Source organism: Azohydromonas australica DSM 1124 (genome assembly GCF_000430725.1).
GTDB classification, from domain to species: domain Bacteria; phylum Pseudomonadota; class Gammaproteobacteria; order Burkholderiales; family Burkholderiaceae_C; genus Azohydromonas; species Azohydromonas australica.
The window spans coordinates 280715-337296 of the sequence record NZ_AUMO01000017.1; the positions used below are offsets into that span (position 1 = coordinate 280715).

General features: G+C 70.9%; 49 protein-coding genes (2 of these 49 running past the window's edge). 20 read left to right on the forward strand and 29 right to left on the reverse strand.

What is annotated here, in order from left to right; genetic code table 11:
* Nucleotides 1–3244: the 5' portion of an excinuclease ABC subunit UvrA gene (gene uvrA / locus H537_RS0101330; protein ID WP_028996481.1), read on the reverse strand. Its footprint begins 2426 nt before the window's first position; the window shows 3244 of its 5670 coding nt (coding positions 1–3244); it begins with the start codon at nucleotides 3242–3244; its stop codon lies beyond the left edge, outside the window.
* Between the two features lie 313 nt (nucleotides 3245–3557).
* On the opposite strand from uvrA, the gene H537_RS0101335 reads away from it, so the two are divergent.
* The 4 genes from H537_RS0101335 (at nucleotide 3558) to H537_RS0101350 (ending at nucleotide 7017) form a co-directional block, all read left to right on the forward strand.
* Entirely contained in the window at nucleotides 3558–3998 is a 441-nt protein-coding gene (locus tag H537_RS0101335) for a response regulator (protein WP_028996482.1), read from the forward strand.
* Between the two features lie 129 nt (nucleotides 3999–4127).
* Nucleotides 4128–5105 (forward strand): Bug family tripartite tricarboxylate transporter substrate binding protein, encoded by a 978-nt coding sequence (locus H537_RS0101340; RefSeq protein ID WP_028996483.1) that lies wholly within the window; start codon nucleotides 4128–4130, stop codon nucleotides 5103–5105.
* Nucleotides 5106–5227: 122 nt separating this feature from the next.
* Nucleotides 5228–6775 carry a malonate--CoA ligase gene (locus H537_RS0101345; RefSeq protein ID WP_028996484.1) on the forward strand — a complete coding sequence of 516 codons (1548 nt, stop codon included), beginning with the start codon at nucleotides 5228–5230 and terminating at the stop codon, nucleotides 6773–6775.
* 5 nt (nucleotides 6776–6780) lie between these two features.
* Nucleotides 6781–7017: a cysteine-rich CWC family protein gene (locus tag H537_RS0101350; protein ID WP_043457959.1), complete on the forward strand. Its 237-nt coding sequence runs from the start codon at nucleotides 6781–6783 to the stop codon at nucleotides 7015–7017.
* Here H537_RS0101350 and H537_RS0101355 read toward each other — a convergent pair.
* The 6 genes from H537_RS0101355 to H537_RS0101380 form a co-directional block, all read right to left on the reverse strand.
* Nucleotides 6996–8102: an SPM autocatalytic domain-containing protein gene (locus H537_RS0101355; RefSeq protein WP_028996486.1), complete on the reverse strand. Its 1107-nt coding sequence runs from the start codon at nucleotides 8100–8102 to the stop codon at nucleotides 6996–6998. The two genes, H537_RS0101350 and H537_RS0101355, sit on opposite strands and share 22 nt — an antisense overlap.
* A 97-nt stretch (nucleotides 8103–8199) precedes the next feature.
* Complete coding sequence (locus H537_RS0101360) at nucleotides 8200–8913, reverse strand: hypothetical protein (protein WP_156901264.1); 714 nt, start codon at nucleotides 8911–8913, stop codon at nucleotides 8200–8202.
* 402 nt (nucleotides 8914–9315) lie between these two features.
* A complete protein-coding gene (locus H537_RS48710) occupies nucleotides 9316–9651 on the reverse strand; it encodes a BON domain-containing protein (RefSeq protein ID WP_169516932.1) in 336 nt (111 codons plus the stop codon).
* A 182-nt stretch (nucleotides 9652–9833) separates the two neighbouring features.
* Nucleotides 9834–11132, reverse strand: coding sequence for a glucarate dehydratase family protein (locus tag H537_RS0101370; protein WP_028996488.1), 1299 nt, complete (start codon nucleotides 11130–11132; stop codon nucleotides 9834–9836).
* Nucleotides 11133–11160: 28 nt separating this feature from the next.
* Nucleotides 11161–12135, reverse strand: a complete 975-nt coding sequence (locus H537_RS0101375) for a Bug family tripartite tricarboxylate transporter substrate binding protein (RefSeq protein ID WP_028996489.1) — start codon at nucleotides 12133–12135, stop codon at nucleotides 11161–11163.
* A gap of 124 nt (nucleotides 12136–12259) precedes the next feature.
* Nucleotides 12260–13285, reverse strand: a complete 1026-nt coding sequence (locus H537_RS0101380; RefSeq protein WP_028996490.1) for a LacI family DNA-binding transcriptional regulator — start codon at nucleotides 13283–13285, stop codon at nucleotides 12260–12262.
* A gap of 121 nt (nucleotides 13286–13406) precedes the next feature.
* On the opposite strand from H537_RS0101380, the gene H537_RS0101385 reads away from it, so the two are divergent.
* Nucleotides 13407–13709 carry a hypothetical protein gene (locus tag H537_RS0101385; protein WP_028996491.1) on the forward strand — a complete coding sequence of 101 codons (303 nt, stop codon included), beginning with the start codon at nucleotides 13407–13409 and terminating at the stop codon, nucleotides 13707–13709.
* Nucleotides 13710–13729: 20 nt separating this feature from the next.
* Here the strand turns inward: H537_RS0101385 and H537_RS0101390 are convergent, their stop codons facing one another.
* Nucleotides 13730–14320 (reverse strand): IMPACT family protein, encoded by a 591-nt coding sequence (locus tag H537_RS0101390; protein WP_028996492.1) that lies wholly within the window; start codon nucleotides 14318–14320, stop codon nucleotides 13730–13732.
* A gap of 165 nt (nucleotides 14321–14485) precedes the next feature.
* Here H537_RS0101390 and H537_RS0101395 point away from each other — a divergent pair, with 165 nt between their 5' ends.
* From H537_RS0101395 to H537_RS40380, 5 genes are all read left to right on the forward strand, one after another.
* A complete protein-coding gene (locus H537_RS0101395; RefSeq protein ID WP_051241518.1) occupies nucleotides 14486–14647 on the forward strand; it encodes an oxidoreductase-like domain-containing protein in 162 nt (53 codons plus the stop codon).
* Between the two features lie 133 nt (nucleotides 14648–14780).
* A complete protein-coding gene (locus tag H537_RS40370; protein ID WP_043457960.1) occupies nucleotides 14781–15755 on the forward strand; it encodes an MBL fold metallo-hydrolase in 975 nt (324 codons plus the stop codon).
* Nucleotides 15756–15904: 149 nt separating this feature from the next.
* Nucleotides 15905–16222: a hypothetical protein gene (locus H537_RS40375; protein WP_064735878.1), complete on the forward strand. Its 318-nt coding sequence runs from the start codon at nucleotides 15905–15907 to the stop codon at nucleotides 16220–16222.
* 129 nt (nucleotides 16223–16351) lie between these two features.
* Complete coding sequence (locus H537_RS0101410; protein WP_084150256.1) at nucleotides 16352–17083, forward strand: carbonic anhydrase; 732 nt, start codon at nucleotides 16352–16354, stop codon at nucleotides 17081–17083.
* A gap of 15 nt (nucleotides 17084–17098) precedes the next feature.
* Nucleotides 17099–18013 (forward strand): alpha/beta hydrolase, encoded by a 915-nt coding sequence (locus H537_RS40380; protein WP_051241480.1) that lies wholly within the window; start codon nucleotides 17099–17101, stop codon nucleotides 18011–18013.
* 8 nt (nucleotides 18014–18021) lie between these two features.
* Here H537_RS40380 and H537_RS0101420 read toward each other — a convergent pair whose 3' ends face one another.
* From H537_RS0101420 to ubiU, 4 genes are all read right to left on the reverse strand, one after another.
* The gene (locus H537_RS0101420; RefSeq protein WP_028996495.1) at nucleotides 18022–20943 is read right to left on the reverse strand and encodes an adenosylcobalamin-dependent ribonucleoside-diphosphate reductase; all 2922 of its coding nucleotides are present in this window, start codon (nucleotides 20941–20943) and stop codon (nucleotides 18022–18024) included.
* Between the two features lie 284 nt (nucleotides 20944–21227).
* A complete protein-coding gene (gene ubiT / locus H537_RS40385) occupies nucleotides 21228–21695 on the reverse strand; it encodes a ubiquinone anaerobic biosynthesis accessory factor UbiT (protein ID WP_051241482.1) in 468 nt (155 codons plus the stop codon).
* A complete protein-coding gene (locus H537_RS0101430) occupies nucleotides 21692–22630 on the reverse strand; it encodes a U32 family peptidase (protein ID WP_028996496.1) in 939 nt (312 codons plus the stop codon). Before H537_RS0101430 ends, ubiT begins: the two co-directional genes overlap by 4 nt.
* Before the next feature lie 5 nt (nucleotides 22631–22635).
* Nucleotides 22636–23655: a ubiquinone anaerobic biosynthesis protein UbiU gene (gene ubiU, locus H537_RS0101435; RefSeq protein WP_028996497.1), complete on the reverse strand. Its 1020-nt coding sequence runs from the start codon at nucleotides 23653–23655 to the stop codon at nucleotides 22636–22638.
* Nucleotides 23656–23903: 248 nt separating this feature from the next.
* Between ubiU and glf the strand changes: the two genes are divergently transcribed.
* The 4 genes from glf to H537_RS56215 all read left to right on the forward strand — a co-directional run bounded on the left by glf (nucleotide 23904) and on the right by H537_RS56215 (nucleotide 31574).
* Entirely contained in the window at nucleotides 23904–25238 is a 1335-nt protein-coding gene (gene glf / locus H537_RS40390; RefSeq protein ID WP_156901266.1) for a UDP-galactopyranose mutase, read from the forward strand.
* Nucleotides 25238–27418, forward strand: a complete 2181-nt coding sequence (locus H537_RS40395) for a sugar nucleotide-binding protein (RefSeq protein ID WP_051241483.1) — start codon at nucleotides 25238–25240, stop codon at nucleotides 27416–27418. Before glf ends, H537_RS40395 begins: the two co-directional genes overlap by 1 nt.
* Before the next feature lie 422 nt (nucleotides 27419–27840).
* A complete protein-coding gene (locus H537_RS0101450; RefSeq protein WP_028996498.1) occupies nucleotides 27841–29682 on the forward strand; it encodes a methyl-accepting chemotaxis protein in 1842 nt (613 codons plus the stop codon).
* Between the two features lie 320 nt (nucleotides 29683–30002).
* Nucleotides 30003–31574 (forward strand): methyl-accepting chemotaxis protein, encoded by a 1572-nt coding sequence (locus H537_RS56215; protein ID WP_051241485.1) that lies wholly within the window; start codon nucleotides 30003–30005, stop codon nucleotides 31572–31574.
* A gap of 328 nt (nucleotides 31575–31902) precedes the next feature.
* On the opposite strand, the gene ccoG is transcribed toward H537_RS56215, so the two are convergent.
* The 6 genes from ccoG to H537_RS0101485 all read right to left on the reverse strand — a co-directional run bounded on the left by ccoG (nucleotide 31903) and on the right by H537_RS0101485 (nucleotide 36896).
* Nucleotides 31903–33324 carry a cytochrome c oxidase accessory protein CcoG gene (gene ccoG, locus H537_RS0101460; RefSeq protein ID WP_028996499.1) on the reverse strand — a complete coding sequence of 474 codons (1422 nt, stop codon included), beginning with the start codon at nucleotides 33322–33324 and terminating at the stop codon, nucleotides 31903–31905.
* Between the two features lie 133 nt (nucleotides 33325–33457).
* Nucleotides 33458–33958 (reverse strand): RrF2 family transcriptional regulator, encoded by a 501-nt coding sequence (locus H537_RS0101465; protein ID WP_028996500.1) that lies wholly within the window; start codon nucleotides 33956–33958, stop codon nucleotides 33458–33460.
* Between the two features lies 1 nt (nucleotide 33959).
* Entirely contained in the window at nucleotides 33960–35168 is a 1209-nt protein-coding gene (locus H537_RS0101470; protein ID WP_028996501.1) for an NnrS family protein, read from the reverse strand.
* Nucleotides 35165–36253 (reverse strand): DUF8744 domain-containing protein, encoded by a 1089-nt coding sequence (locus H537_RS0101475; protein WP_051241486.1) that lies wholly within the window; start codon nucleotides 36251–36253, stop codon nucleotides 35165–35167. Before H537_RS0101475 ends, H537_RS0101470 begins: the two co-directional genes overlap by 4 nt.
* A 12-nt stretch (nucleotides 36254–36265) precedes the next feature.
* Nucleotides 36266–36625, reverse strand: a complete 360-nt coding sequence (locus H537_RS0101480; protein WP_028996503.1) for a metal-sulfur cluster assembly factor — start codon at nucleotides 36623–36625, stop codon at nucleotides 36266–36268.
* A gap of 1 nt (nucleotide 36626) precedes the next feature.
* Nucleotides 36627–36896, reverse strand: coding sequence for a DUF2249 domain-containing protein (locus H537_RS0101485; RefSeq protein ID WP_028996504.1), 270 nt, complete (start codon nucleotides 36894–36896; stop codon nucleotides 36627–36629).
* Nucleotides 36897–37064: 168 nt separating this feature from the next.
* Here H537_RS0101485 and H537_RS0101490 point away from each other — a divergent pair, with 168 nt between their 5' ends.
* From H537_RS0101490 to H537_RS56415, 5 genes are all read left to right on the forward strand, one after another.
* The gene (locus tag H537_RS0101490) at nucleotides 37065–38084 is read left to right on the forward strand and encodes a recombination-associated protein RdgC (protein ID WP_028996505.1); all 1020 of its coding nucleotides are present in this window, start codon (nucleotides 37065–37067) and stop codon (nucleotides 38082–38084) included.
* A 46-nt stretch (nucleotides 38085–38130) separates the two neighbouring features.
* Nucleotides 38131–39459, forward strand: coding sequence for an erythromycin esterase family protein (locus tag H537_RS0101495; RefSeq protein ID WP_028996506.1), 1329 nt, complete (start codon nucleotides 38131–38133; stop codon nucleotides 39457–39459).
* Between the two features lie 118 nt (nucleotides 39460–39577).
* Nucleotides 39578–39970, forward strand: a complete 393-nt coding sequence (locus tag H537_RS40405) for a TraR/DksA family transcriptional regulator (protein WP_051241487.1) — start codon at nucleotides 39578–39580, stop codon at nucleotides 39968–39970.
* 236 nt (nucleotides 39971–40206) lie between these two features.
* Nucleotides 40207–41913 carry a cation:proton antiporter domain-containing protein gene (locus tag H537_RS0101505; RefSeq protein WP_028996507.1) on the forward strand — a complete coding sequence of 569 codons (1707 nt, stop codon included), beginning with the start codon at nucleotides 40207–40209 and terminating at the stop codon, nucleotides 41911–41913.
* 203 nt (nucleotides 41914–42116) lie between these two features.
* Nucleotides 42117–42827 carry a choice-of-anchor E domain-containing protein gene (locus tag H537_RS56415; RefSeq protein ID WP_084150260.1) on the forward strand — a complete coding sequence of 237 codons (711 nt, stop codon included), beginning with the start codon at nucleotides 42117–42119 and terminating at the stop codon, nucleotides 42825–42827.
* A 203-nt stretch (nucleotides 42828–43030) separates the two neighbouring features.
* Here the strand turns inward: H537_RS56415 and H537_RS0101515 are convergent, their stop codons facing one another.
* Both H537_RS0101515 and H537_RS0101520 read right to left on the reverse strand, forming a co-directional pair.
* Complete coding sequence (locus tag H537_RS0101515) at nucleotides 43031–43354, reverse strand: ElaB/YgaM/YqjD family protein (protein WP_084150262.1); 324 nt, start codon at nucleotides 43352–43354, stop codon at nucleotides 43031–43033.
* A 192-nt stretch (nucleotides 43355–43546) separates the two neighbouring features.
* Entirely contained in the window at nucleotides 43547–44800 is a 1254-nt protein-coding gene (locus tag H537_RS0101520; protein WP_043457961.1) for an NAD(P)H-dependent flavin oxidoreductase, read from the reverse strand.
* A 176-nt stretch (nucleotides 44801–44976) separates the two neighbouring features.
* Here H537_RS0101520 and H537_RS0101525 point away from each other — a divergent pair, with 176 nt between their 5' ends.
* Nucleotides 44977–45309, forward strand: a complete 333-nt coding sequence (locus H537_RS0101525; protein WP_028996511.1) for a cupin domain-containing protein — start codon at nucleotides 44977–44979, stop codon at nucleotides 45307–45309.
* Nucleotides 45310–45357: 48 nt separating this feature from the next.
* Here H537_RS0101525 and H537_RS0101530 read toward each other — a convergent pair whose 3' ends face one another.
* The 9 genes from H537_RS0101530 to H537_RS0101570 all read right to left on the reverse strand — a co-directional run.
* Nucleotides 45358–45804: a universal stress protein gene (locus H537_RS0101530; RefSeq protein WP_028996512.1), complete on the reverse strand. Its 447-nt coding sequence runs from the start codon at nucleotides 45802–45804 to the stop codon at nucleotides 45358–45360.
* A gap of 71 nt (nucleotides 45805–45875) precedes the next feature.
* On the reverse strand, nucleotides 45876–46580 hold the full coding sequence (locus H537_RS0101535; protein WP_028996513.1) for a carbonic anhydrase: 705 nt from the start codon (nucleotides 46578–46580) through the stop codon (nucleotides 45876–45878).
* A gap of 48 nt (nucleotides 46581–46628) precedes the next feature.
* Nucleotides 46629–47516, reverse strand: coding sequence for a peptidylprolyl isomerase (locus H537_RS0101540; RefSeq protein WP_084150264.1), 888 nt, complete (start codon nucleotides 47514–47516; stop codon nucleotides 46629–46631).
* Between the two features lie 50 nt (nucleotides 47517–47566).
* Nucleotides 47567–48376 carry a respiratory nitrate reductase subunit gamma gene (gene narI / locus H537_RS40410; RefSeq protein ID WP_084150266.1) on the reverse strand — a complete coding sequence of 270 codons (810 nt, stop codon included), beginning with the start codon at nucleotides 48374–48376 and terminating at the stop codon, nucleotides 47567–47569.
* Nucleotides 48373–49074, reverse strand: a complete 702-nt coding sequence (gene narJ, locus H537_RS0101550; protein WP_028996515.1) for a nitrate reductase molybdenum cofactor assembly chaperone — start codon at nucleotides 49072–49074, stop codon at nucleotides 48373–48375. Before narJ ends, narI begins: the two co-directional genes overlap by 4 nt.
* A gap of 17 nt (nucleotides 49075–49091) precedes the next feature.
* Entirely contained in the window at nucleotides 49092–50624 is a 1533-nt protein-coding gene (gene narH, locus H537_RS0101555) for a nitrate reductase subunit beta (protein WP_028996516.1), read from the reverse strand.
* 30 nt (nucleotides 50625–50654) lie between these two features.
* Nucleotides 50655–54437 (reverse strand): nitrate reductase subunit alpha, encoded by a 3783-nt coding sequence (locus H537_RS0101560; RefSeq protein WP_028996517.1) that lies wholly within the window; start codon nucleotides 54435–54437, stop codon nucleotides 50655–50657.
* 41 nt (nucleotides 54438–54478) lie between these two features.
* On the reverse strand, nucleotides 54479–55864 hold the full coding sequence (locus tag H537_RS0101565; protein ID WP_028996518.1) for a NarK family nitrate/nitrite MFS transporter: 1386 nt from the start codon (nucleotides 55862–55864) through the stop codon (nucleotides 54479–54481).
* Nucleotides 55865–55973: 109 nt separating this feature from the next.
* On the reverse strand, nucleotides 55974–56582 hold the final stretch of the coding sequence (locus tag H537_RS0101570; protein ID WP_051241493.1) for an MFS transporter. Its footprint extends 678 nt past the window's final position; 609 of the gene's 1287 nt are visible here — the last part of the coding sequence; the start codon falls outside the window, past its right edge; the stop codon is at nucleotides 55974–55976.

A 56582-nucleotide genomic window follows, 5' to 3' on the forward strand; every position in this document is an offset into this window, starting at 1 on the left:
AGACCGCGTCCACTTCCGGCCGTCCCGCCGGCTGCACGATCGAGCGCGCATAGGCGTTGAGCGACTCCAGGTAGCGCCGCTGCCCCTCGTTGAACAGGATGTCGAAGGCCAGCGTGCTCTTGCCCGAGCCGGAGACGCCAGTGATGACGCTGAAGCGCCCGTGCGGGATCTCCACGTCTACCGCCTTGAGGTTGTGCTCGCGCGCGTTGACGATGCGGATCGCCTCCGCCGGCGGCGCCGCGCGCCGCGCCTGGATCAGCGCCTGCAGCGGCGTGCCCTCCTCCACCGCGCCGTCGATGCCCAGCGCGCGCTCGTAGGCGCGCAGCGCGCGGCCGGTGTGCGAGTCGGGGTGCTGCTTGATGTCCTCCGGCGTACACGCCGCCACCAGCTGCCCGCCGTCCTCGCCGCCCTCGGGGCCCAGGTCGATGAGCCAGTCCGCGGCGCGGATCACGTCCAGGTTGTGCTCGATGACGATCAGCGAGTGCCCCGCCTCCAGCAGCTTGCGCAGCGCGCGCATCAGCCGCGCGATGTCCTCGAAGTGCAGGCCCGTGGTGGGCTCGTCGAAGAGGAACAGCGTGCCCTTCTTCGCCACCGACTGCTTGCTCTTGGACGCCGACTGCGCCGCCTCGGCCAGGAAGCCCGCGAGCTTCAGCCGCTGCGCCTCGCCGCCGGAGAGCGTGGGCACGGGCTGGCCCAGGCGCAGGTAGTCCAGGCCCACGTCCACGATGGGCTGCAGCGCGCGCGCCACCTCGCGGTCGCCGCGGAAGCGCTGCAGCGCCTCGCTCACCGTGAGCTCCAGCACGTCGGCGATGCTCAGCTCGCCGCCTTCCACCTCCGCGGGCAGCCGGCGCTCGATCTTCACGTCCAGGATCTCGTTGCGGTAGCGGCGGCCTTCGCAGTCCGGGCAGCGCAGGTACACGTCCGACAGGAACTGCATCTCCACGTGCTCGAAGCCCGAGCCGCCGCAGGTCGGGCAGCGGCCGTCGCCGGCGTTGAAGCTGAACATGCCCGCGCCGTAGCCGCGCTCGCGCGCCAGCGGCGCGTCCGCGAACAGCTTGCGGATCTCGTCGAAGGCGCCAACGTAGCTGGCCGGGTTGGAGCGCGCCGTCTTGCCGATGGGGCTCTGGTCCACGAACACCGCGTCGGCGAGCATCTCCGCGCCCAGCAGCCGGTCGAATGCGCCGGGGGCTTCGGTGGCCTTGCCGAAGTGCCGCGCCAGCGCGGGATAGAGCACGTCCTGCATCAGCGTGCTCTTGCCCGAGCCCGAGACACCGGTGACCACCACCAGGCGCTGCAGCGGGAACTCGGCCGTCACGTCCTTGAGGTTGTGCTCCTTCGCCCCTTCCAGGATCAGCCGCGGCGTGCTGTCGCTGACGAAGCGCTTGATGCTGCCCCCCACGTGCTTGCGCGCGCCGAGGTACGCGCCGGTGAGCGTGTCGGCCCGGCGCGCGGCCTCGGGCGTGCCGTCGAAGACGATGCTGCCGCCGCGCTCGCCCGGGCCCGGGCCCATGTCGATGAGGCGGTCGGCCGCCAGCATCACCGCGGGGTCGTGCTCCACCACCACCAGCGTGTTGCCCGCGTCGCGCAGGCGCTGCATGGCTTGCACGATGCGGTCCATGTCGCGCGGGTGCAGCCCGATGCTGGGCTCGTCCAGCACGAACAGCGTGTTCACGAGCGAGGTGCCCAGCGCCGTGGTCAGGTTGATGCGCTGCACCTCGCCGCCTGAGAGCGAGCGGCTCTGGCGGTCCAGCGTCAGGTAGCCCAGCCCCACCTCGCACAGGTAGCGCAGCCGCGTGCGCACCTCGTCGAACAGCAGCTCCATAGCCGCCTGCTCGGCCTGCGGCTTGTCCGCCACCGCGGCTTCCAGGCTGTCGAAGAAGGTTCTCAACCGCTGCAGCGAGAGCTGCATCAGGTCGTGCAGGTGCAGGCCCGGCAGCGCCTCCAGCTGCTCGCGCGTCCAGTCCACGCCGGCCGGCATGAAGCGCTTCTCGGGCGGCAGCACCGCGTCGGCCTGCGGCTTGGTGCCGATGCGCCACAGCAGCGCCTCGGTCTTGAGCCGCGCACCGCGGCAGGTGGGGCACTCGGTGTAGCTGCGGTACTTGGACAGCAGCACCCGGATGTGCATCTTGTAGGCCTTGCTCTCCAGGTAGTCGAAGAAGCGGCGCACGCCGTACCACTGCTTGTTCCAGTTGCCGTTCCAGTGCGGCGAGCCGCCCAGCACCCAGTCCTTCTGCGCGGGCGACAGCTGCGCCCAGGCCGTGTCGCGCGGGATGCCGGCCTCGCCGGCGTACTTCAGCAGGTCGTCCTGGCACTCCTTCCAGGCGGGCGTCTGCATCGGCTTGATGGCGCCGCCGCGCAGTGTCTTGCGCTCGTCGGGAATCACCAGCCCCATGTCCACGCCGATCACGCGCCCGAAGCCCTTGCACGTCTCGCAGGCGCCGAAGGGCGAGTTGAAGGAGAAGAGCGAGGGTTGAGGCTGCGCGTAGCGGATGTCGCTCTCGGGGCAGTGCAGGCCCGTGGAGAACTTCCACAGCTCCTCGCCCCCGTCCTGCAGCACGTAGACGTTGAGCCGCCCGCTGCCGCGCTTGAGGCCCAGCTCGATGGCCTCCATCGCCCGCACCTGCTCCACGTTGCCGATGCGGAAGCGGTCCGCGACCACGTCCAGCAGCTTTCGCTCCCCGACGGTGCGCTCGGCCTGCACACGCGTGAAGCCGCTGGCGGCGAGCCACTGCTCGACTTCCTCGGCGGTGGTGTTGGCCGGCAGCTCCACGGGGAAGGTCAGCGCCAGGCGCGGATCGCCATTCATGGCGGCGCGGCGCTGCATCTCGGCGTAGATGGACTCCGGCGTGTCGTGCCGCACCGGCAGCGCGGTTTTGCGGTCGAACAGGTCGGCGGCGCGGGCGAACAGCAGCTTCAGGTGGTCGTTGAGCTCGGTCATCGTCCCGACCGTGGAGCGGCTGGTGCGCACCGGGTTGGTCTGGTCGATGGCGATGGCCGGGGGCACACCTTCGACGCGGTCCACCGCCGGGCGGTCCATGCGGTCGAGGAACTGGCGCGCGTAGGCGCTGAAGGTCTCCACGTAGCGGCGCTGGCCTTCGGCGTAGAGGGTGTCGAACACCAGGCTGGACTTGCCCGAGCCGCTGGGGCCGGTGACCACCGTCATCTCGCCGGTGCGGATGTCCAGATCCAGGTTCTTGAGGTTGTGCTGGCGCGCGCCGCGAATGCGGATGACTCCGGAGCTCATGAAGAAGGGTGGTTTCTGAAGGAGGCGGGGGATTCTAGGGACGCCCCAAGTCCCGCGGATTTGCTAGGGCTGCCCAGGGAAGACCTGGGAGAGCAATCCCGTGGCCCAAGGTAGGCCCCTTCTGTGATGTGATTCGCAGATCGCCACTTTTTGGCGTCTGATGCATGACAGTTCGCATGAGAAGGAAAGACCCCCGGCGTTGGCTTGGCACTGCGAGGCACGAGGCCGGTGCTAGCATGCAGGCACCCCACGGCAAGGTGGGGTGCCGGTGTTCCGAGCCGGCAGTCATAGGCACCCCGCACTGGAGAGCTGCATGAATTCGGTGCCTCAAGCGCCCACCGATGCAACCACCGCAGCCGGCCCGACCCTGGGCCCGGTGCTGCTGGTGGAGGACCACCCGGTCAATCAGATGATCGCCCTGGAAATGCTCAAGGCGCTGGGCCTGGAGGTTCTTACTGCCGACGACGGCGCACAGGCGCTGGAACGCTGCGAAACCACGCCGCCACGCCTGGTGCTGATGGACCTGCAGATGCCCGTGATGGACGGCCTGCAGGCCACGCGCAAGCTGCGCGAGATGCAGCAGCAGGGCCGGCTGCCCGGCTTTCCCATCCTGGCCCTCACCGCCCACGCCCTGGCCAGCGACCGCGAGATGGCACTGGCTGCCGGCATGGATGACTACCTCACCAAGCCCATCGTCTTCGAAACCCTGCGCCGCGCCCTGGCGCGCTGGCTACCCGAATTGCCAGCCGGCTGAGGCTGCAACTGCTTACACTTTGAGCGGACCGTGCCGGCGCCCCGGCTCGGACGCGGTCCGGTTCGATTCGTCCCCTTCCCTTCCTACAGAGCGCCCGCCCCGCGGCAGGAGCGCCACCGGAGACAAGCCATGACCCATCGCCGCACGCTGCTGGCCTGTGCTGCCGCAGCGGCCTCCCTCGCCTGCCTGTCTGCGCACGCCCAGACCGCCTGGCCCGCCAAGCCCGTGACCATCCTCGTGCCCTTCCCGGCCGGCGGCGGCACCGACACCTTCGCGCGGCCGCTGTTCGCGGCCATGACCAAGAACACCGGGCGCCAGTTCGTGATCGACAACAAGGGCGGCGCCGGCGGCACCCTGGGCGCCGGACTGGCGGCGCGCATGCCCGCCGACGGCTACAGCTTCTTCATGGGCGGCGTGCACCACGCCATCGCGCCGTCCATGTACCCGAAGCTGGACTACAACCTGGAGAAGGACTTCGTTCCCGTCGGCCTGGTGTCCAGCGTGCCGCAGGTGGTGGTGGTCAACGCCGCCAAGGCGCCCGCGAAGGACCTGCAGGGCCTGCTGGCCCAGATGCGCGCCCGTCCGGGCCAGCTCACCTACGCTTCGGCCGGCAACGGCACCTCGCACCACCTGGCCGGCGAGCTGTTCAAGCTGCAGACCAAGACCTTCCTCACCCACATCCCCTACCGCGGCGCGGGCCCGGCGCTGCAGGACCTGATGGCCGGCCAGGTGGACATGCTGTTCGACGGCCTGGGCTCCTCGGCCGGCCACATCCGCAGCGGGCGCCTCAAGGCACTGGCCGTGGCCGGCGAGCGCCGCGCCCCCGGCTTCCCCGACATCCCCACCGCGCGCGAGCTGGGCGTGCCCGACTACGTGGTCAGCACCTGGTACGGCATCTGGGCGCCCAAGGGCACGCCGCGCGAGGCCATCGAGCGCATGCAGGCCGAGCTGAAGAAGGCGCTGAACGCCGACGACCTCAAGACCACCTGGACCGGCCTGGGCAGCGAGACGCCCGACGTCTGGGGCGACGCCTTCGGCACCTACGTTGCCAAGGAAACCCGGCGCTGGGCCGACGTGGTCAAGGCTTCCGGCGCTCGGCTGGAGTGACGTAGGCTGCGCCCCCTCAAGGCCGCCGCCCTGGCGGCCGGCATCATTCGAAGTCGGCCGGCTGAGCGCCCCGCGCGCGTACCGGCTCCCTGATCCGCCCCCGGTTTTCTGTTCGACCTCCCATGAGCAACCTCTACGCCGCGCTGCGCGCGGGCTTCCCCGCCGACCTGGACCTCTGCGCCATCGAAGCGCTGGACGCCCCGGGCGGCCCGCTCTACTACAGCTGGCGCGACATCGAGCGCGGCAGCGCCATGATCGCCAACCTGCTGCAGGGCCTGGAGCTGCCGCCCGGCGCCGACGGCGTGCCGCCGCGCGTGGCGGTGCAGGTGGACAAGAGCGTCGAGGCGCTGATGCTCTACCTGGGCGTGCTGCGCGCCGGCATGGTGTATCTGCCGCTGAACAACGCCTACCAGGCCGCCGAGGTCGAGTACTTCGTCGGCAACGCCGAGCCGGCGGTGGTGGTGTGCTCGCCGAAGAACTTCGGCTGGGTCAGCCGCATCGCCTTCAAGGCCGGCGCCGAGCACGTCTACACGCTGGGCGAGGAGCGAGACGGCACGCTGCTGCAGCGCGCCTCGGTGCAGAGCGACCAGCACGAGCCCGTGGCGCGCAGCGCCGGCGACCTGGCCGCCATCCTCTACACCAGCGGCACCACCGGGCGCAGCAAGGGCGCGATGCTCAGCCACGGCAACCTGCTGAGCAACGCGCAGGTGCTCAAGGACTACTGGGACTGGCGCGACGGCGACGTGCTGATCCACGCCCTGCCCATCTTCCACGTGCACGGCCTGTTCGTGGCCTCGCACGGCGCGCTGCTCAACGGCAGCCGCATGCTGTGGCTCAACCGCTTCGACCCGCGTGCGGTGATCGCGCAACTGCCGCGCGCCACGGTGTTCATGGGCGTGCCCACGCTGTACACGCGCATGCTGGCCGACCCCGGCCTCACGCGCGAGGCCTGCGCGCGCATGCGCCTATTCATCTCCGGCTCCGCGCCGCTGCTGATCGACACCTTCCAGCAGTGGCAGCAGCGCAGCGGCCACACCATCCTGGAGCGCTACGGCATGAGCGAGACGGCCATGCTCAGCTCCAACCCCTGCAAGCCGCAGGACGGCGAGCGCCGCGGCGGCACGGTGGGCAAGCCGCTGCCGGGCGTGGGCATCCGCGTGCTGGACGACAGCGGCAACCCCTGCCCGGCGGGCGAGATCGGCCACATCCAGGTGCGCGGCCCCAACGTCTTCGCCGGCTACTGGCGCATGCCGGAGAAGACCAAGGAGGAGTTCACCGCCGACGGCTGGTTCAAGACCGGCGACGTGGGCAAGGTCGAGGCCGACGGCTACGTGGTGATCGTGGGCCGCAGCAAGGACCTGATCATCTCCGGCGGCTACAACGTCTACCCGGCCGAGGTGGAGAGTTTCATCAACGAGCTGCCCGGGGTGGCGGAGAGCGCCGTCGTCGGCGTGCCGCACCCCGACTTTGGCGAGGCCGTCATTGCCGTGGTGATTCCCACGCCGGGCGCGTCGCTGGATGCGGCCGAAATCATTGGCCGGCTGAAAGCCGGCATCGCCGGCTTCAAGGTGCCCAAGCAGGTCTTCATCGCGGCCGAGCTGCCGCGCAACGCGATGGGCAAGGTGCAGAAGAACCTGCTGCGCGACCAGAACCGCGCCCTCTTCAGCTGAAGGCCATGAGCGGCGCCGCGCAAGTGAAACCTTTGGACGACCGCTGCCCGCGCTGCGGCGGCGGCTTCCACTGCGGCGTCAGCGACGCCGGGCCCTGCGCCTGCACCACCGTGACGCTGAGCGCGGAACTGCAGGCGCAGCTGCGCCAGCGCTGGTCCAGCTGCCTGTGCGTGCGCTGCCTGGCAGCGCTGGCGGGCGGTGCCGCGCTGGAGCCCGGGGCTCAGGCCACCAGGTCCACCTGACTCACCGTCCCCGCGCCCGTCCCGTCCTCCTGCACGAACACGCTGCTGGCGCGCATCACGCCCTGCTCGCGGTTGTTCGCGTCCTTGAAGATGAAGGGCGTGGCCGTGCGCTGCGTGGACAGCGCGCCGACGTTGGCGCTGAGCAGGTCCTGCAGTTGATCGTTGCCGTCGGCATCCTTGGTCCACAGGCGCAGCCGGCCGAAGTCGGCGTCGTTCTCGTCGATCCAGCCGTTGCCGTCGCCGTCCAGCGCGGCCAGCTCGGCGAAGCCGTCGCCGCTGCGGGTGCCGAACAGCTCGCTGCCGTCGTTGACCTGGCCGTCGGCGTTGCGGTCGAACACCAGGAAGCCGCTGCCCGGCTTCACGAAGCTGATGCGCTCCTGCTTGCCGTCGGCGTCCAGGTCGAAGCTGAACTTGGTGTCCGTCAGCTCGACCGCGCGGCCCGGGTAGCTGAGGATCAGCGGGTCCTTGGGCTGCTCGCCCAGGCGCACGTGCAGGCTCTCGCTGCTGGCGAAGCTGCGCTCCAGCTGGAGCTGCACGCTGAACTTGATGTCACGGCCATCGGCGGTGCGCACCATGCCCCGGGCCTGGAACTGCATGGACTCGCTTTCCTGCACCGTGCGCTCCAGGTCGTAGCGCAGGCCCACGCCGCCGGTGCTGCCCGCCGCGGGTGCCGCGGGCGGTGTTGGCGCTGCCGGCGCAGCGTCCTGCGGCAGGTCGCCATAGAGCCGGATGCGCTCGCCCAGCAGCCTCTCCAGCACGGCGCGCATCAGGCGCAAGCGGGGATCGAGCCTGTCAGAAGGTGCCTCCGCCTCGTCGGTGCCGCCGCTGCGCGACACCTCGGCCGAAACCGTGGCGTTCTGCCGCGCCACCGCGCCGGCCGCCTCGGCCCGGGCAGCGGCCAGCCGCCCCGACTGCGAGATCTGCACCGCGGCACCGATGCCCAGGCTGGCGCTGGCCTGGGTGCTTTCGGCGTCATAGCGCACGCGCTGGCCCGGGCTCCAGGCCTCGAAGCTCTCGCGCACGGTGACCTGATGGCTCTCCGCATGGGCTGCGGCCATTTGCAGGCTGGAACTGGCGACTTTCATACGCTCCCTCCGCCGGACAGTCCGGTGCAAGGGAGTAACGGCCGGCGCCGGGAAATCTTGAGCGCGCCGGCTGCGGACACGCCGGCGGCCCTGGGCTTCAGATCACCTGCATGCCGCGCAACGCGGCCTTCACGTCTTCCACCGTGGGAGGCGCGACAGCCTTCTCGAAAACCACGAGGCCGGTGCCCATCAGCCGCGGCTGGCCGGCGGGATTGGGATCGGCCTTGAACCGGAAGCGAAAGCCCTGGCCCTCCAGGTCCGAGCCCGTACCTCCATAGTCCACCTCCGGCTTGGGTGCCGGCTCGGGCGTTGGCGTGGCCACGCCAACGTGGCTGACGTTCACGTCGACGCTCTGACGGTCCGCCAGGCGGCTCTCAAGCGTCAGCATCACCGTGAAGCCGATGCGCGCGCCATCGGCGGCTGTGACCGTGCCGGAAGCGGCGTATCTCATCAACCGGTTGGCCTCGACGATCTTCCCCAGGGCCGCGGCCGGGTCGGTGGTCGACGCGGGCCCGCCGACGGCACCACCGAGCGCCGCCATGGGCCCCAGCTTGATGCCGCTGAAGCCACCGATCCGCTTGCCCGTGACTTGCTCGACGATGCGCTGAATCGTTTGAAGCTGCGGCACGGGCGGCGTGCGGCTGCTGTTTCGCGCGCCGATGTTCGTGGCATGCGAAGTGGCCTGCGTGCGGGAGGTGGCGGCCAGCTCCACCGCCCCGACCACGGCAGCCATGGCTTCCCCCGTGGTCGACAGATGCACCGAGAAGGCGGTCTGCGCCTGCGCTGCCGTGACCGCCTGCTGCGCGCGCATGCCGGCTGCGTTGACGCGCGGGCTCTCCTTGATGCTCCCTGCCAAGTACTGATCGCCGGCCACCTGCGCCAGCAGCGTTTCCGGCCTGGATCCCTCGATCCTCATGGCTTCTCCCTCATGTGTTCTGGACACCGAACGACCAACCCATCACGTTGGTACTTGAGCGCCGCAGACCACCGGCGCAGGTCACCATGAAATTTTCATGGCGATGCGCGCAACATGGTTGAGCCATGACCATCACACATGGAGTGCCCGGCCAAAGAAGCGTGAATTAATACCGTTTTGCGCCGTGAACTGGATTGGCCCGCTGCCAGTTCACAGTTCAGCCACAAAAAACGGCGCTGCTCACTGCAGCGCCGTTGCGGGGGATGGGCAGCCGGGACGGCCGCCCTGGCGTGAGGCTCAGCCGGTGATCATCAGCTGGTTGTCCACCGACTTGACGCCCGAGATGGCGCGCGCCATGGACTCGGCCTTCTGGCGTGCGGCAAAGGTCTTGACCTCGCCCTTCAGGCGCACGAAACCCTGCGTGGAGTCGATGTTGATCTTGAAGGCGCTCAGGTCCGAGTCGGCCGCGTACTTGGCCTTGAGTTCCGTGACGATCTTGGCGTCGTCCACCGCTTCGCCCACGGTACGGTGCGGCGCGCCGTCAGCGCGGTCGGGGCTGCCGGCCAGGGTGCCGCAGCCGGCGAGGAAGGCGGAGGCGATCAGTGCGGCAGGGAGCAAGTGCTTCATGTTCATGAGCGAAATCCTCGGGATGTTTTGTTCAGATGCAGCCAGGAATCGCGACGGAGCCGGTCGAGGCCGGCCTGATCGCGGCAAGTGCCCGCGCGCCTTGCAGGATGGGCGGCACGGGCGCCCCATGACGGCAAGCCGCGTGCCTCAGGGCATGGGCGCCGTCCTCACGGCGGCGCCCCATGGCTTCAGAAGCGCGGGCTCTTCCCGCTGAAATCCGGCTGGTACTTGCGCATCTGCTTCAGGTCGTCGCGGTTGCGCACGCCGCAGCGCAGGTACTGCTCGTGCAGCTGCGCCAGCGCCTCGCGGTCCAGCTCCACGCCCAGGCCGGGCTTGCCGGGCACCGCCACCGCGCCGTCCTGGAAGGCGATGCGCCCGCCGGCGATCACCTCTTCCTCCTGCCACGGGTAGTGCGTGTCGCAGGCATAAGAGACGTTGGGCACGGCGGCGGCCACGTGCGTCATCGCCATCAGGCTGATGCCCAGGTGCGAGTTGCTGTGCATGGACAGGCCCAGGCCGAACACCTCGCACATCCGACCCAGCGCCTGCGTCGCGCGCAGGCCGCCCCAGTAGTGGTGGTCGGACAGGATGATCTTCGTGCCGCAGCCCAGCTCCACGTTGCGGCGGAACTCGTCCATGGTCGTCACCACCATGTTGGTCGCCAGCGGCGAGCGGCAGTGCCTGGACAGCTCGGCCATGCCTTCCAGCGTGGGCGTCGGGTCCTCGTAGTACTCCAGCAGCTCGTCGAGCTCCGGCGCCGCCTTGATGCTCGTTTCCAGCGACCAGTTGGCGTTGGGGTCCAGCCGCAGCGGGTGCTTCGGGAAGGCCTCGCGCAGCGCGCGCATGGTGGCGATCTCGTGCGCGGGCTCGAACACGCCGCCTTTGACCTTGATGCTCTGGAAGCCGTAGAGCTCCACCATGCGCCGGGCCTGCGCCACCATCTGCGCCGGGCTGATGCCCTCGCCCCAGGCATCGGGCGCATAGGGCTTGTCGACGTGCTCGGCGTACTTGAAGAACAGGTAGGCGCTGTAGGGCACCGAGGGGCGCACCGCGCCGCCGAGCAGGTCCACCACCGGCGCGTTCAGCAGCTGGCCCTGCAGGTCCAGCATCGCCACCTCGAAGGCGCTGGTGACCTTGGCCGCGTTCTTGGCCGTGTGCGAGCCCGGCGCCAGCGTGAACTCCACCGCGCCGGCGTTCAGCGCCGCGGCCGCCGCCGGCTTGAAGACGGCGCGCACGCGCTGCTCCATCTCGTTGAGGTCGAAGGGCGACAGGTCCAGCAGCAGCGGCCGGGCGGTCTCCAGCGCGCGCAGCATGGGCTCGTCGCCGTAGGTCTCGCCCAGGCCGACACGGCCGTCCGCGGTCTCGATCTCGACGATGGCGCGCAGGGCCCAGGGCTCGTGGATGCCGCTGGCGTTGAGCAGCGGGCCGTCGCGGAAGGCGATGGGCGTGACGCGGACGTGGCGGATGAGGTTGTCGCGGTGCTTCATGGGGTGTTTCCGAATTCGATGAGGGGGCTCACTCGGCGCTGGCGCCGGTCTTCTTCACCAGCGCGCCCAGGCGCGGGATGTCGGTGCGCATCAGCGCGGCCAGCTGCTCCGGGCTGCCGCCGACCACCTCCATGCCGAACTGCTGCTCCAGCTTGGACTTGACGTCGGGCTGCTGCAGCACCTTGGCGATCTCGCTGCTCAGGCGCTGCACGACCTCCTTGGGCGTGCCCTTGGGCGCGTACACCGCCTGCCACGACACCAGGTTGAAGCCGGGCATGCCGGCCTCGACCATGGTCGGCACCTCGGGCGCCAGCACGTTGCGCTTCTGCGAGGTCACGGCCAGCACCTTCAACTTGCCGCCCTTGGCCAGCGGCAGCCCGGCGGTGAGCTGGTCGAACAGGAACGGCACGTTGCCCGCCACCACGTCCTGCAGCGCCTGCGGGCTGCCCTTGTAGGGCACGTGCATCATCGGCACGCCCAGCGTGTCGGCCAGCAGCGCGCCCGTGAGGTGCGTGGAGGTACCGGCGCCGGAGGAGGCATAGGACGCGTCCTTCGGATGCGCCTTGATCCAGGCGACCAGCTCCTGCACCGAGTTCACGCCCAGCGCCGGGTTGACCATCAGCGCGTTGGGCACGTAGGCGATGAGGCTCACGGGCTCGAAGTCCTGCACCGGGTCGTAGGGCAGCTTCTTGTAGAGCGTGGCGTTGATGGCGTGCGTGCTGATCGTGCCGCCCAGCAGCGTGTAGCCGTCCGGCGCCGCCTTGGCCCCTGCCTGCACGCCGATGACGCCGCCCGCGCCGGCGCGGTTGTCCACCACCACCGTCTGCTTCAGCGCCGTCTGCAGCCCCTGCGCCACGACACGCGCCACCACGTCGGTGGAGCCGCCCGGCGCGAAGGGAACGATCCAGGTGATCGGCTTGTTCGGATAGCCCTGCGCCTGTGCCGCACCACACGCGGCAGCGGCCAGGGACAGGACCAGGAGGGTTCGGCGCGGGAGCTTCATGGCACGGCTTTCCAGGATGCAGGGAAAAGATGGAAGTTTGGTAGCGCTACCAAATTGGGCGCGATGGTAGCGCTACCGGTGCGATGCCGACCCTGGGTTTACCCGCAGCGTGGGGGCTTTGGATTCAGGTGCTTTGGCGCTGGATGACGCTGAAGCCCACGTCGATCACCTTCTCGCCCACGTCGCGCCCTTCGACGCGCTCGACGATGAAGCGCGCGGCGTGGCGGCCGATGGCGGTGCCGTCGATGCGTACGGTGCTCAGCGCCGGGAAGAGCGAGGCGGCGAAGGGCATGTCGCCGAAGCCGGCCAGCGCCAGGTCCTGCGGCACGCGCAGGCCGCGCGACTGTGCCTCGGCCAACGCGCCCAGTGCCAGCGCGTCGGAGGCGCAGAACACGGCCTGGATGTCGGGCGCCTGGTCCAGCAGCTGGCGCAGCCCGGCGCGGCCTTCGGGCACGCCGGTGGGCGCGGGCAGCGCCAGCGCCGGCACGGCCTCGCAGCCCAGCGCCCGCGCGCGCTCGATGAAACCGCGCTGGCGCCGCAGCGCGCGGGCGTCGTCCCCGCCCAGCGCCGCCAGGCGCCGGTGGCCGCGCGCCACGAGGTGGTCGGCCATTGCCGCCGCGGCGGCCTCGTGAGAGAAGCCCACCAGCATGTCGATGGGCGAGGGGCTGAAATCCCAGGTCTCCACCACCGGCAGCCCGCTGGCCTGGAGCCGGCGCCGGCCCTGCGCCGAGTGCATGACGCCGGTGAGCACCAGCCCGTCGGGGCGGCGGCCGAGGATCTGCTCCAGCAGTTCGTCCTCGCGCGAGTCGGCGTAGCCGGTCTGCCCCAGCATGAGCTGGTAGCCCTGCTGCGCCAGCGCCTCGGTCAGCGCCTGCACCGTCTCCATGAACACCGGCGCGGCGATGCTAGGCACGACGGCGGCCACGAGCCGGCTGCGCCGCGACGCCAGCCCGCCGGCGAGCAGGTTGGGCACGTAGCCCGTGCGCTGTACCGCCTCGCGCACGCGCTGCAGTACCTGCGGCGAGACCTGCGAAGGCGTGTTGAGCGCGCGCGAGGCGGTGATGGGCGCCACGCCCGCGATGCGGGCCACGTCGCCCAGCGTGATGCCGCCCCCGCTGCGGCGCCGGCGGGGCGTTGAGGTCTCGTCCATGCCGGCATTGTGCGCCGGCCCGCAGGGGCCTTGATAGCGCTACCAGACGGCACGGAGCGCCGAGGGCGCATCGTCCGGGGCACAGGGCTTGCCGCACCGCAGGCAACGCCAAGGAGCTCTCATGATCAAGTCCGACACCCTTCCCAGCGCCCCCAAGGAAACGCCGGCCACCGGCACGGCCGGCCCGGCCGGCAAGGCCGTTCCCGACAACCGGCACGCCGTGGGCGACACCGCGCAGGGCAGCAGCAGCGCCGGCGACGGCACCACGCAAAGCTCCGACTGGCTGGCCGAGGCGCGCGTGGGCGGTGGATCGGGCTCCTCTGCTTCAGGCAGCGATGAAGCCAAGGGCCCGCCCATGCGCTCGGGCAGCGGCGGCGCGGACCGGGAGGGCCACACCGAGGAATCGCACCGCGGGCAGTACTGAGGGACTTGAGGGACGAAGGCTCACTCCGCCCTCAGCCACCCCACCTTGCCCTGCCCCAGCTCGTTGATGCGCGCCACGAAGGCGGCGCTCTTGTCCTCGGGGCCGGTGAAGCTCAGCTCGACCAAGCTGCCGTGCGTCGCCTCGCCCAGGCTGAAGCCGGCGGCCTCGATCTCGCGGCGCAGCAGCCCCTCCAGCGCGTAGGGCACGCTGCAGCGCAGCCGCTGCAGGCGCTGCAGCGGCACCTTCTCGGCCTTGAGCAGCGCCTGCGCCACGGTGTCGGTGTAGGCGCGCACCAGGCCGCCGGCGCCCAGCTTCACGCCGCCGAAGTAGCGCACCACCGTCGCCAGCACGCCTTCGAGCTGCTGGCGGCGCAGCACCTCCAGCATCGGGCGCCCGGCGGTACCACTGGGCTCGCCGTCGTCCACCGCCGCCGACTGCCCGCCGGCCAGCAGCGCCCAGCACACGTGGGTGGCCGTCGGATGCTCGGCCCACAGCTCGGCCACGCGGGCCTGCGCCGCGGCGCGGTCGGGCACGGGCTCCACGCAGCCGATGAAGCGGCTTTTCTGGATCAGCAGTTCGCTGTGGCAGGCGGTGGCGAGGGTCTGGGACATGGATGCGATTTTCCGCCCGGCGCGAAACCCTGCCCGGTGCGCCAAGCCCCGCCACGCCGGACGGTACGCGGTGGCACGGGACAATTGCGCCGTTCCGACGGAGTGATTCCCTTGAGCCGCGACCTCTTCACCGACCGCGACACCGCGCGCGCCCTCTTCTCCCACATGCAGCAGCGCGCCCAGGCGCTGGGCGTGGAGCTGCCCCCGCCGCCCGAGGAGCCCACCACCTGCTGCGGCCGCGGCTGCAACGGCTGCGTCTGGGACGGCTTCTACGACGCCGCGGGCTACTGGTGGGAAGAGGCCACCTGGCGGCTGGAGGACGCGTAGCGCGGCAACTTGCCGTGACCGCCCGGTCATGGCACGCGGCGGCCCTGTGGAGCGCCCGCGACACCCGGGCGCGGACCGCCGCGGCGCGTGGCTATGCTGGCCGTCCTTGTGACTACCGGTTGAGAACTCCACGATGCTGCGCACCCTGCTTGGCGGCCTGGCCGCCACTTTGATCGTCCTGAGCCCGGCCCATGCCGGGGCGCCCCAGGTCAAGACGCAGGCCCCCGGCTACCACCGCATGCTGCTGGGGGACTTCGAGATCACGGCGCTGTCCGACGGCACGGTCAAGCTGCCCGTGGACCAGCTGCTGCACGCGCACCCGGGCGAGGCCAAGCGCCGCTTCGACCGGGCGCGCCTGGAGCTGCCGGTGGAGACCTCCTTCAACGGCTACCTGGTCAACACCGGCTCCAAGCTGGTGCTCATCGACACCGGGGCCGCGAACAACTTCGGCCCCACGCTGGGCAAGCTCGTCGCCAACCTGCGCGCCGCGGGCTACCAGCCCGAGCAGGTGGACGAGGTCTACATCACGCACCTGCATCCGGACCACGTGGGCGGGCTGATGCTCGACGGCCAGCGCGCCTTTCCCAACGCCGTGGTGCGCGCCGACAAGGCCGACGCCGAGTACTGGCTGAGCACGGCCAACATGGAGAAGGCGCCCAAGGAGGCGCAGGGCTTCTTCCAGGCCGCCATGGCGTCGTTGAAGCCCTACGTGGACGCCGGCAAGTTCCAGCCCTTCGAGGGCCCGACCGAGCTGGTGCCGGGCATCCGGGCCGTGCCGCTGCACGGCCACACGCCGGGGCACAACGGCTACATGGTGAGCAGCCAGGGCCAGCGGATGCTGGTGTGGGGCGACGTGATGCACGCCGCGGCGGTGCAGATGCCCGACCCGGGCGTGACGATCCAGTTCGACACCGATCCCAAGGCCGCCGCGCCGCAGCGGCGCAAGGTGATGGCCGAGGCCGCGCGCGAGGGCATCTGGATCGCCGGCGCGCACCTCTCCTTCCCCGGCCTGGGCCGCCTGCGCGCCCAGGGCAAGGGCTACGAGTGGCAGCCGCTGAACTACAGCAGCCTGCCCGCTGCACCGGCGGCTTCGGCGGCGTCGAAGTAAGCCCACGGGCCGCGCGCGCCGCCGTCCCCGGCACGGCGCGGCGTCGAGCCTTCGGCGGCCGGTACGCCGCCTGCCCTGTGCTCCGGCAGCACGCGCGGCCCGCCGCCGGGGCCGCGCTTTCCTCTCGTCTCCTGCCGGAAAGCACGCCCATGTCCGAACTGCTCGACGCCCTGCAATGGCCCGCGATGGTGGCCACCCTGGTCGCCTCCTGGATGGTGGCCTCCCAGCGCAAGCGAAAGCGCAACTGGGGCTTCTGGGTCTTCATCCTCAGCAACGTGCTGTGGCTGGCCTGGGGCTGGCACACCAAGGCCTGGGCGCTGATGGCGCTGCAGCTGGGCCTGTTCGTGCTCAATCTGCGCGCGGCGCGCAAGAACGACCCTGAAAAGGACGCGCGGCAGGACGACGCCCCGGCCCGGGGTGCCGCGCACAGTTCCCCCGCCGGCGCGCAGCCGGCTTCCTCGCGCTAGGCGCAGCGCCCGCCGCGCCTGGCGCGGACAGGCCTTGCACCCGGCGCCGCCCCGGCTGGCCCGGGTGGCGCAACGCTCCCAGACTGGCCGCCCCGCCGCCTCCGGCGGCACGCACCAAGGAGCACAGCGATGGCGACTTCGTCCCTCTTGTCCCGGCGCCGCTTCTTCCGACACGCCTGCAGCGGCGCCTGCTGCGGACTGGCCGCCTGGAGCACGCCCATGGCCGTGCTCGCGGCCGAAGGCGCGCGCACCACGCTCACCGCGACCCAGGCGCTGGATCGGCTCAAGCAGGGCAATGCCGACTTCATGGCCAACCGCCAGCCGCCCGATCCGCCAGACCACAGCAAAAGGCGCCTGGAACTCGCGCGCAGCCAGACCCCCTTCGCGGTGCTGGTGGGCTGCTCCGACAGCCGCGTGCCGCCGGAGCTGCTCTTCGGCGCGGGGCTGGGCGAGCTGTTCATCGTGCGCAACGCCGGCAACACCGTGGACACCGTGGCGATCGGCAGCATCGAGTACGGCGTGAACGTGCTGGGCGCACCGCTGATCGTGGTGCTGGGCCACGAGCGCTGCGGCGCGGTGGACGCCGCCGTGTCGGTGGTGCAGAAGAACGCCACCTTCCCCGGCAGCATCGGGCAGATGGTGGAGCCCATCATCCCGGCCGTGCTCAAGGCCCGCAGCGGCGGCAACGTCAAGGACGACGAGCTGCTGGACTTGGCCGTGCGCGAGAACGTGCGCCGCACCGTGACACGGCTGCGCGAGTCCGAGCCCTCGCTGATCGAGCCCCAGCGCACGGGCAAGCTGCGCGTCGTGGGCGCTCGCTACGACTTCGACGACGGCAAGGTGGACTTCATCGTCGAATAGCGCAAGCGCACCACCATGGCACGCGCGGCCACGCCACCACCGGCACGCCGGCACCGGCTCATCGCCCGTGCCGTGGTGGTGGTGCTGGCCCTGGTGGCGCTGGCGCTGTTGCTGCGCAGCGTGGTGTTCCTGGCGGTGGAAGCGTCCGCCTTCGACACCCCGCCGCCCGGCGCGCAGCGCCCCGACACGCTGGGCGCGCCCTCGAAGCAGCTCACCTTCCTGAGCGGCGGGCGGCGGCTGCGTGCCTCCTGGGTGGGCACCGCGGACGCGCGGGCGCCGGCGCTGCTGGTGTTCCATGGCAACGACGAGGAGCTGTCGCAGTGGGCGGCGGTGCAGGCGCGGCTGCACGCGGCGGGCATCGCCTCCTTCGTGTTCGACTACAGCGGCTACGGCGCCAGCGCCGGGCGGCCGACGCTGGCGCGGCTGCGCGAGGACGGCCTGGAGGCGTGGCGGCAGTTCGTCGCCCTGACGCCGCAGGCGAGCCGTCGCGTGGCGCTGGGCTTCTCGCTGGGCTCGGCGGTGCTGCTGGACGTGGCGCCACGGCTGCAGCCCCAGCCGCAGGGCCTGGTCATCGGCGCGGGCTTCGCGTCGGCGCGCGAGATGGCGGTCAGCGTCGGGCTCGTGCCGGCCTGGGCGGCGTGGCTGCTGCCGGACCTGTGGAACAACGAGGAGCGCATCGCCGAGGTGAGGTTGCCGCTGCTGATCCTGCACAGCCGCAACGACGAGCTGATCCCGGTGCGGGACGCGCTGCGGCTGTGCCGCGCCGCGCGTGCGCCGCGGCGGCTGGCGCTGCTGGAGCACCTGCCGCACGACGCGCCGCTGGAGCCGTCGCGGTCGGCGTCGTTCTGGGACGCGGTGGAGGGCTGGGTGAAGGGGCAGATGGCCGCGGCGGCGTCAGCGGCCGGCGCCTGCGGCCCTGCCAGCCCCTGAGCGCCGCCTCAGCCGCACACCCCCACGTACCCGCAAGCGGTGCAGAAATCGCAGCCATCCTTGTGGATGACGGTGGCGTTGCCGCATTCCGGGCAGGGCTTGCCGGCCATGGGCGTGACGGTGGCGCCGACGCTCTCGCTGCGCACCGGCGTGGGCGCGGCCAGGATGCCCATCTCCCGCATCGGGAAGCCCTCCTCGTCCAGCAGGCCCAGCATCGCGTAGCGGTGGATGATCAGCCGCGCGATGTAGGCCACCGTGCTGGGCCACACCTGCTGGCGCCGCTCGCCGGGCACCGGGGCCATGAAGTGGCCCAGCGGCTCGCCCACGTTGAGCAGCTTGCGCAGCTTCATGCCGATCCACGCCGGGTCCAGCACCCGCATGTCCAGCGACAGCAGCCGTGCCAGGCCGTCCAGCGCGCGCGGGTAGTTGCCCGCGAAGCCCACGGCGCAGGGCCGGGCGACGGAGCCGCCGTCCCCATCGCGCGCCGCCAGCGTCACTTCCTTGAGCGTGAGGGTGAAGCTCTCGCCGGTGGCGGGGTTGTCCACGTCCACGGCCCAGGCCAGCGTGCCGGAAGTGCCGGTGCGCGGCTCCTCGCGGCTGAACATGGCGTCCAGCACGGGGGTGGGCCCCGCCTCGGCCGCCTCGCCCAGGGCACCGAGCTGCTCGCAGCGCCAGCGGATCACGGCGGCGGTGGCGGCCACCACGCCGGGGAAGAGCCGGCGCTCGCCGTGCGGCGGGAACGGCATCTCGAAACTGCGCTCCTCGGCCACGGTGGCCAGCGCGTCGAGCTTGAGCTTGAGCCAGGCCGCGTCGTTGGCGCGCATGTCCATGGACAGCGTCTTGGCCAGCGCCGCCAGGCCGCGCGGCTGCTCCGCGCCGTTGACCCAGACCTCGAAGGGCAGCGTCTTGCCGAACAGGCCCAGCCCTGGCCCCTCGGCGGGCAGCTCGCCCACGAACAGCGCGAACTCGCCGTGCGGGTGCTTGATCATGAAGCTCCACGACGGGTTGCCCGCGGGCAGCTCGGGCCGTCCCGGCCAGCGCAGCGAGGCCAGCACCGGCGCGGGCAGCCGCTCCAGGCGCAGGCGCTGGTTCATGCCGGTGTCGCCCACCAGCGGCTCGGTCTTGGCCGCCACCGCCGGCGCGCCCACGCTCAGCACCGCGCCCAGCACGTTGTTCGGGCGGTAGGTCGCCAGGCCCTTGAGGCCCGAGCGCCAGGCGGTCAGGTAGAGACCCTGGAAGTCCTCGTAGGGGTAGTCGGCCGGGACGTTGACGGTCTTGCTGATGGAGGTGTCGATGTACGGCGCCACGGCCGCCACCATCGCGGCGTGGGCCTCGGCGCTCATCTCCAGCGCGGTGACGAAGGCGCGCGGCAGTGGCGTGTCGGCGCCGTGCAGGTGGTGGAACAGCCGCCAGGCGTGGTCCTCCACCGCGTACTCCTTGAAGCTGCCGTCGGCCATGCGCTTCTTGCGCGTGTAGCTCCAGCTGAAGGGCGGCTCGATGCCGTTGCTGGCGTTGTCGGCGAAGGCCAGGCTGATGGTGCCCGTGGGCGCGATGGACAGCAGGTGCGAGTTGCGCAGCCCGTGCGTGCGGATGCGCTCCTTGAGCGGCGCGGGCAGCCGCGAGGCGAAGCTGCCCTTGCGCAGGTAGAGGTCGGCGTTGAAGAGCGGGAAGGCGCCGCGCTCGCGCGCCAACTCGACCGAGGCGCCGTAGGCGGCGTCGCGCATCACCTCGCTGATGCGCCGGGCCATCTCGCGCGCGGGCTCCTCGTCGTAGCGCAGGTTGAGCATCGCCAGCGCGTCGCCCAGCCCGGTGAAGCCCAGCCCCACGCGGCGCTTGTTGGACGCCTCCTGGGACTGCTGCGGCAGCGGCCAGACGGTGACGTCGAGCACGTTGTCCAGCATGCGCGTGGCCACGGCCGCCACTTCGGCGAAACCGGCTTCGTCGAAGCGCGCCTGCGGCGTGAAGGGGTCGCGCACGAAGGGGGTCAGGGAGATGCTTCCGAGGCAGCAACAACCATATGACGGCAAGGGTTGTTCGGCGCATGGGTTGGTCGCCGCGATCGACTCGCAGTACCCCAGGTTGTTGTCCACGTTGATCCGGTCCAGGAACAGCACCCCCGGCTCGGCGTGGTCGTAGGTGCTGCGCATGATCTGGTCCCACAGCGTGCGCGCGGGCAGCTTGCGGTAGACCCACAGCCCGTCGCCGCGCTGGTAGGCGCCCGCTTCGCGCAGCTTGTCGCCCGGGGCGGCGCGGTGCACCAGCTCCACCTCCTGGTCCTCCACCACCGCCTGCATGAAGGCGTCGGTCACGCCCACGGAGATGTTGAAGTTCCTGAGGTCGCCCTGGTCCTTGGCGTGGATGAAGGTCTCGATGTCCGGGTGGTCGCAGCGCAGCACGCCCATCTGCGCGCCGCGGCGGCTGCCGGCGCTCTCCACCGTCTCGCAGCTGCGGTCGAACACGCGCATGTAGCTCACCGGGCCGGAGGCGTTGCTGCGCGTGCTCTCCACCCACGCGCCGGACGGGCGGATGCGCGAGAAGTCGTAGCCCACGCCGCCGCCGCGGCGCATGGTCTCGGCCGCCTCGGTCAGCGCGGTGTAGATGCCGGGAAAGCCGTCCTCCGCCGTGGCGATGGAGTCGCCCACGGGCTGCACGAAGCAGTTGATCAGCGTGGCGCTGAGGTCGGTGCCGGCGGCGGAGTTGATGCGCCCGGCCGGCACGAAGCCGCGGCGCTGCGCGTCCAGGAAGCGCTGCTCCCACTGCGCGCGCTGCTCCGGCGCCTCCACGGCCGCCAGCGCCCGCGCCACGCGCGCACGCACCTCGTCCACGCTGTTTTCGCCGTCCTTGGCGTACTTCTCCAGCAGCACTTCCTCGCTGATGGGTTGCGCCGGCAGGTTGAGGACGGTGTGTTGGCCGAGGGTGGATTCGCTCATCGAAGGACTCCGGATAACGGGCCCGCCGCGGCGCGGGCCGGGTGCAAGGTGGCGGGCAGTATCACCGGCAGCCTGCCGCCCGCGGGGCGGCACTCGACGTGCCTGTTGCAGCCGCGCGATACGCCTTGCCATGTCGAAAAAATGGGTGGTTGCAGCCTTGTCGGCCAGCAGCGCCGTGGGTGGGCCTTCACCCTCGCCCCTGCCCGCCTTCTGCAAGCGGGCGAGGCGATGGAAAGGGCTCAACCGTCAGGGCAGCGAAGCCGAAGCCTTGTGCAGTGGTCGCTTCAGGACCGGAGGAAGCCCGGGCGCAGCAGCGCCGCCGCATCGAAGTGCAGCGGGCCCACGGCATCGAGCGTGTTCTTGAGCAGCAGCGCGTATTCGGTGTCGCCCTCGATCACCAGCGCGCGCTCGAAGAAGAGGCGGTCCGGGTCTTCCTGGCCGCGCAGCAGCCGCAGGTAGTCCGCGGCCCGGGCGCGGATGCGCACGCGCGGCGCCGCGCCGGCGGGTGCCGCCGCGAAGCCCGCGCCCGGCGCGATCCACACGCGGGTGCGCAGCCCCAGGTCGCTCACCTCCACCTCCACCACGCTGCCCGCAAGCTCGCCGCGCTGCGAGGCGTCCAGCCGCGGCCACAGCAGCCGCTGCAGGCCCAGCGCCAGCGCCAAGCTGGGCGGCTGCCACGGCAGGCGGGCCACGAGGCGGCGCACCCTGTCGGGCACGGGCGGGAGTTTCATCAGCAGGGTTTCGGCATTCATGCGGCGCTCCATTGCAGGCCCGGACGGCCCAGCGCGTAACCATTGACCAGCGCCCCCGGCAGCGGCAGGGCCTGCATCGCGGCCAGCGCCTGCGCCGCGTCGGCGCCCTCGTTGAACACGGCCTCGTGCAGCCGCAGCACCTCGCCGAAGCCCTGGGCGCAGGGGGACAACCGCAGGCGCGACACGCCCGCGGCGCGCAGCGCGCCGGGACGGTCCAGCACGCACTGCAGTCCGGCCGACTGCGTCTGGATGCCGTTGAGCACCAGGAAGTCCTCGCCCTCGCCCGACTTCAGCAGCAGCCCGTCGGGATCGCCCAGGCAGCGGAACTCGCACTCGTCCTTGGGCAACTTGTGATGCCGCGCCGTGAAGCAGCGCGCCGAGAAGGCCAGCGGCATGCGGCCGAAGGCGAAGAACTCCGTCGCCACGGCCTCGCCCTGCGGCGTGCGCACGGGATCAGCGGGCGGATTGATGCGCGCCACGGTGGCCAGGTCCAGCTCCACCGGCGGCACCCAGCGCGCGGCGCCCAGCGCGGCGTACTCCTGCAGCGCCTCGCGGCTGTAGACGTTGACGTGCGGCGAGAGCATGAAGCGCCGGCCCAGCAGCCGATGCAGCGCCGAGGCGTCGCCGGCCTCGACGATGAACTGGTCCTGCGCGCAGCGCTCGCGCAGCGTGCGCAGCTCGGCCTCGCTCTCGACCAGCGCCTGCGTCGCCAGCACGACTTCCTTGCCCGCCTGGCGCAGCGCCTGCGCAAGGTCGAACCAGTCGGCAGCCTTGAACTCGCGCCGGCGCGAGCACACCACCTCGCCCAGCACCACGGCGTCCGCGGGGCCGTCGGCCACCTCGGCGTAGAAATTCGTCAGCGCCTGGCGCGACCAGTGGTAGAGCACCGGCCCCACCACCAGCGCCATGCGCGATGCGTCGATGTCGGTCGTCATGCGCCTCACCTCCACGGCCGGCTGTAGGCGCCCAGCGTGTGCTGCTGGGCCTCGGCGTGGCGCGCCAGGCCGGCTTCCCAGGGCGGCTGGATCTCGAAGTTTTCCGGGTCGGCGGCGCAGCGGTCGATGGCCTGGCGCCAGATGCGCGTGACCTGCTCGATGTAGCTGGCGCTGCGCTGGCGGCCCTCGATCTTGATGGCCGCGATGCCCAGCGCCATGAGCTGCGGCAGCAGCGCCATGCTGTTGAGGCTGGTGGGCTCCTCGATGGCGTACTCGCGCCGCCCCTCCACGTCGAAGCGGCCCTTGCACAGCGTGGGATAGCCGCGCGACTCGTCGGGCGCGAAGCGGTCGATGAGCACGCCGCCCAGGCGCGCATCCACGCCGCGCGGCGTCTCCTCCCAGCGCACGGCCGAGGCCGGCGAGCACACGCCGGCGTTGTTGGGCGACTGGCCCGTGGCGTAGGAGGACAGCGCGCAGCGCCCTTCCACCATCACGCACAGGCTGCCGAAGCCGAAGACCTCGATCTCGGCCGCGGTGTGGCGCGCCAGGTGCCCGACGTGGCTGAGCGTGAGCACGCGCGGCAGCACCGCGCGGCGGATGCCGTAGCGCTCGCGGTAGAACTCGATGGCCTCGTAGCTCGTGGCCGAGGCCTGCACGCTCAGGTGCAGGCGCAACTGTGGGTGCGTGCGCTGCGCGTAGGCCAGCACCGCGATGTCGGCGCAGATGAGCGCATCGGCGCCCATGGCCACGGCCGTGTCCACGGCGCGGAACCAGCGCTCGCTGTCGCCGGCGCGTGCGAAGGTGTTGAGCGCCATGAGGACCTGGCGTCCGCGCGCATGGGCATAGCGCACGCCCTCTCGCGCCTGGGCCAGGTCGAAGTTCAGGCCGGCGAAGTTGCGCGCGTTGGTCGCGTCCTTCAGGCCCATGTAGACGGCATCGGCGCCGGCATCCACGGCCAGCTGCAGCGCGCGCAGCGAGCCGGCCGGGGCCACCAGCTCGGGTTTCTTGGTGTGAAGGGAAGACATCCGGGATCGGTCAGACAACGGTGGGCGGATTGTCTGGATGCGCCCGGCACGGGAACTGACCCAGGTCTAGGCGCAGCGCAATTGATGCCATGGCCCTTGCGCACCCATGGTCATGGGGCCCTTTCCCGGTAGTCCGATCCGCCCGCGGCCTCCACCGGGCTGGGCCCCGCGACTGCCCAGGAAATCCCCCCGGCACACGCATTGCCGCTCCCTGCCTTGTTTGTCCATATCCGTAGGAAGGAGATCCCGTGGGTCAACTCAATGCCTCCGGCCCTGTGGCGCCCGTGCGCCCGGCCGCCACTGCCGGTGGATTCGACGTGCTCGTGGTCGGCGCCGGTTTCGCCGGCAGCGTGCTGGCCGAGCGTCTGGCCAGCCAGCTGGGACTGCGCGTGCTCGTGTGCGACAAGCGCCCCCACATCGGCGGCAACGCCCATGACCGCTACGACGACGCCGGGCTGCTGGTGCACCCCTACGGGCCGCACATCTTCCACACCAACTCCGCCGAGGTCTTCGACTACCTCTCGAAGTTCACCGAGTGGCGCCCCTACCAGCACCGCGTGCTCGCCAGCGTGGACGGGCAGCTGCTGCCCATGCCCATCAACCTCGACACCGTCAACCGCCTCTACGGCATGAACCTTACGGCGCTGGAGATGGAGGGCTTTCTCGCCTCCATGGCCGAGAAGCTGGAGAGCGTCAAGACTTCCGAGGACATGGTGGTCAGCAAGGTCGGGCGCGACCTCTACAACAAGTTCTTCCGCAACTACACGCGCAAGCAGTGGGGGCTGGACCCGTCCGAGCTCGACGCCAGCGTCACCGCGCGCGTGCCCACGCGCTGCAACCGCGACGACCGCTACTTCACCGACACCTATCAGGCCATGCCGCGCGCGGGCTACACGCGCATGTTCGAGCGCATGCTGGCGCACCCGAACATCAAGCTCATGCTCAACACCGACTACCGCGAGATCGAGCAGCTGATCCCGTGGCGGCACATGATCTACACCGGGCCGATCGATGCCTACTTCAACTACCGCCACGGCCGCCTGCCCTACCGCAGCCTGCGCTTCGAGCACGTGACGCTGCCGCAGGAGCATTTCCAGCCCGTGGGCACGGTCAACTTCCCCAACGACTACGCCTACACGCGCAGCACCGAGTTCAAGCACCTGACCGGGCAGCAGCACGCGCAGACCTCGGTGGTCTACGAGTTCCCCTGCGACGAGGGCGACCCCTACTACCCCGTGCCGCGGCCGCAGAACGCCGAGCTCTACCGCCTCTACCAGGCCGAGGCGGAGGGGCTGCCCAACGTCAGCTTCGTGGGCCGCTTGGCGACCTACAAGTACTACAACATGGACCAGGTGGTGGCCCAGGCGCTGACCACCTTCAAGAAGCTCAAGGGCGAGCTCGCCCCCGAGCCGGTGGCGGTGTCCGCCGCGGCCGGCGTGACGGCGGCGGAAACGGCGCCGCTGGCCGCGGCGACCCGCGGCGCCAGCGACGACGCCATGCCGCGGCCGGTCAACGGGGCGCCCGTGCGCGCGCTGCGCGAGGCACCCGGCGGCGCGGCGTTCCAGGGCTCTTCCGCCCCGTGATGGCACCGCTGGAGCTGTGGGCCGCCCCCGAGGCGACCGTCAACCGCGTCGGCGAGACCTACCTCGACCAGCTGGCGCTCAGCGGCTTCGCGCAGCGCCTGGACGACCTGGACCGGCTGGCCTCGCTGGGCGCGCGCCGCATCCGCTTCCCGCTGCTGTGGGAGCGCACCGAGCGCGATGACGGCAGCCTGGACTTCGCCTGGGCCGACGCGCGCATGGCGCGGCTGCGCGAGCTGGGGGTCGAGCCCATCGCCGGGCTGCTGCACCACGGCAGCGGCCCGCGCCACACCAGCCTGCTCGACCCCGAGTTCCCGGCCAAGCTCGCGGCCTACGCGCGCGCGATGGCCGAGCGCTACCCGTGGGTGCAGGCCTGGACGCCGGTCAACGAGCCCGTCACCACGGCGCGCTTCTCGGGGCTGTACGGCCTGTGGTACCCCCACCGGGCCGATGGCCCCAGCTTCGTGCGCGCGCTCATGAACCAGGTGCTGGGCACGGCGGCGGCGATGCGCGCCATCCGCGAGGTGCAGCCCGAGGCACGGCTGGTGCAGACCGAGGACATCGGCTTCATCCACTCCACGCCCAAGCTGCAGTACCAGGCGCGGCACGACAACGCCCGGCGCTGGCTGGCGCTGGACCTGCTCGCCGGCCGCCTGGACGAGCAGCACCCGATGCGCGGCTACCTGCTGGACCACGGCGCCACCGAGGCGGAGCTGGCCGCGCTGCTTGACGCCGCCGAGGCCGGCATGCTCATCGGCATCAACAGCTACATCACCAGCGAGCGCTTCCTGGACCACCGGCTGGAGCGCTACCCGGCGCAGCTGCACGGCGGCAACGGCCGCGACCGCTACGTGGACACCGAGGCCGTGCGCGTGCTCGGCGCGCACGTGGGCGGCTTCGAGGCGCGGCTGCGCGAGGTGGCGGCACGCTATCCCGCGCACGAGCTGGCGATCACGGAAGTGCACATCGGCTGCAGCCGCGAGGAGCAGCTGCGCTGGCTGCACGAGGCCTGGTCCAGCGCGCAGGCGCTGCGCGGCCACGGCGTGAAGCTGCGCGCGCTCACGCTGTGGGCCGCCTTCGGCACCTTCGACTGGGACAGCCTGGTCACGTTGCCGCGCGGCCACTACGAGAGCGGTGCCTGGGACGTGCGCGGCCCGCAACCGCGCGAGACGGCGCTGGCGTCGCTGGCGCGCGAGCTGGCCGCCGGGCGCGAACCCTCGCACCCGGTGCTGCAGGGCCCGGGCTGGTGGCGGCGCGAGGAGCGCCACGTCTACGTCCCGCACGGCGAGGTGCAGAGCCGGCGCTGCGGCGGGCGCCCGCTGCTGATCACGGGCGCGCGCGGCACGCTCGGCCAGGCCTTCGCGCGGCTGTGCCGCCAGCGCGGCCTGCCCTACCGGCTGCTGCGCCGCGACGAGCTCGACATCACCCGCGCCGCCGAGGTGCGCGCCCTGCTGCAAAGCTCCGGGGCCTGGGCCGTGGTCAACGCCGCGGGCTACGTGCGCGTGGACGACGCCGAGTCCGACCCACGCCAGTGGCACGACAACGCGCTGGGCCCGATCACGCTGGCACGCGAGTGCGAGCGCGCCGGCGCGGCGCTGCTGTCCTTCTCCAGCGACCTGGTCTTCGACGGCCGCCAGCAGCACCCCTACCGCGAGAGCGACCCGGTGAACCCGCTCAACGCCTACGGGCAGGCCAAGGCACGCGCCGAGCGGGCGCTGCTGCGGCGCGAGCGTGCGCTGGTGGTGCGCACCAGCGCCTTCTTCGGACCCTGGGACCGCTACAACTTCCTGCACCTGGGGCTGGAGCGCATCGCGCGCGGCGAGCCGTGGACGGCGCCGCACGACCAGGTGGTCTCGCCCACCTACGTGCCCGACCTCGTCAACGCCTGCCTGGACCTGCTCATCGACGGCGCCAGCGGGCTGTGGCACGTGGCCAACCGCGGGTCCTTGAGCTGGTACGACTTCGCATGCCGCGCCGCCGAGGCCGCCGGGCAGCCGCGCCGCCTGGTGCAGGGCGTGCCCACCGGCACGCTGGGCCTGCGTGCCGCGCGCCCGTCCTACAGCGTGCTGGGCAGCGAGCACGGCGACTTCACCGCGCCGCTGGAGGACGCGCTGCAGCGCTTCCTGGCGGAGGCGCCGCAGCGCCTGCACGATCCGCCGCCGGCGGCGGTGTTCGGGCTCTGATCCCGTTTTCCCGCGGCCTCCCAAACAACCCCGTCACAGCCGCGAAAGCGGGTGTGACGGGGTTGTTTCGTTGCGGATCAGACCACTGGAGCGGGGCCGGCAGCGGCGCTATGCCTCAACAAATCCACTGGACAGCGCAACCCCAACCACAGCCCGGCGCCGCAGGCATACGTAATGGCGTGTATTGACAACAACACCACACGTCACATCGGTAATTTATCGTTACATTGCGCTGCAACATAAGACCTGGCCTTCGGATGCCGGCCGCTGCGCCCTGCCTGGCGCGGGCCCGCTTGGCGCCGGGCTGCACGTTGAGAACGTTTCAGGAGGATGAACATGCCGCAGACCACGTTGCCTGTCGCCAGCGGACCGCGCGCGACGCCCGCCCCGTCGCCGGCCCGCCGTGCCGTGGAGCAGCAGCCATGAACGCGCCCGCACACATGACGGTGGGGCGCCGGCTGCTGGTGGCTTTCGGCGCCGTGGTGCTGGTGCTGCTGGTCATGGCCAGCGTGTCGCTGTTCAGCGCCCGCAAGCTCGATGCGGCCGAGGAGGCCAACGTGCGCACCCAGCAGGCGATCAATGCCGCCGGCGACATGCTGGAGGACATGCTGGGCATGCAGGCGGGCGTGCGCGGCTTCCTGCTCAGCGGCGACGACCGCTTCCTCGCGCCCTGGGACGCCGGCCGCAAGCGCTTCGACGCGCACCTGGCCGAGGCGCTGCGCCTGGTCGAGGGCAACGAGGAACAGACCCAGCGGCTGCAAGGCATGAAGACGCGCTACGCCGACTTCGTGAGCACGGTGGAGCCGCTGATCGCCCAGCGCCGCGACATCGCCGCGGGCAAGGGCTACATCGCCGACCTCGTGGGCGAGTTCATGCAGGGCATGGACCAGGCCGCGATGGACGGCTTCCGCGCCTTCTTCGACGAGTTCGACAAGGCCCAGCTCGTGCTGCGCGACGAGAGCGTGGCCGTGGCGCAGCGCGCCGGCGCGGCCAACACCGTGGTGCTGATCATCGGCCCGCTGCTGGCCATCGGCCTGGCCGTCGCGCTGGGGCTGTGGATCACGCGCAGCATCACCCGGCAGCTGGGCGGCGAGCCCGCGCAGGCGGCGCAGGTGGCGCGCGACATCGCGCAGGGCGACCTCACCACCGCGCTGGACAACCACCGCGGCGACGAGGAGAGCCTGATGGCGGCCATGGCCGCCATGCGCGCCCAGCTTGTGCGCACCGTGGGCGAGGTGCGCCGCAACGCCGAGGGCGTGGCCACCGCCAGCGCGCAGATCGCGCAGGGCAACCAGGACCTGAGCCAGCGCACCGAGCAGCAGGCCTCCTCGCTGCAGGAAACCGCCGCCTCGATGGAAGAGCTCGGCGGCACCGTGCGCCACAACGCCGACAACGCGCAGCAGGCCAACCAGCTCGCGCAGGGCGCCTCGGACGTGGCCGTGCGCGGCGGCGAAGTGGTGGCCCAGGTCGTCACGACCATGAAGGGCATCGAGGAGAGCTCGCGCCGGATCGCCGACATCATCAACGTCATCGACGGCATCGCCTTCCAGACCAACATCCTGGCGCTCAACGCCGCGGTGGAAGCCGCCCGCGCCGGCGAGGCCGGCCGCGGCTTCGCGGTGGTGGCCGGCGAGGTGCGCAACCTGGCGCAGCGCAGCGCCGGGGCCGCGCGCGAGATCAAGCAGCTCATCACCGACAGCGTGCAGCGCGTGGACCAGGGTTCGGCGCTGGCCGACCAGGCCGGCCACACCATGCAGGAGGTGGTGACGGCCATCAAGCGCGTGACCGACCTCGTGGGCGAGATCAGCCACGCCAGCGTCGAGCAGAGCGAGGGCGTGGCGCAAGTGGCTGAAGCCGTGACCGGCATGGACCGCGCCACGCAGCAGAACGCCGCGCTGGTGGAGCAAAGCGCCGCCGCTGCGGAGAGCCTGCGCCAGCAGGCGCAGCGCCTGGTGCAGGCGGTGGCGGTGTTCCGCCTGGGTGCCGGCGAGTCGCTGTCCTTGGGCAGCCCGGCGGCGCTGGCCATGCCGGCCCTGTCGTCCCTGGGCACCTTCGATAGGGAGCCGGTTTCGGCGCCGGCCCCGCTGCCCACCCCCGCCCCGGCCCCCAGCTGGAACGGCGGCGAGCGCCGCGGCGCGCAGCGCGCACGCAACGTGGTGCGGCCGGACTTCCAGCGCTCCAGCGCCCCGCCCCAGCCCGCCACCCCCATCGCGACCACCCGCGGCGAGAGCCAGGACGACGGTGGGGAGTGGACCTCCTTCTGAGGCCCCTCCCGCCCGACCAGGCCGGGCCTCCTCCACCGAACCCCGTGCGCGCGAGCGCACGGGGTTTTTTCTTGGGCCGCCACGGGCCACGAGCCTGGTCAGGCCTGGACGCTTATCACAAGTCAAATCAAGAAGACAACCCCGAAAGTTAAGGATCGCGTAAATATTTGTGCATAGATTGATGCAATGCAGCAATGCACGGCCTGCTTCGAGGCCACCGGGTTCCTGCCGTCAACCGCACGGCCGGGAACCCGGAGACGGACTCGGCGGCGCCGGCCGTGCCTTGCCACCCCAAAGCCTTAACCAATCGGGTACATCCCATGAAACTCGCGAACTTCCGCATCGGGCAGCGTCTGGCCGCCGCGTTCGGTCTGGTCATGCTGATGGCGCTGGCCTCTGCCGGGCTGGGCATCTACCAGCTCTCGCAGATCCAGGCCAACCTCGACAAGATGGCCGAGGACAGCAACGTCAAGATCGCGCTGAGCCACAAGATGAACAACGCGATCCACGAGGTGCTGCGTTCCATGCGCAACCTCATGCTGCTGCAGGACCAGGCGGCAATCGAACAGGAAGGCCAGAAGATCGCGCAGTTCCGCGCCGAGTACGACAAGGCGCGTGCGGCGCTGGACCAGCTCCCCGCCGACGAGGCGTTCAAGGCGCACCTGGCGCGCATCGACGAGGCCCGGGGCGGCACCCGCTCGGTCAACAACAAGGTAGTGCAGCTCGGCCTGGCCGGCCAGCGCGAGGAAGCCGTGGACCTGCTCGTGAAGGAGTCGCAGCCGCTGACGCAGCGCTGGCAGGACCTGCTCACGCAAAGCATCCACGCCCAGGAATCGGCCAACGACCTGAGCAATGCCGAGGCGCGCGCGGCCTACGCTTCCGCCCGCAACCTGCTGGTGGGCAGCACCGCGCTGATGCTGGTGGTGTCGGCGGTGCTGGCCTGGCGCATCACGCGCTCCATCACCGTGCCGCTGCGCAACGCCTGCGAGGTGGCCCTGCGCGTGGCCGAGGGCGACCTGACCACGGGCGTGCGGCCCGAGGGGCATGACGAGGCCGCGCAGCTGCTGAGCGCGCTGGCCACCATGGAAGAGAAGCTGACCCACACGGTGGCGCACGTGCGCCGCAACGCCGAGGGCGTGGCCACCGCCAGCGCCCAGATCGCGCAAGGCAACCACGACCTGAGCCAGCGCACCGAGGAGCAGGCCTCCTCGCTGCAGCAGACCGCCGCCTCCATGGAGCAGCTCGGCGGCGCCGTGCGCCACAACACCGACAACGCGCTGCAGGCCAACCAGCTCGCGCAGGGTGCCTCGGACGTCGCCTCCCGCGGCGGCGAGGTGGTGGCCCAGGTCGTCACGACCATGAAGGGCATCGAGGAGAGCTCGCGCCGGATCGCCGACATCATCAACGTCATCGACAGCATCGCCTTCCAGACCAACATCCTGGCGCTCAACGCCGCAGTGGAAGCCGCGCGTGCCGGCGAGGCCGGCCGCGGCTTCGCGGTGGTGGCCAGCGAGGTGCGCAGCCTGGCGCAGCGCAGCGCCGGCGCGGCCAAGGAGATCAAGGACCTGATCACCGACAGCGTGGAGCGCGTGGGCCAGGGCTCGATGCTGGCCGACCAGGCCGGCGAGACCATGCACGAGGTGGTCACGGCCATCAAGCGCGTGACGGACCTGATGGGCGAGATCAGCGCCGCCAGCAGCGAGCAGAGCAAGGGCGTGGTGGAGATGGGCCAGGCCGTGGGCCAGATGGACCAGGTCACGCAGCAGAACGCCGCGCTGGTCGAGCAGAGCGCCGCGGCGGCGGACAGCCTCAAGAACCAGGCGCAGCGCCTGGTGGACGCGGTGGCGGTGTTCCGCCTGGCGCACGAGCCGCTGGTGCACGCGGCGGCGTGATGAAGGGGTGGCCCGGCGTCACGCCGGGCCGCGGCGCCGCCTGGGAAATGAACACCCCTTGCAGCCCGTCAGCCCAGACGCTTCGCACGCTGATTCGTCACTCCCGCGCAGGCCGGAGTCCAGGCGGCCCCCAGGCCGCCGCAAGCAAATCGGGTTGACGCCGGGGCTTGGATCCTGGTTCGCGGCACCCAGGCTTCGCGCTGACGTGGGGCCGCCTGGGTTCCCGCCTTCGCGGGAATGACGAAGCAGTCGGCGGCGCTGATCGGCTGACGGCCAACGTCCGCCAATCTTTCCCGGGGCAACATGGCCCCGGACTGCGGCGACCTCCTCAGCGCGGCACCACGAACGTCGTCTTCTCCCGCACCACCTGTTCCGAGCCGTCGGGCAGGCGACGCGCGACTTCCACGATCACCGGGCTGGAGCGCCCCTGCAGCGACTGCGCCGCCTCGGCCGGCAGCTGCAGCCGCAGCGGCAGCGAGCCGATCTGCGCCACCGGCACCTCCAGCGTGGACTCGCCCACCAGCTCCAGCCCCGGCAGGCCGGTGGCGCTGATGCGGAACTGCCCGACGCTCTCCGCGCCGTTCATGAGCTGCAGCCGGTACACGTTCTCCACGCGGCCGTCCTCGACCATGCGCGCCAGCGTGTTGCGGTCCTTGATCAGGTCCACGTGGAAGGGGTTGCGCAGCGCCAGCGTCGTGACGAAGGCGATGCCCACCGCGGCCAGCAGCGCGGCGTAGATCAGCACCCGCGGCCGCAGCACGCGCTTGACCATCTGCGCGCGCGTCAGGCCCTCGGACACGCCGCGCTCGGTGGAGTAGCGGATCAGGCCCTGGGCGTAGCCCATCTTGTCCATCACGCCGTTGCACACGTCGATGCACGCGGCGCAGCCGATGCACTCGGCCTGCAGCCCGTTGCGGATGTCGATGCCGGTCGGGCAGACCTGCACGCACAGCCCGCAGTCGATGCACGAGCCCAGGCCCAGCTGCGCCGGATCGGCCTTCTTCGAGCGCGAGCCGCGCGGGTCGCCGCGCTTGGCGTCGTAGGTGATGATCATCGAGTCGCGGTCGATGAGCGCGCTCTGGAAGCGGGCATAGGGGCACATGTAGCTGCACACCTGTTCGCGCATGAAGCCGGCGTTGCCCCAGGTGGCGAAGCCGTAGAACAGCACCCAGAACGCCTCCCAGCCCGTGAGGCTGAAGGCGGCCAGCTCACCCGAGAGCGTGCGGATCGGCGTGAAGTAGCCCACGAAGGTGAAGCCCGTGACCAGCGCGATCGCGACCCACGCCGCGTGCTTGCCGCCCTTGCGCAGGAGCTTGTTGGCGCTCCACGGCGCCTTGTCCAGCTTCATGCGCGCGATGCGGTCGCCCTCGGTCTTGCGCTCCACCCACATGAAGATCGAGGTGTAGACCGACTGCGGGCAGGCGTAGCCGCACCACAGCCGCCCGGCCACGGCGGTGAAGAAGAACAGGCCCAGCGCCGAGATCACCAGCAGCGCGGTGAGATAGATCAGGTCCTGCGGGTACAGCACCAGGCCGAACAGGAAGAAGCGGCGCTGTTCCAGGTCGAACAGCAGCGCCTGGCGGCCGTTCCACTGCAGCCACGGCGCGCCGTAGAAGAACAGCTGCGTCAGCCACACCATCACCCAGCGCCAGCGCGCGAACCAGCCGTCCACGGCCTTGGGATAGATCTTGGCCTGCTTCTGGAAGAGCGACGCGGGCTGGATGGGAATGACGGTAGGACTCTTGCTCACGGGAACTGCCTTCGGAGATGCGCGCGCAATGTATCTTTGGACGAATGCCGCAGCGCCGCGCGCGGCGTTGCGGCGGCGCCCTGCGTGACGGTTGCCGCGCCGTGCCGGCGCGGCCGTGGCGAAAGGGCGACGTCTAGCCTGCGGTGGCCGCGTGGACCGGACGCGGCAGCGGCAGCGCCACCACGCGCGGGGGCTGCGGCGCGCCGGGCATCACGTCGGCCAGGGTGTGGTCGTCCAGGTACTGCATGAAGCTCTGCAGCGCGCCGGCGATCACGCCGGAGAGCGCGCAGCAGCCGTCGAGCCGGCAGCCCGGATGCGCGGTGCCGTGCCTGGGGCAGGCGCTCGGCGCCGGGGCGTCGAAGCATTCGACCAGCGCGAAATCGGGCTCCATGGAGCGCACCACGGCGCCCAGGTGGATGTCCTGCGGCGCGCGGGCCAGCCGCATGCCGCCGCCCTTGCCGCGCACGGTCTCCAGCCAGCCACCCAGCGCCAGGCGGTGCGTGACCTTCATCAGGTGCGCCTCGGAGATGGCGTAGGCGCGAGCCACCTCGGCGATGGTGCACAGCCGCTGCGGGTGCTGCGCCACGTGCATGAGCAGCCGCAGCGCGTAGTCGGTCATGGCGGTGAGTCGCATGTCAGCCTGCCTTTCCGTCCAGGCGCGGCCGGCTCAGCGCCGGCCAGTAGCGCAGGGCGTAGAGCCCGAAGCCCCCTGCCCACAGCAGCGCGGAGCAGCCCAGCGCGTGCACGTAGCTCGCGGGCCACAGCAGCGGCAGGCCCACGCGCAGCACGCCCGCGGCCAGCACCAGCGCGTAGCAGGCGATGTCGAAGCGGTCGGCGCGCAGCGGGCGGCCGGTGTGGCCGCGCGCGGTGCGGGTCATCATGCCGATGGTCAGGCCGCCGATGGCGCCCACCGTCAGCGCGTGGGTGGCGAAGGTGCTGGGCAGCACTTCCAGCGCCGCGGCGGCGCGCAGCAGCAGGTGCAGCGGGATCCACAGGTAGGCCGCGTGCAGCACCCACACCAGCGGCGCCCGGCGCGTGCGCCAGGGCTGCCACAGCGCCAGCCGCGCGCCGTGCAGCAGCGCGGCCACGGCGGCGACCAGCGCCACCACCACGCCCGGCAGCGACAGCGCATCGGCCACCAGCAGCGCCAGCACCGCGCCCAGCGCGCCCTGCTCGACGCGCGGATGGCGCGTGGCCTGCACGCCCGGCACGCCGTTGTTGGTGAACATCGGGATCACGCGCCCACCCATGACGGCCATCATGAACAGCACCACGTCCAGCGCGATCTGGATGCCGGCCCAGCCCGGCAGCAGCCTGAAGCCCAGGCGCTCGGCATGCACCAGCGCCGCGCCCAGCGCCATCACCACCAGCAGCCCGGCGAAGAAGTAGTTGCGCTGGTTGTTGCCGCGCCTGAGGGCCTGGAACAGCGCCCAGGCCGCCAGCAGCGGGAAGGCCACGTTGGCCACCGCCGCGGCCCAGGCCCAGGGCGTGAGCACCAGCACGCGGGCCGCGACCCACAGCGCGGCCAGCGCCATGAGCGCGCCGCCGGTGGGCGTGTCCTGCCCCGCCCAGTTGCGCCCGGCCGTGAACAGGAAGCCCACCACCACCGCCAGCGTGAAGCCGAACACCATCTCGTGCGCGTGCCACAGCGGCCCGGGCAGGAGCTGCAGCGACAGCAGCCCCGTGGCCTGCAGCGTCCACAGCACGATGGACAGCGCCGCGAAGCCGCTGGCCAGCAGGTAGAAGGGCCTGAAGCCCAGGGCCCACAGCGCGGAGCCTTGCGGGCGCGGCGCGGACGCGGGAGCCCCACGCGGCGGCTCCTCCAGTTTCAGAAAGACAGTCATGAACGAGACCTTTCCATCGCGCGCCAGCGCAGCGCGGCGCGCACCATCACCAGCGCGAACAGCGCGATCGCCGCCGCGTTGAGCGCGGCACCGGTGCCGCGCCATGCCGGGTCCGCCAGCCGCAGCAGCAGCGAGGCGTGCAGCAGCCCCAGCGGGGCGTAGAAGGCGGCGTCGAAGCGCACCTTGATGCGCGCCACCGCGGGCAGGATCACCGGCGCGTGCCCCATCACCATGCAGAAGATGAAGCCCAGGCCCAGCGCGTGCAGCGCCGCGTCGCGGGTGGGATGACCCAGCGCGAAGCCGACCCAGCCCAAGCCCGCCACCGCCAGCCAGGCGTAGCCGCCGAGCAGGCACAGCGCCATGTAGCGCGTGAGGCCCCGTGCGCGCACCGTGTGGCGCGCGATGTCGAAGGCGGCGAACCACAGCGCCAGCGCCACCAGGGCCACGCCGAACAGCAGGCTCCACAGCGCGGCGCCGGCCAGCAGCGCGCACAGCACGCCCACCAGCAGCGGCTGCGCGGCGGCGCGGCGGCGCATCAGCCGCGTCATCTCCAGCCGCTCGGCAGCGATGGTGATGACGAGGAAGGCGAACCAGGACGCCAGCATCGCGTCGTCGTGCAGCCCCAGCGCCAGCCGCACGCAGCCCGTGAGCCAGGCCAGTGCCGACACCAGCAGCACGATGGTGTGCGGCGCGGCCTGCCGACGCACCAGCACCACGTTCACGGCGGTGAAGCCCAGCGTCGCGGCGGTGAACAGCAGCGCGCCGGCCTCCGGCCAGCCGTGCAGCAGCGCCGCCCCGCCGGCCACGCACAGCAGCGGCACGGCGAAGGCCGCGTGCCGGCCCAGCGCCACCGCGCGCTCCAGGCTCACGACGGCGCCGAAGAAGGCGCAGATCATCAGCGCCGCGTGCTGCGCCGCAGCCTGGCCGACCAGGCTGCTCTGCGCCACCGGCAGCCCGGCGCGCAGCAGCCCGCCGCTGATGCCCATCACCAGCAGCATGGCCAGCAACGGCATCAGCACCACGCGGCCCCAGCGCAGCGTGCGCGAGGGGCCGGCGGGACGGCGGGACACGGCGGCGGCGACCATGGCTCGATGTCCTTACCAGCGCATGAAGCGCCGCGCGCTCTGGCTCATGCGCTCGGCCGTCCAGGGCGGGTCGAAGGTGATCTCCACCTCCAGCGGCAGCGCCGCGGGCAGCACGCGGTCGAGCTCGTTCTGCACGTCCTCGACGATCACGTCCGTCACCGGGCAGGCGGCGGAGGTCATGGTCATGAGCACGTGCGCGCCCTCGCCGTCGACGCGCACGCGGTAGACCAGGCCCACGTCCACGATGGACAGCGCCACTTCCGGGTCCACCACGCGCCGCAGCGCCTCGGTGATGGGCGCGCGCAGCGCCTCGTCGCCTTCGAACTCGAAGCGCGGCGGCTCGGCCGCGGCGTCCTGTGCGGGCGTGCCCATGTCAGCTCCCGCAGCAGCCGCCGCAGCAGTGGTCGCGCCGCGCCAGCTTGGTCACGTGCACGCGGCAGGCCTCGGGGCCGCTTTCCACGACGGTCCAGGTGAACAGGTTGGGCGACTGGGCCTGGAGCTCGCGCTGCAGCAGCACGGGCTCGTGGTCGCTGAGCAGCTCCAGCGTGAGGTCCGCCGGCATGGCGTCGAAGTTGGCGAGCACGCGCGCATGGCGCTCGTGGGCGGGCAGGCGGCGCAGGTCGATGGACGCGATACGGGACATCAGGGCTTCCAGTCCTAAAGATGCACGGGAGATGCATCTCATGTTGCCCGGCGGCCGCTGCTGGGGTTTTGATGCAGCTCAAATGCGCCGGAGGGCCATTCGGCGCGGCGTGGACAATGCGCGCCTTTCGCCGGCAAGCGGCCGGCGCCCTCCCTTTCGTTGGAAGCCATGTTCAAGAACCTGCACCTGCTGCGCATCGCTCCCGGCTGGACCGCCGACGCGGCGCAGGCCGAAGAGCGCCTGGCGCGCGAGTCCTTCACGCCCTGCGGGGCCACGCAGCCCGAGAGCGCCGGCTGGGTGCCGCCGCGCGGCCAGCCGCATGCGCCGCTGGTGGAAGTGATCCAGGGCCAGTGGCTGCTGGCGCTGATGACCGAGAAGCGGATGCTGCCCGGCTCCGTGGTCAAGGAGCGCAGCGCCGAGATCGCCGCGCGGCTGGAGCAGGAGCGCGGCTACAAGCCCGGGCGGCGCGAGGCCAAGGAGATCAAGGAGCAGGCCACGCAGGAGCTGCTGCCGCTGGCCTTCACCAAGCGCAGCCGCATCCAGGTGTGGATCGACCCGGGCGCCGGGCTGCTGGCCATCGACGCCGGGGCCGCGGCGCAGGCCGACGCGGTGGTGAGCCTGCTGGTCAAGGCGCTGGACGGCTTCAACCTGCTGCCGCTGCAGACGCAGCAGTCGCCCGCGGGCTGCATGGCGGCGTGGCTGGCCGAGGGCGAGTCGCCCGGCGCCTTCTACCTGGACCGCGAGTGCGAGCTGAAGTCGGCCGATGAGATGCGCTCGGTGGTGCGCTACGCGCGCCACGCGCTGGACACGGACGAGGTCAAGCAGCACATCGCCGCAGGCAAGCGGCCGACGCGGCTGGCGCTGTCGTGGAACGAGCGCGTGGCCTTCACGCTGACCGAGGCGCTGACGCTCAAGAAGATCGAGATCCTGGACACCGCGCTGGAGGGCCGCGACGGCGTGGCCGAGGACGAGGCCTTCGACGCCGACGCCGCCATCGCCACCGGCGAGCTGCGCCGCCTCATTCCCGAACTGCTGGAGGCGCTGGGCGGCGAGCAGCCGGCCGGCGGCCAGGGCGCCGCGACCCCTGCGACGCCGGCAACACCGACGGCAGCGGCCCCCGCCGCACCCGCCACTCCGGCGCCCGCTGCCCCTGAAACGGCCGACAGCGCCGACGCCGCGCCCTGGTGACGCGGCGCTGAGCGTGCGCGGGCGCGGCGCTTGCCGCCCCGCGGGCATGAGACACGACCCTGCCCTGGACCCGGTGCGCCGCGCCGCGCGGCCGCTGGACGACCTCGACGACGTGGACGCCGTGGTGCAGGCCGCGGCCAACGCCAGGCTGGTGCTGCTGGGCGAGGCCACGCACGGCACGCGCGAGTTCTACGCGCTGCGCGCGGCCATCACGCGCCGGCTCATCGAGCACCATGGCTTCGACGGCATCGCGCTGGAGGCGGACTGGCCCGACGCCTTGCGCGTGCACCGCTACGTGCAGGGCGGGCTGCAGGACACCAACGCGCGCCAGGCGCTGGACGACTTCCAGCGCTTTCCGCGCTGGATGTGGCGCAACCGCGAGTTCCTGCGCCTGGTGCAGTGGCTGCGCGGCTACAACGACCTGCAGCCGCAGTACCGGCGCGCCGGCGTGTACGGGCTGGACCTCTACAGCCTGCACGGCTCGGTGCAGGCGGTGCTGGCCTACCTGCAGGAGCACGAGCCGGAGATGGCGGCCCGGGCGCGCGAGCGCTACGGCTGCTTCGACCACTTCCTGGAAGACCCGCAGCGCTACGGGCAGGCGGCGCACTTCGGGCTGAGCGAAGGCTGCCAGCGCCAGGTGCTGCAACAGTTGCAGGACATGATGGCCCGCTCCGCGCAGGCGCTCACGGGCGGCGGCGCGGAAGAGGAGCTGTTCCACGCCCAGCTCAACGCGCTGGTGGTGCGCAACGCCGAGCGCTACTACCGGATCATGTTCGAGGGCTCCACCGCCTCCTGGAACCAGCGCGACCGCCACATGCACCAGGTGCTGCAGCGGTTGCGCGAGCACCTCACGCGCACGCGCGGGCACCCGGCGCGGCTGGTGGTGTGGGCGCACAACTCGCACCTGGGCGACGCGCGCGCCACGGAGGTCGGCGGCTACGGGCAGCTCAACCTGGGCCAGCTGGTGCGCGAGGCCTCGGGCCCGGGCGAGAGCTTCATCCTGGGCTTCAGCACCGACCACGGCAGCGTGGCCGCGGCCTCGGACTGGGACGAGCCGGTGCAGTTCAAGCGCGTCACGCCGGCGCGGCACGACAGCTGGGAGGGCCTGCTGCACGACACCGGGCTGGACCTGTTCCTGCTGCCGCTGGGCGACGAGGAGCTGCAGCGGCTGCTGGCGCCGCCGCGGCTGGAGCGCGCCATCGGCGTGATCTACCGGCCCGAAACCGAGCGCGCGAGCCACTACTTTGAAGCCTCGCTGTCGCAGCAGTTCGACGCCGTGCTGCACGTGGACCGCAGCCACGCGCTGCACCCGCTGGACGGCGCCGCACCGCCGCAGGTGCTGGAGGAGCCGGAGACCTTCCCGAGCGGCCTGTGAGCCCTTTTCCCCGTTCGCCATGAGCCTGTCGAAGGGCTCACGGCGGGCGCAACCGCTTTGCGGCACACGGCTTGCCGCCTCGGGGACTCAGCAGAACAGCCCCAAGCAGGAGGTGACCATGTCCGCCCTGAGCCCCGAACAACTGCAGGCGTTGCAGGAGCAGCTGTCGCATCGCGAGTCCGAGCTGGGCGCCGAGCTGCGCGACTTCCAGGAACGGCGCGAGGAGCGTCCCAGCGCGCAAGGTCCGCTGGTGGACGACCAGGTGGCGCAGGGCGAGGAGCGCATCCGCACCGGCGTCGAGCACATCGAGATGGAGCGCGACCAGCTGGAGCTGCGCGACATCGACGACGCGCGCGCGCGCATTGCCGAGGGCAGCTACGGCGAGTGCGTGGACTGCGGCTGCGACATCCCCTATGAGCGGCTGCACGCGCAGCCCACCGCCGCGCGCTGCGTGGACTGCCAGGAGCGCTGGGAAAAGACGCACGAGACGGTGCCGCGGTACACGGCCTGAGAAGGCGGCAGGTGCCGCGCGCCGGGAGGCGCGCACAGGGTTCGTGCCGCGGCCGCTCACGGGATGGGCCCGTGGCGCTGGCGGCCGGCATTTTTCTTTGCCGGCGGGTGAACCCGGGCGCCCCCGTGCGCTCTACTTGGGCTGACGCCACTTCCCTGACCTGATCCGCGGGCCCGGCCGGACGGCGCGGTGCCCGTGCGGGCGCGTGCCGTCCGACCAGGTGCGCAGCCTTGCCCATGCACGCACCCGTCCCGCTCATCGCCACCCTGGCCGCCGCCTTCGCCCTGTCCCTGCTGCTCGGCTTCGTGGCCGTGAAGCTGAAGCTGCCCGCCCTGGTGGGCTACCTGGCGGCAGGCATCGTGCTGGGGCCGACCACGCCCGGCTACGTCGCCGACATCAAGCTGGCGTCGGAGCTGGCCGAGATCGGCGTGATGCTGCTGATGTTCGGCGTGGGGCTGCACTTCTCGCTCGACGACCTCATGGCCGTGCGCCGCATCGCCCTGCCCGGCGCGGGGCTGCAGATCGCCGTGGCCACCGCCATGGGCGCGGCCGTCGCATTGGCCTGGGGCTGGGAGCTGGGCGGCGCGCTGGTGTTCGGGCTGGCGCTGTCGGTGGCTTCCACCGTGGTGCTGCTCAAGGCGCTGGAGGCGCGCGGCCTGCTGGAGACCCACAACGGCCGCATCGCCGTGGGCTGGCTGGTGGTGGAAGACCTGGTGATGGTGCTGGTGCTGGTGCTGCTGCCCGCGCTGGCGCCGCTGCTGGGCGGCGCCGAAGCGGATGCGGCCCATGGCGGCAGCGGCGAGCCGCTGTGGCTGTCGCTGGCGCGCACGCTGCTGGCCGTGGGCGCCTTCGTGGCGCTGATGCTGCTGGTGGGGCGGCGCTTCTTCCCGTGGCTGATGTGGCAGGTGGCGCGCACGGGCTCGCGCGAGCTCTTCACCCTGGGCGTGATCGCCGCGGCCGTGAGCATCGCCTTCGGCGCGGCCGAGCTCTTCGGCGTGAGCTTCGCGCTGGGCGCCTTCTTCGCCGGCATGGTGCTGCGCGAGTCCGCGCTGAGCCACCGCGCCGCCCACGAGAGCCTGCCGCTGCGCGACGCCTTCGCGGTGCTGTTCTTCGTCTCGGTGGGCATGCTGTTCGACCCGGCGGTGGTGCTGGAGCAGCCGCTGGCGGTGCTGGCGGTGGTGGCCATCATCGTGCTGGGCAAGTCGCTGGCGGCGGCGGTGCTGGTGCTGCTGCTGCGCTACCCGCTGGGCACGGCGCTCACCGTCTCGGCCAGCCTGGCGCAGATCGGCGAGTTCTCCTTCATCCTGGCCGGGCTGGGCATGCAGCTGCAGCTGCTGCCGGCCGAGGGGCAGAGCCTGATCCTGTCCGGCGCGCTGATCTCCATCGCGCTCAACCCGCTGGTGTTCTCGGCCATCGAGCCGGTGCTGCGCTGGCTGCGCCGCCGCCCGGGGCTGCTGCAGCGGCTGGAGCGGCGCGACGACCCGCTGGCGGAGCTGCCGATGGACACCGCCCACCACTACCTGGAAAAGCAGGTGGTGCTGGTGGGCCACGGGCGCACCGGGGCGCACATCGCACAGGCGCTGCACGAGGCGGGCGTGCCCTGCGTGGTGGCCGACAGCAACCGCGAGATCGTGGAGCGGCTGCGCGCGGCCGGGACGCCCGCCGTGTGCGGCGACGCCGCCGAGGAAGGCACGCTGATCCAGGCCCACGTCGCCCGCGCGCGCATGCTCGTCATCGCCGTGCCCGCGGCGGTGGACGTGCTGCCCATGGTCGAGATCGCGCGGCTGCTGAACCCGGACATCGAGGTGGTGCTGCGCGGCCACGACGAGGACGAGGCCGGCTTCATGCAGCGCGCGCAGGCCGGCGCCGTGTTCACCGCCGAGGACGCCCTCGCCCGCGTGATGAGTGCACATGTGCTGCAGCGGTTGGCCCAGGCGCACTGAAAAACGAGCCGTCGGCGCCACGTGAAACAGTTCTTAAGCCGGCTACGGCAAGTGTCGATATTCCTTACACCTGGCGGGAAGTGACGCCCCGATGGCTTTGCAAGTGGTTGTTACGTAAGGAAAAGTCAAGCGTGGCATATCCCTTGCATAAAGGAGTCAGGCGCGATGCGCACAGCTCAAGACCACCAATTCGAGGGTACGACATGAAGAAACTTTCCGCCTTGATCCTTGGCGCCGCGCTGAGCGCAGCGGCCCAAGCCGGCACCGTCAGCTACAGCTTCAACACGGCCAACGTGCTGACGGACTTCGGCATCAACGAGATGCGCGACACGGGCGTCGCGCCCCTGACCGGCAGCCTGAACTACTTCAACCGCTCGCTGGGCACGCTGACCGGCGTCACGCTGGAGCTGACGGGCACGACCCTGACGGACCTGGACCTGGTCAACACGGGCGGCTCCAAGTCCAAGGGTGACGTTTCCGGCAAGGTGCAGCTGTATTTCACCAGCAGCATGCTGGGCCTCAACAGCCTGCTCGGCGGCGCCAATTCGGCAGACGTCATCGTGCGTACCACGACGCAGAACTTCTCGCTGAACTCCGGCGCCCACACGTCCTTCCATAACCTGAGCAGCACCGGCGCCGAGTCCATTGACGTGGACTCGATCATGAGCCAGTTCAGCAAGGTGGGCGGCGGCCAGTTCAACATCAGCTGCTCCTCGCTGGCCGGCACGACGCTGTCCTACAACGGCGGCAATGCCCAGGCCTCGCAAACCACCACCGCGGGCTGCGGCGCCATCGTCACGTACGAATACACCGCCGCTCCCCCCACCCCGACCCCCGAGCCCGCCTCGCTGGCGCTGGTCGGCCTGGGCATGATTGGCGTGGCCGCTTCGCGTCGCAAGTCGCGCAAGGCCTGAAGCCTGAGATTGCCTTGAGCGCCGGCCCCGTGGGGCCGGCCTGGCAGCCAAGCCGGGGTTCCAGCCCCGGCTTTTCTTTTGGACGCCGCGTGCCGCAGGCCCACCGTTGAGCCTGCAACGGCACCGCGCACGCAAGAAAAAACCCGCCTCTCGGCGGGTTGGTTGCGTGCAGGCCGGGCGGCGGCGGCCCGGCCGTGCCGGGCTCAGCGCCGGCCGATGAGCATGCCCACCAGGAAGCCGACGCCGGCGGCCACGGCGATGGAACGCCAGGGCTTGTCGTGCACGTAGTCGTCGGCGGCCTGGCCCGCGGCACGCGTCTTGTTGACGGCGTTGGCCTGCAGGTCGCGCAGGTCGTGGCGCGCCTCGCGCAGCCGCTCGCGCAGCTGGGCGGCGCTGGCGCTGGCGCTGGCAGCGCTGGAGCGCATGAGCGCCTCGGCATCGGCCACGATGGCCTTCAGATCGCTCTTGAGCTGGTCCATGCCAGGATTGTTGGCGGTGGCGGCGTCCGGGGTGCTCATGTCGTTCATCTTGCGGTCCTCCGTGTGTAAAAGGGCTGGGATCGGGCTTCCACCTTAGCCCCAGCGCACCCGCACCGGCAAGCGCCGTGCGCAAGCCTCAGGCCGTGGGGAAACCCGCAGGGCCACGGTGCGCAGCCCTGCTGATCCAGATCATGCCCGCGCGCCGGAGTTCCCCGACGCCTGCAGCGCGTCGTGGCCGGATCAGGCCGGCACGGCGGCGATGTCCTGCGCCAGCGCGGCCACCGGCGTGCCGCCCGCAGGCGTGAGCAGCCGGTCCATGAGCTCGCGCACGCTGCGGATCTGGCTGCCGAAGGGCAGCGCGCCCTTGCCGCGGAAGAACAGCCCCTTCTTGACCTCGCCGCGCAGCGCCGCGGCCAGCTGGTGGTCGATGCAGAACTGGCCCCAGCCCGGCAGCCCGTCGCGCAGCCCGCACTGCGCCAGGCAGTCGAAGACCTTGGTGCAGCGCGACTTGGCGTGCGCCTTCTCCTGCAGCCGGGGCTCGGCCTTGAGGTAGGACTGCAGCCACTGCGTCTTCACGCCGCGCGCGGGCAGGCCCGCCACGCTGGTGAACTCGACCATGTCCTCGTCGCGCGCCTCGGCCAGCACGCGCTTGAACTCCGGGTGCGCGTCGCATTCCTGCGTGACGGCGAAGGGCGTGCCCAGCTGCACGCCCGCGGCGCCCAGCGCCTGCAGCCGCGCGATGTCCTCGTAGCTGCGCACGCCGCCGGCGGCAATGATGGGGATCTCGCGCTCGATGCCGGCCTTCTTGAGGAACTCCAGCACCGCGGGGATGACGTTCTCGAAGTCGAAGCGCGGGTCGTCGAGGTCCTGCACCTTGGCCGCGCCCAGGTGGCCGCCGGCCAGGCGCGGGTGCTCGATGACGATGGCATCGGGCAGCCGCTTCTTGCGCTCCCACTTCTTGACGATGAGCTGCACGCCGCGCGCATCCGACAGGATGGGCACCAGCAGCGCCTGCGGGTGGTCCTGCGCCAGGTCGGGCAGGTCCAGCGGCAGCCCCGCGCCCACCACCACGGCGTCGATGCCGCACTCCAGCGCCTTCTTCACGCTGGCGGCGTACTCCGCCACCGCGCGCATGATGTTGATGGCCAGCAGCCCGCGGCCCTGCGAGAGCTCGCGCGCGGCCTTGATCTCGCGCCCCAGCGCCTCCAGGTTGGCGGCGTCGATGAGCGCCTTGCCCTCGGCCTCGTGGCCCGCGTGGGCAGCCGCACCCTCGGTGCGCGCCATCAGGTCCGGATGGTGGCGGCGCAGGTCCACCGAGCTGATCGTGCCCACGCCGCCCAGGGCGGCCACGCTGCCCGCGAGGCGGTGTGCCGACACGCCCACGCCCATGCCGCCCTGCACGATGGGCAGCAGCGAGCGCCCGCCCAGCCGCAGCGGCTGCAGGCGGCTTTGCTCCAGAACGGGCACGAGGACGGGGTCGATGTGGGAATTCATGGGCACGACAGATTTCGGACAGGTTAGGGACGATACGCAGCCCGGCAGCGGCGAGTCTTGATCCTTGTCATGCCGCGCCGCGATGGGGTGCGCGATTCGCGCGATGCCCCCGCTGCCACTGGTGGGCTTGGACGCCGCGGCTTGCGGGCCCGCGCCACGCTGGCGATGCTGCGCCCATGGCCCTCGAACACGCATCCCCGCTGCAGCCCATCCGGCTGCATCCCGACGGCACCCTGCCGCCCGACGCCGTGAGCGTCAGCTTGATCAAGAGCGCCGAGCTGCAGTTGCTGCGCGTGGTGCTTCGCGCCGGCAGCGTGCTGCCGGCGCACTGGGTGGCGGGCGAGTGCACCATCCAGTGCCTCACCGGCAGTGCCCAGCTCATTGCCGGCGCGCAGCAGCTCGACCTCGAAGCCGGCGACGTGGTGCTGGTGCCCAGGCAGCAGCCGCACGAGCTGCGCTCGCCGCACGAGGACAGCGCGCTGCTGGTGACGATCCGGCTGGGGACGTGAGCCGGCACACCTGAAGACCGGGCCGCGCCGGGCGGCCCGCAAGGCACCTCAGTGCAGCACCAGCACCGGCAGCTTGCTGCGCGACATCACGCTCTTGGTGTGCGAGCCGAACAGCAGCTCGCCGAAGGCGCCGCGGCCATGGGTGACCATGACGATCATGTCGCAGCCCTGCTCCTGCGCCGCCTCGACGATGGCGGCATCGACGTTGTTGTTGCGCGTGTAGTGGCCCTGGAAAGCCACGCCGGCCTCGCGCGCACGGATCTCGAAGCGCTCCAGCAGCTTGCGCGCATGCTCCTGCGTCATCTCGTCATGGGCGCTGGCGGCGCGCTGGTAACGGTCGGGATGGGTGCCGATGGACGTCGGCAGCGCCACCGCGGGCTCGGCCACGAAACCCGCGATCTCCGCACCCAGCTGCCGCGCCAGGCGAATGCTTTCGTCGATGGCCCGGCCCGAGAGCTCGCTGCCATCCACGGGCACCAGCAGGCGTTGGTACATGGTTTCCTCCTTCGTTAACCAGTTCGTTCACTTTAGGCCGCGCCACGGCGCGGGATTTGAGCAGGCTCAATTCAGCCGCCATGCGGCGGCCACCGGCCGCCGATCTCGTTGAACAATTCGTGCGCGTCGGCCGGCTCGTCCTTGAAGGGGCCGGTGCCGCTGTGCTCGGCACGGGACGCGGGCACGAAGCCACCGCGCCGCACGTCGAAGACGTGGATCTCGCCGTCCTCGATCACGTAGTGCCAGCCGTGCAGCGTGAGCTGCCGCCCTTCGACGCGGCGGCGCACCATGGGGTAGTTCATCAGCCGCTCCAGCTGCAGCACCACGGCGCGCTGCTCGGTGCGGCGCAGCGCCTCGGGGCCGGGCACCACGGGCAGCGCGGCCTCGCGCGCCAGGTCCAGCCAGACGTTGAGGTTCTTCGCTTCCGGCGAGACCTCGCCATACAGCGCCTTCATCGCGCCGCAGTGGCTGTGGCCGCACACCACGACGCGCTTGACTTCGAGCTGCAGCACCGCGAACTCGATGGCCGCCGCTGTGCCGTGGTAGCCGGCGGAACCGTCATAGGGCGGCACCAGCGCGCCCACGTTGCGCACCAGGAACAGCTCGCCCGGACCGGCGCCCGTCAGCAGGTAGGGCACCACGCGCGAGTCGGAGCAGCCGATGAAGAGCGTGGTCGGCTGCTGCCCGTGGTCCACCAGCTCCCGAAAGCGCTGCTCGTATTGCGGGAAGGCGTCGTCATGGAAGCGGCGCAGCCGCTGCAGCAGGTCGTCGGGCATGGAAATCCAGCGCAAGGCCCGCGCCATGGCGGCGCGGGACCGCAAGCGTCACTGCACCAGCGGCGTGTCCGCCACCTCGAAGGCCACGTGTTCGAGCTCGGCCGCACCGCCCAGCACGCGCAGGTACTGCCGCAGCGCCGTGATCCAGGCCTGCTGCTGCAGCGACTGCGACACCGCCACGCGCACCTGCTCGAAGGGCTGCGGCTCGCCGCCCTCGCGCTCCAGCACCTCCACCACGTGCAGCCCGTGGCGGCTGTGCACCAGGCGCGGCAGCACGCCGACCTCAGGATGGCCGAAGATTTCCTTGCCGAACTCCGGCGCCACGTCCTGCGCCATCGCCCAGCCCAGCTCGCCGCCCTGGGCACCGCTGGGGCAGTTGGACAGCTCGGCCGCGGCGCGGCCGAAGGCGCCGTCGCCGGCATCGGCACAGCGCAGCTCCAGCAGCAGCACCTCGGCGCGCTTGCGCAGCGCGTTGAGGTCCACCCCCGGCGTGACGGCGAACAGCACGTGGCGCAGGCGCACCCGCTCCGTGGCGCCGAATCGCGCCGGATGCGCGGCGTGGTGGCGGCGCAGCGCCGCCTCGTCCGGCTCGGGCAGCCGCAGCTCCAGGGCCAGCAGCTCGTCGATGGCCTGCGAGGCCGCGGCGCTGGTGCTGCCGTCGAGCTGCGGCACGTCGTCCGCATCCAGCCGCCCGGCGCTGATCGCGGCCTGGCGCAGCAGCTCGATGCACGCGCGCTGGCGCAGCTCCGTCTCGTCCGGGCGCCGCCCCTGCGCGTGCAGCGCCACGCCGTTGACGCGCGCCACGGGCTCGTTGGGGTCCACCGTGGGCGCGGCCATCGCCGGGAAGTCGCCGTGCTGGTGGTGATGGGCCTGGGCCTGGGCCTTCTTCTGGCCGCCGCAACCGCAGCCGCCGTGGCCGCCTCCGCATCCGCTCATGATCGATTCCTGTCTCAAGTCTGTTGCGTGAGCACCGGGCTGGCGCCGCTTCAGTGCGCCCCGTGCGACGGCTTCACCGTCCCGGCCGTGCCCGTGCCCGTGCCGTGCACCTGCACCGCCGGGCGGCCCACGGTGTTCTCCAGCGTGCGACGCGGCGCCAGGTGGCCCGCGGGCAGGTTCAGCCGGCGGCTGCGCACCACCTGGTACGGGCGCAGCACGTAGGCCACCGAGGCCAGGCCGCTCCACACGTGCACCAGCCGCGTGAAGGGAAAGACCAGGAACAGCGTCATGCCCAGGACCATGTGGAGCTTGAACACCCAGCCCACCTGCGCCAGCTCGGCGCCGTCAACGCGGAAAGTCACCACGCGCTGTGCCCAGTCGGCCAGCACCAGCATCACGCTGCCGTCCATGTGCTGCGCGGAGAACGGGATGCTCGCCAGCCCCAGCGCCAGCTGCACCCACAGCAGGCCCAGCAGCATGATGTCGCTGGGCTTGGAGGTGGCGCGGATGCGCGGGTCCGACAGCCGGCGGTTGAGCAGGATGTTCACGCCCGTGAAGGCCATCAGCCCGGCCACGCCGCCGCTGGCCATGGCGATGAGCTGCTTGGCGCCCGTGCCCAGGAAGGGCTCGTACAGCGCGTGCGGCGTGAGCATGCCCACCGTGTGGCCGAACATCAGGAACAGCACGCCGCCGTGGAACAGGTTGCTGCCCACGCGCAGGCTGCCGCTGCGCAGCAGCTGCGAGCTGTCGCTCTTCCACGTGTACTGGTCGCGGTCGAAGCGGATCAGGCTGCCGACGAGGAAGACGGCCAGGCAGATGTAGGGATAAAGGCCGAAGAAGAAGTGGTCCAGGGCTTTCATGCTCGCGCTCCTTGGTTGGAAGCCGCGTGGGCGTTGTTCTTGCGCACGATGTGGATGGGTTGCGGCTGGCCGGGTGCGGCCTGCCCGCGGGTGCTGCAGCCGTCGAAGGCGGGCGGCTCGGCCCAGGCTTCGTCCAGGGGCTCGTCGGCCTCCACCTTCACGGCCTGCGGCTTTTCGCCGGCCAGCTCCAGCACCGCGGCGATGACGCAGGCGTACGGGCTACCGCGCTTGAGCAGCGCGCTGAAGATGGCGTTGAGGATGTGCGCCATCTCGCCCAGGAACTCGCGGCCCACCGCGGGCGGCTGCGTGGAGATGAACTCCAGCACCACCGGCAGGTAGTCCGGCAGTTCCTCGTCGCCCAGGTGCAGCCCAGCCTGCGCGTAGGTGTCGATCAGGTCGATCATGGCCGGGCCGCGCTCGCGCGAGTCGCCGTGCACATGCTCGAACAGGTGCAGCGAGGTGGCGCGGCCGCGGTCGAAGGTCTCGACGAACTGCGCCTCGACCTCGAACGGGTCGGCCACGCCGAGCACCTTCATCATCTGGCGCAGCTCGGTGCGGCGCGCGGCGGGCAGCGCCGCCTCGTCGTCCAGTGCCTGCGCCAGCTCGGGCAGCGCCGCGCGCAGTTCGGCGCCCGGATAGCCCAGCAGCGCCGCCAGCACGCGGGCCGTGAGCCGGTGGTTCTTCACCTTGTTGAACATCACGTGCTCCTTGCCTCTCAGACGCTGGCCTGGATGGGAATCGTCCGGCGCTTCTTGGCGCCGAACAGGCTGGTCTCGCCCGCGCCGTCGGAGCAGCCGTTGCCGAAGCTGAAGCCGCAGCCGCCGCGCACGTCGAAGGCGTTCTCGGCGTACTCGCGGTGCGTGGTCGGGATGACGAAGCGGTCCTCGTAGTTGGCGATGGCCATGGTCTGGTACATCGCCTCGACCTCGGCCTGGTTCAGCCCCACCTGCGCCAGCGCGGCCAGGTTCTCGCGCCCTTCCACGTGCTTGTCGCGCTGGTAGGCGCGCATGGCCAGCATGCGCTCCAGCGCGCGCACCACGGGCTTCTCGTCGCCGGCGGTCAGCAGGTTGGCGAGGTACTGCACGGGGATGCGCATCTGCTGCACGTCCGGGATCTCGCCGTTGACGCCCAGGTGCCCGGCCTGCGCGGCCGAGGTGATGGGCGACAGCGGCGGCACGTACCAGACCATGGGCAGCGTGCGGTACTCGGGGTGCAGCGGCAGCGCCACCTTCCACTCCACCGCCATCTTGTAGACGGGGCTGCGGCGCGCGGATTCCAGCCACGCCTCGGGGATGCCGTCGGCGCGCGCCTGCTCGATCACCAGCGGGTCGTTCGGGTCCAGGAAGATGTCGAGCTGCGCCTGGTAGAGGTCCTTGTCGCGCTCCACGCTGGCGGCGGCCTCGATGCGGTCCGCGTCATAGAGCAGCACGCCCAGGTAGCGGATGCGGCCCACGCAGGTCTCGGAGCACACGGTGGGCTGGCCGGCCTCGATGCGCGGGTAGCAGAAGATGCACTTCTCCGCCTTGCCCGTCTCCCAGTTGTAGTAGATCTTCTTGTACGGGCAGCCCGAGACGCACATGCGCCAGCCGCGGCACTTGTCCTGGTCGATGAGAACGATACCGTCCTCCTCGCGCTTGTAGATCGAGCCCGAGGGGCAGGAGGCCACGCACGCCGGATTGAGACAGTGCTCGCACAGGCGCGGCAGGTACATCATGAAGGTGTTCTCGAACTGGCCGACGATCTCCTTCTGCGCCGCCTCGAACGTGGCGAGGTTCGCGTCCTTGCTGCGCTTGGAGAACTCGCCGCCCAGGATCTCCTCCCAGTTCGGGCCCCACTCGATCTTCTGCATGCGCTGGCCCGTGATCAGGCTGCGCGGGCGCGCGGTGGGCGCGGCCTTGCTCTCCGGCGCCGACTGCAGGTGGTCGTAGTCGAAGGTGAAGGGCTCGTAGTAGTCGTCGATCTGCGGCAGGTTCGGGTTGGCGAAGATGCGCATGAGCAGCTTCCACTTGCCGCCCTGGCGCGGCTCGATCGAGCCGTCGGCATTGCGAATCCAGCCGCCGTTCCACTTGTCTTGGTTCTCCCACTCCTTGGGGTAGCCGATACCGGGCTTGGTCTCGACGTTGTTGAACCAGGCGTATTCCAGGCCCTTGCGGTTGGTCCAGACGTTCTTGCAGGTGACGCTACAGGTGTGGCAGCCGATGCACTTGTCCAGGTTCAGCACCATGCCGATCTGTGCACGTACTTTCATGTCGGTACTCCGTGTCTTTTCGCGTGCGGGTCAGGCGTGTGCGGCCGCAACCGGCTCGTCATCCAGCCAATCGACCTTGGCCATCTTGCGCACCACGACGAACTCGTCGCGGTTGGTGCCGATGGTCCCGTAGTAGTTGAAGCCGTAGCTGTACTGGGCGTAGCCGCCGATCATGTGCGTGGGCTTGGTGACGATGCGCGTCACCGAGTTGTGGATGCCCCCGCGCGTGCCGGTGATCTCGGCCCCCGGCGTGTTGATGATCTTTTCCTGCGCGTGGTACATCAGCACCATGCCCTCGTTCACGCGCTGGCTCACCACCGCGCGCGCCGCGATGGCGCCGTTGGCGTTGAAGAGCTCGACCCAGTCGTTGTCCACGATGCCGGCCTTCTTCGCATCCACCTCGCTCAGCCAGATGACGGGGCCGCCGCGATTGAGCGTCAGCATCATCAGGTTGTCGCTGTACGTGGAGTGGATGCCCCACTTCTGGTGCGGCGTGATGAAGTTGAGCGCGATCTCCTTGTGCCCGTTGGGCATGCGCTCCATCACCGGGCTCACGGCCTTGAGGTCCACCGGCGGGCGGTAGGCGACGAAGCCCTCGCCGAAGGCGCGCATCCAGTCATGGTCCTGGTAGAACTGCTGGCGCCCGGTGAGCGTGCGCCAGGGAATCAGCTCGTGCACGTTGGTGTAGCCGGCGTTGTACGAGACCTTCTCGCTCTCCAGCCCCGACCACGTGGGCGAGCTGATGATCTTGCGCGGCTGCGCCTGCACGTCGCGGTAGCGGATCTTCTCGTCCTCGCGGTGCAGCGCCAGGTGCGCGTGCTCCAGGCCCGTCTGCTTGGAGAGCGCGTCCCACGCCTTCACCGCCACGTGGCCGTTGGTCTCGGGCGCGAGCATCAGCACGACCTCGGCCGCGTCGATGTCGGACTCGATCTTGGCCATGCCCTTGGACACGCCGCTGTCCTGCACCACGCCGTTGAGCTCGCGCAGCGCCTGCACCTCGTCCTTGGTGTCCCAGCCGATGCCCTTGCCGCCGTTGCCCACCTTCTCCATCAGGGGACCCAGCGCCGTGAAGCGCTTGAAGGTGTTGGGGTAGTCGCGCTCGACCACGGCGATGGACGGGGCCGTCTTGCCGGGGATCAGCTCGCACTCGCCCTTCTTCCAGTCCTTCACGCCGAAGGGCTGCGCCATCTCGGCGGCGGTGTCATGCATCAGCGGCGTGAGCACCACTTCCTTCTCCACGCCCAGGTGGCCGACGCAGACCTCGCTGAACTTCTTGGCGAAGCCCTTGTAGATCTCCCAGTCCGACTTGGCCTGCCACGCCGGGTCCACCGCCGCGGACAGCGGGTGGATGAAGGGGTGCATGTCGGAGGTGTTGAGGTCGTTCTTCTCGTACCAGGTCGCCGTGGGCAGCACGATGTCCGAGTACAGGCAGGTGGTGCTCATGCGGAAGTCGAGCGTGACCACCAGGTCCAGCTTGCCTTCGGGCGCCTTGGCGTGCCACTTCACCTCGGTGGGCTTGGCCTCGTCCACGCCCAGGTCCTTGCCCTGCACGCCGTGCGTGGTGCCCAGCAGGTGCTTCAGGAAGTACTCGTGGCCCTTGCCCGAGGAGCCCAGGATGTTGGAGCGCCACACGAACATGTTGCGCGGCCAGTTGTCCGGGTGGTCCGGGTCCTCGCAGCTCATCTGCAGCGAGCCGTCCTTGAGGCCCTGCACCACGAAGTCCTTGGCGTCCTGGCCCTTGGCGGCGGCCTGCGCGGCCAGCGTCAGCGGGTTGCTGCGCAGCTGCGGCGCGGAAGGCAGCCAGCCCATGCGCTCGGCGCGCACGTTGTAGTCGATCATGCTGCCGCCGAACCGGGCCTTGTCGGCCAGCGGCGAGAGGATCTCGTCGACGCCCAGGCGCTCGTAGCGCCACTGGTCGGTGTGGGCGTAGAAGAAGCTGGTGCTGTTCATCTGGCGCGGCGGGCGCAGCCAGTCCAGCGCGAAGGCCAGCGCCGTCCAGCCGATCTGCGGGCGCAGCTTCTCCTGGCCCACGTAGTGCGCCCAGCCGCCGCCGCTCTGGCCGATGCAGCCGCACAGCATGAGCATGTTGATCACGCCGCGGTAGTTCATGTCGGCGTGGTACCAGTGGTTCATGGCCGCGCCGATGATGATCATCGACTTGCCGCGCGTCTTGTCCGCGGTGTCGGCGAACTGGCGCGCCACGGTGATGGCCTGCTCGCGCGGCACGCCGGTGATGCGCTCCTGCCACGCCGGCGTGTAGGGATGGTCGTCGTCGTAGTCCTTGGCGGCGTTCTCGCCCGGCAGCCCGCGCGCCACGCCGTAGTTGGCGACCAGCAGGTCGAACACCGTGGCCACCAGCGTGCTGCGCTGCTCGCCCTCCTTGCCCAGCCTGATGCGCTGCACCGGCACGGCGCGGCGGATCACGTCGCCGGACTGCTGGTTGGCGTTGAAGTGCGGCGTCTCGATGCCGCCGAAGTATGGGAAGGCGACCATGGCGGTCTCGGCCTCCAGGCCATCGACCTTCTCGCCTTCCAGCGCGCTGAGCTTGAGCTTCACGGCCTGGCCGTGGCGGGCCTCCTTAGCCTCCAGGTTCCACTGGCCCTGCACCTTGCTCCAGCGGAAGCCGATGGAGCCGTTGGGCAGCACCACCTTGCCGCCCTCGTCGATGGCGACGGTCTTCCACTCCGGGTTCTCGGCCTGGCCCAGGTTGCCGTTGAAGTCGCTGGCGCGCAGGTAGTGCGCGGGCACGAGGGCCTTGCTGCCGTCGGCCAGCGTCTGCTCTTCCAGTTGCACCAGCAACGGCAGGTCGGTGTAGCGGCGCGCGTAGTCGTCGAAGTAGCTGCTCCGCTTGTCGAAGAAGAACTCCTTGAGGATGACGTGGCCCATGGCCATGGCCAGGGCGGCGTCGGTGCCCTGCTTGGGGTGCATCCACAGGTCGCACAGCTTGGCGACCTCGGAGTAGTCGGGCGTGACCGCCACGGTCTTGGCGCCCTTGTAGCGGACCTCGGTGAAGAAGTGCGCGTCGGGGGTGCGCGTCTGGGGCACGTTGGAGCCCCAGGCGATGATGAAGTTGGAGTTGTACCAATCGGCCGACTCGGGCACGTCGGTCTGCTCGCCCCAGGTCTGCGGACTGGAGGGCGGCAGGTCGCAGTACCAGTCGTAGAAGCTCATGCACACGCCGCCGATGAGCGACAGGTAGCGCGAGCCCGCGGCGTAGCTGACCATCGACATCGCCGGGATGGGCGAGAAGCCGATGATGCGGTCCGGCCCGTGCTTCTTGGCGGTGTAGACGTTGGCCGCGGCGATGATCTCGTTCACCTCGTCCCAGGTGCTGCGCACCATACCGCCCAGGCCGCGCTGCTGCTGCCATTCGCGCCGCGCGTCGGCGTTCTCGACGATGTTGGCCCAGGCGTCCACCGGGCTCTTGGCCACCGCGCGCGCCGCGCGCCAGTGCTTGAGCAGCCGGCCGCGCACCATGGGGTACTTCACGCGGTTGGCGGAGTACAGGTACCAGCTGTAGGAGGCGCCGCGGGCGCAGCCGCGGGGCTCGTGGTTGGGCAGGTCCGGGCGGGTGCGGGGGTAGTCGGTCTGCTGCGTCTCCCAGGTGACGATGCCGCCCTTGACGTAGATCTTCCACGAGCAGGAGCCCGTGCAGTTGGTGCCGTGGGTGGAGCGCACGATCTTGTCGTGCTGCCAGCGGGCGCGGTAGGCGTCCTCCCACGTGCGGTCTTCGCCCGTGGTGACGCCGTGGCCGGCGGAGAAGCTCTCCTTGGGCTGCGAGAAGTGGGTGAGTCGGTCGAGGAAGTGGCTCATGCTCGTTGCTCGTGGAGTTCGTTACTGCGGGTCGGCCGTGCTCAGCAGGGCATGGGCGCGTTGCGGCGGCTGTAGAACCACCAGGTGACGGCCACGCAGGTGACGTAGAAGGCGATGAAGGCGTAGAGGGCGGCGTCCACCGAGCCGGTCAGGGCGATGGAGCTGCCGTAGCTCTTGGGGATGAAGAAGCCGCCGTAGGCGCCGATGGCCGAGGAAAAGCCCAGCACCGCGGCGGCCTCCTTGTTGGCGTCGCGCACGGCCTGCTCCTGGGCGGCGGGGTTCTGTGCCGCGGCACGCTGGCGCTCGGTCAGGAAGATCACGGGGATCATGCGGAAGGTCGAGCCGTTACCGATGCCCGAGGCCGCGAACAGCACCAGGAAGGAGAGCAGGAAGCCGGCGAAGCTGCCGCCCTGCCCGCCGTGCGGCAGGAACTTGATGACGGCCAGCACGCCGGCGCCCATCAGGAGGAAGGTCCAGAAGGTGACGCGGGCGCCGCCGAGCTTGTCGGCCAGCCAGCCACCCACCGGGCGCACCAGGGCGCCGAACAGCGGGCCCAGCCAGGCGTACTGCAGCGCGTTGACGCCGGGGAACTGGCTCTTGATCAGCAGCGGAAAGCCCGCCGAGTAGCCGATGAAGCTGCCGAAGGTGCCGATGTAGAGCCAGCACATCAGCCAGTTGTGCTTGCGCTTGAAGATGACGGCCTGGTCGGCAAAGGACGCCTTGGCCTCGCTCAGGTCGTTCATGCCGAACCACGCGGCCAGGGACGAGGCGATGATGAACGGTACCCAGATGAAGCCCGCGTTCTGCAGCCACATCGGCACCTGCTGGCCGGCCTTTTCCACCAGCTGCGCCTCGCCGCCCACGCTGCCGAACACGCCGGCGGTGATGACCATGGGCACCACCAGCTGCACCAGCGACACGCCCAGGTTGCCCAGGCCGGCGTTCAGGCCCAGCGCGGTGCCCTTCTTCGCCTTGGGGAAGAAGAAGCTGATGTTGGCCATGGACGAGGCGAAGTTGCCGCCGCCGAAGCCGCACAGGATGGCCAGCAGCGCGAACACCTCGTAGGGCGTCTCGGGGTTCTGCACCGCGAAGCCGATGCCCGTGGCCGGCAGCAGCAGGCTGGCGGTGGAGATCGCCGTCCAGCGCCGGCCGCCCACGATGGGCACCATGAAGGAATAGAAGATGCGCAGCGTGGCGCCGCACAGCGCCGGCAGCGAGGCCAGCCAGAACAGCTGATTCGTGGAGAACTTGAAGCCCACCGTGGGCAGGTTCACCACCACCACCGACCACACCATCCAGACCGCGAAGGCCAGCGTGAGGGCGGGGATGGAGATCCAGAGGTTGCGCTGCGCAACCGACTGGCCGCGGCGCTGCCAGAACGCCGGGTCTTCCGGTGCCCACTGGCCGATGACGTACGAGGAAGCCATGGAACGGTTCCTTTCGTGTGGAACGAGAAGAGGAGGAGAAGAAAAGAGCGCCGCGCGTGAAGGGTGGATGCCGAAGGAGCGGCAGCGCGCGGCGCTTGGAGACTCGGTGTCAGGCGGCCTCAGGGCCCAGGACGGGGCGTTGGCGCACCTCGGTGAAGTACATCCAGATCAGCGAAACCCAGACCACGCCGTAGAGCAGCATGAAAGCGCTGGAGCGCACGCCGGTGAGGTCCATGAGCGCGCCGAACAGGATCGGCAGCAGGAAGCCGCCCAGGCCGCCTGCCAGGCCCACGATGCCGCTGATGGCGCCGATGTTCCTGGGGTAGTCGTTGGCGATGTACTTGAAGACGCTGGCCTTGCCGAAGGCCCAGGCCACGCCCAGCACGGCCATCAGCGCGGTGAAGGTGTAGACGTTGAGGCCGACGTGGAAGGTGCTGGGGCCGTTGACGGTCTGAATGGTGAAGTCGGTCTGCGGGTAGGACAGCAGGAACAGGCAGATCCAGCTCACCCACATCACCCACCAGGTGACGCTGTGGGCGCCGTACTTGTCGGAGAGCCAGCCGCCGATGGCGCGCAGCACGCCGCCGGGCAGCGAGAAGCAGGCCGCCAGCAGCGCCGCAACGCGGATGTCGAGCCCGTACTCGCCGACGTAGTACTGGACCATCCACAGCGACAGGCCCACGTAGCCGCCGAAGACGATGCTGTAGTACTGGCAGTA

Coding starts and splice junctions, on each gene's coding strand:
- H537_RS0101335 (WP_028996482.1), top strand. CDS start 3,558: ATGAATTCGGTGCCTCAAGCGCCCACCGATGCAACCACCGCAGCCGGC.
- H537_RS0101340 (WP_028996483.1), top strand. CDS start 4,128: ATGACCCATCGCCGCACGCTGCTGGCCTGTGCTGCCGCAGCGGCCTCC.
- H537_RS0101345 (WP_028996484.1), top strand. CDS start 5,228: ATGAGCAACCTCTACGCCGCGCTGCGCGCGGGCTTCCCCGCCGACCTG.
- H537_RS0101350 (WP_043457959.1), top strand. CDS start 6,781: ATGAGCGGCGCCGCGCAAGTGAAACCTTTGGACGACCGCTGCCCGCGC.
- H537_RS0101355 (WP_028996486.1), bottom strand. CDS start 8,102: ATGAAAGTCGCCAGTTCCAGCCTGCAAATGGCCGCAGCCCATGCGGAG.
- H537_RS0101360 (WP_156901264.1), bottom strand. CDS start 8,913: ATGCGCGCGCAGCAGGCGGTCACGGCAGCGCAGGCGCAGACCGCCTTC.
- H537_RS48710 (WP_169516932.1), bottom strand. CDS start 9,651: ATGAACATGAAGCACTTGCTCCCTGCCGCACTGATCGCCTCCGCCTTC.
- H537_RS0101370 (WP_028996488.1), bottom strand. CDS start 11,132: ATGAAGCACCGCGACAACCTCATCCGCCACGTCCGCGTCACGCCCATC.
- H537_RS0101375 (WP_028996489.1), bottom strand. CDS start 12,135: ATGAAGCTCCCGCGCCGAACCCTCCTGGTCCTGTCCCTGGCCGCTGCC.
- H537_RS0101380 (WP_028996490.1), bottom strand. CDS start 13,285: ATGGACGAGACCTCAACGCCCCGCCGGCGCCGCAGCGGGGGCGGCATC.
- H537_RS0101385 (WP_028996491.1), top strand. CDS start 13,407: ATGATCAAGTCCGACACCCTTCCCAGCGCCCCCAAGGAAACGCCGGCC.
- H537_RS0101390 (WP_028996492.1), bottom strand. CDS start 14,320: ATGTCCCAGACCCTCGCCACCGCCTGCCACAGCGAACTGCTGATCCAG.
- H537_RS0101395 (WP_051241518.1), top strand. CDS start 14,486: ATGCAGCAGCGCGCCCAGGCGCTGGGCGTGGAGCTGCCCCCGCCGCCC.
- H537_RS40370 (WP_043457960.1), top strand. CDS start 14,781: ATGCTGCGCACCCTGCTTGGCGGCCTGGCCGCCACTTTGATCGTCCTG.
- H537_RS40375 (WP_064735878.1), top strand. CDS start 15,905: ATGTCCGAACTGCTCGACGCCCTGCAATGGCCCGCGATGGTGGCCACC.
- H537_RS0101410 (WP_084150256.1), top strand. CDS start 16,352: ATGGCGACTTCGTCCCTCTTGTCCCGGCGCCGCTTCTTCCGACACGCC.
- H537_RS40380 (WP_051241480.1), top strand. CDS start 17,099: ATGGCACGCGCGGCCACGCCACCACCGGCACGCCGGCACCGGCTCATC.
- H537_RS0101420 (WP_028996495.1), bottom strand. CDS start 20,943: ATGAGCGAATCCACCCTCGGCCAACACACCGTCCTCAACCTGCCGGCG.
- ubiT (WP_051241482.1), bottom strand. CDS start 21,695: ATGAATGCCGAAACCCTGCTGATGAAACTCCCGCCCGTGCCCGACAGG.
- H537_RS0101430 (WP_028996496.1), bottom strand. CDS start 22,630: ATGACGACCGACATCGACGCATCGCGCATGGCGCTGGTGGTGGGGCCG.
- ubiU (WP_028996497.1), bottom strand. CDS start 23,655: ATGTCTTCCCTTCACACCAAGAAACCCGAGCTGGTGGCCCCGGCCGGC.
- H537_RS40395 (WP_051241483.1), top strand. CDS start 25,238: ATGGCACCGCTGGAGCTGTGGGCCGCCCCCGAGGCGACCGTCAACCGC.
- H537_RS0101450 (WP_028996498.1), top strand. CDS start 27,841: ATGAACGCGCCCGCACACATGACGGTGGGGCGCCGGCTGCTGGTGGCT.
- H537_RS56215 (WP_051241485.1), top strand. CDS start 30,003: ATGAAACTCGCGAACTTCCGCATCGGGCAGCGTCTGGCCGCCGCGTTC.
- H537_RS0101465 (WP_028996500.1), bottom strand. CDS start 33,958: ATGCGACTCACCGCCATGACCGACTACGCGCTGCGGCTGCTCATGCAC.
- H537_RS0101470 (WP_028996501.1), bottom strand. CDS start 35,168: ATGACTGTCTTTCTGAAACTGGAGGAGCCGCCGCGTGGGGCTCCCGCG.
- H537_RS0101475 (WP_051241486.1), bottom strand. CDS start 36,253: ATGGTCGCCGCCGCCGTGTCCCGCCGTCCCGCCGGCCCCTCGCGCACG.
- H537_RS0101480 (WP_028996503.1), bottom strand. CDS start 36,625: ATGGGCACGCCCGCACAGGACGCCGCGGCCGAGCCGCCGCGCTTCGAG.
- H537_RS0101485 (WP_028996504.1), bottom strand. CDS start 36,896: ATGTCCCGTATCGCGTCCATCGACCTGCGCCGCCTGCCCGCCCACGAG.
- H537_RS0101490 (WP_028996505.1), top strand. CDS start 37,065: ATGTTCAAGAACCTGCACCTGCTGCGCATCGCTCCCGGCTGGACCGCC.
- H537_RS0101495 (WP_028996506.1), top strand. CDS start 38,131: ATGAGACACGACCCTGCCCTGGACCCGGTGCGCCGCGCCGCGCGGCCG.
- H537_RS40405 (WP_051241487.1), top strand. CDS start 39,578: ATGTCCGCCCTGAGCCCCGAACAACTGCAGGCGTTGCAGGAGCAGCTG.
- H537_RS0101505 (WP_028996507.1), top strand. CDS start 40,207: ATGCACGCACCCGTCCCGCTCATCGCCACCCTGGCCGCCGCCTTCGCC.
- H537_RS56415 (WP_084150260.1), top strand. CDS start 42,117: ATGAAGAAACTTTCCGCCTTGATCCTTGGCGCCGCGCTGAGCGCAGCG.
- H537_RS0101515 (WP_084150262.1), bottom strand. CDS start 43,354: ATGAACGACATGAGCACCCCGGACGCCGCCACCGCCAACAATCCTGGC.
- H537_RS0101520 (WP_043457961.1), bottom strand. CDS start 44,800: ATGAATTCCCACATCGACCCCGTCCTCGTGCCCGTTCTGGAGCAAAGC.
- H537_RS0101525 (WP_028996511.1), top strand. CDS start 44,977: ATGGCCCTCGAACACGCATCCCCGCTGCAGCCCATCCGGCTGCATCCC.
- H537_RS0101530 (WP_028996512.1), bottom strand. CDS start 45,804: ATGTACCAACGCCTGCTGGTGCCCGTGGATGGCAGCGAGCTCTCGGGC.
- H537_RS0101535 (WP_028996513.1), bottom strand. CDS start 46,580: ATGCCCGACGACCTGCTGCAGCGGCTGCGCCGCTTCCATGACGACGCC.
- H537_RS0101540 (WP_084150264.1), bottom strand. CDS start 47,516: ATGAGCGGATGCGGAGGCGGCCACGGCGGCTGCGGTTGCGGCGGCCAG.
- narI (WP_084150266.1), bottom strand. CDS start 48,376: ATGAAAGCCCTGGACCACTTCTTCTTCGGCCTTTATCCCTACATCTGC.
- narJ (WP_028996515.1), bottom strand. CDS start 49,074: ATGTTCAACAAGGTGAAGAACCACCGGCTCACGGCCCGCGTGCTGGCG.
- narH (WP_028996516.1), bottom strand. CDS start 50,624: ATGAAAGTACGTGCACAGATCGGCATGGTGCTGAACCTGGACAAGTGC.
- H537_RS0101560 (WP_028996517.1), bottom strand. CDS start 54,437: ATGAGCCACTTCCTCGACCGACTCACCCACTTCTCGCAGCCCAAGGAG.
- H537_RS0101565 (WP_028996518.1), bottom strand. CDS start 55,864: ATGGCTTCCTCGTACGTCATCGGCCAGTGGGCACCGGAAGACCCGGCG.